Source organism: Thermoanaerobacter wiegelii Rt8.B1 (genome assembly GCF_000147695.2).
Taxonomy (GTDB): Bacteria; Bacillota; Thermoanaerobacteria; order Thermoanaerobacterales; family Thermoanaerobacteraceae; genus Thermoanaerobacter; species Thermoanaerobacter ethanolicus.
Genome location: NC_015958.1, coordinates 909900 through 967570, shown reverse-complemented (window position 1 = coordinate 967570; position 57671 = coordinate 909900). Strand labels below are relative to the sequence as shown.

General features: G+C 34.0%; 53 protein-coding genes, 1 tRNA gene, 3 pseudogenes, 1 riboswitch and 1 other annotated feature (2 of these 59 cut by a window edge). Of the genes and pseudogenes, 18 read left to right on the top strand and 39 right to left on the bottom strand.

Going from position 1 to position 57671, the window contains the following annotated elements; genetic code table 11:
* Window positions 1-810 carry the 3' portion of a M23 family metallopeptidase gene (locus THEWI_RS04580; protein WP_014062622.1) on the top strand. 96 nt of this gene lie to the left of the window's left edge, so only the last 810 of its 906 coding nucleotides appear in the window; its start codon lies beyond the left edge, outside the window; its stop codon occupies window positions 808-810.
* Window position 811: 1 nt separating this feature from the next.
* Window positions 812-1210 (top strand): bactofilin family protein, encoded by a 399-nt coding sequence (locus THEWI_RS04575; RefSeq protein WP_014062621.1) that lies wholly within the window; start codon window positions 812-814, stop codon window positions 1208-1210.
* 70 nt (window positions 1211-1280) lie between these two features.
* Here the strand turns inward: THEWI_RS04575 and THEWI_RS14160 are convergent, their stop codons facing one another.
* Window positions 1281-1439 (bottom strand): hypothetical protein, encoded by a 159-nt coding sequence (locus THEWI_RS14160; protein ID WP_014062067.1) that lies wholly within the window; start codon window positions 1437-1439, stop codon window positions 1281-1283.
* Window positions 1440-1890: 451 nt separating this feature from the next.
* A pseudogene (pdxR, locus tag THEWI_RS15430) lies at window positions 1891-3323 on the bottom strand (MocR-like pyridoxine biosynthesis transcription factor PdxR).
* Window positions 3324-3456: 133 nt separating this feature from the next.
* Here pdxR and iadA point away from each other — a divergent pair.
* A complete protein-coding gene (gene iadA / locus THEWI_RS04560) occupies window positions 3457-4632 on the top strand; it encodes a beta-aspartyl-peptidase (RefSeq protein ID WP_003870301.1) in 1176 nt (391 codons plus the stop codon).
* A 20-nt stretch (window positions 4633-4652) separates the two neighbouring features.
* On the opposite strand, the gene THEWI_RS04555 is transcribed toward iadA, so the two are convergent.
* The 3 genes from THEWI_RS04555 to THEWI_RS04545 form a co-directional block, all read right to left on the bottom strand.
* On the bottom strand, window positions 4653-5225 hold the full coding sequence (locus THEWI_RS04555; RefSeq protein ID WP_003870302.1) for an ANTAR domain-containing response regulator: 573 nt from the start codon (window positions 5223-5225) through the stop codon (window positions 4653-4655).
* 20 nt (window positions 5226-5245) lie between these two features.
* Window positions 5246-6580, bottom strand: a complete 1335-nt coding sequence (glnA, locus tag THEWI_RS04550) for a type I glutamate--ammonia ligase (RefSeq protein ID WP_003870303.1) — start codon at window positions 6578-6580, stop codon at window positions 5246-5248.
* A 158-nt stretch (window positions 6581-6738) separates the two neighbouring features.
* The gene (locus THEWI_RS04545; protein ID WP_006570213.1) at window positions 6739-7020 is read right to left on the bottom strand and encodes a hypothetical protein; all 282 of its coding nucleotides are present in this window, start codon (window positions 7018-7020) and stop codon (window positions 6739-6741) included.
* 100 nt (window positions 7021-7120) lie between these two features.
* Between THEWI_RS04545 and THEWI_RS04540 the strand changes: the two genes are divergently transcribed.
* The 7 genes from THEWI_RS04540 to dapD all read left to right on the top strand — a co-directional run bounded on the left by THEWI_RS04540 (window position 7121) and on the right by dapD (window position 15073).
* Window positions 7121-8869: an ABC transporter ATP-binding protein gene (locus tag THEWI_RS04540; RefSeq protein ID WP_014062620.1), complete on the top strand. Its 1749-nt coding sequence runs from the start codon at window positions 7121-7123 to the stop codon at window positions 8867-8869.
* Window positions 8870-8881: 12 nt separating this feature from the next.
* A complete protein-coding gene (locus tag THEWI_RS04535; protein ID WP_003870306.1) occupies window positions 8882-10684 on the top strand; it encodes an ABC transporter ATP-binding protein in 1803 nt (600 codons plus the stop codon).
* A 48-nt stretch (window positions 10685-10732) separates the two neighbouring features.
* Complete coding sequence (locus THEWI_RS04530) at window positions 10733-11548, top strand: hypothetical protein (RefSeq protein ID WP_014062619.1); 816 nt, start codon at window positions 10733-10735, stop codon at window positions 11546-11548.
* A gap of 151 nt (window positions 11549-11699) precedes the next feature.
* On the top strand, window positions 11700-12689 hold the full coding sequence (locus THEWI_RS04525) for an aspartate-semialdehyde dehydrogenase (RefSeq protein ID WP_014062618.1): 990 nt from the start codon (window positions 11700-11702) through the stop codon (window positions 12687-12689).
* 13 nt (window positions 12690-12702) lie between these two features.
* Window positions 12703-13596, top strand: coding sequence for a 4-hydroxy-tetrahydrodipicolinate synthase (gene dapA, locus THEWI_RS04520; protein ID WP_014062617.1), 894 nt, complete (start codon window positions 12703-12705; stop codon window positions 13594-13596).
* A complete protein-coding gene (dapB, locus tag THEWI_RS04515; RefSeq protein WP_014062616.1) occupies window positions 13596-14351 on the top strand; it encodes a 4-hydroxy-tetrahydrodipicolinate reductase in 756 nt (251 codons plus the stop codon). Before dapA ends, dapB begins: the two co-directional genes overlap by 1 nt.
* Complete coding sequence (dapD, locus tag THEWI_RS04510; protein ID WP_003870311.1) at window positions 14348-15073, top strand: 2,3,4,5-tetrahydropyridine-2,6-dicarboxylate N-acetyltransferase; 726 nt, start codon at window positions 14348-14350, stop codon at window positions 15071-15073. Before dapB ends, dapD begins: the two co-directional genes overlap by 4 nt.
* A 27-nt stretch (window positions 15074-15100) precedes the next feature.
* Here dapD and THEWI_RS04505 read toward each other — a convergent pair whose 3' ends face one another.
* From THEWI_RS04505 to THEWI_RS04485, 5 genes are all read right to left on the bottom strand, one after another.
* A complete protein-coding gene (locus tag THEWI_RS04505; protein ID WP_014062615.1) occupies window positions 15101-15628 on the bottom strand; it encodes a cob(I)yrinic acid a,c-diamide adenosyltransferase in 528 nt (175 codons plus the stop codon).
* A gap of 36 nt (window positions 15629-15664) precedes the next feature.
* Window positions 15665-16312 carry a single-stranded DNA-binding protein gene (locus THEWI_RS04500; RefSeq protein WP_003870313.1) on the bottom strand — a complete coding sequence of 216 codons (648 nt, stop codon included), beginning with the start codon at window positions 16310-16312 and terminating at the stop codon, window positions 15665-15667.
* Between the two features lie 112 nt (window positions 16313-16424).
* Window positions 16425-16967 (bottom strand): Mur ligase family protein, encoded by a 543-nt coding sequence (locus THEWI_RS04495; protein WP_004397096.1) that lies wholly within the window; start codon window positions 16965-16967, stop codon window positions 16425-16427.
* 96 nt (window positions 16968-17063) lie between these two features.
* Window positions 17064-17672 carry a cell wall hydrolase gene (locus THEWI_RS04490; protein WP_003870315.1) on the bottom strand — a complete coding sequence of 203 codons (609 nt, stop codon included), beginning with the start codon at window positions 17670-17672 and terminating at the stop codon, window positions 17064-17066.
* 168 nt (window positions 17673-17840) lie between these two features.
* Entirely contained in the window at window positions 17841-19133 is a 1293-nt protein-coding gene (locus THEWI_RS04485) for a sigma 54-interacting transcriptional regulator (RefSeq protein WP_208854402.1), read from the bottom strand.
* Between the two features lie 62 nt (window positions 19134-19195).
* Window positions 19196-19283: riboswitch (cyclic di-GMP riboswitch) on the bottom strand.
* A 356-nt stretch (window positions 19284-19639) separates the two neighbouring features.
* Here THEWI_RS04485 and THEWI_RS04480 point away from each other — a divergent pair.
* Window positions 19640-21370: a S8 family serine peptidase gene (locus tag THEWI_RS04480; RefSeq protein ID WP_014062613.1), complete on the top strand. Its 1731-nt coding sequence runs from the start codon at window positions 19640-19642 to the stop codon at window positions 21368-21370.
* Window positions 21371-21409: 39 nt separating this feature from the next.
* Here THEWI_RS04480 and THEWI_RS04475 read toward each other — a convergent pair whose 3' ends face one another.
* The 13 genes from THEWI_RS04475 to THEWI_RS04415 form a co-directional block, all read right to left on the bottom strand.
* Window positions 21410-23752: a glycoside hydrolase family 65 protein gene (locus THEWI_RS04475; protein ID WP_014062612.1), complete on the bottom strand. Its 2343-nt coding sequence runs from the start codon at window positions 23750-23752 to the stop codon at window positions 21410-21412.
* 77 nt (window positions 23753-23829) lie between these two features.
* Window positions 23830-25074: an ABC transporter substrate-binding protein gene (locus tag THEWI_RS04470; RefSeq protein WP_014062611.1), complete on the bottom strand. Its 1245-nt coding sequence runs from the start codon at window positions 25072-25074 to the stop codon at window positions 23830-23832.
* 70 nt (window positions 25075-25144) lie between these two features.
* Window positions 25145-25975 (bottom strand): carbohydrate ABC transporter permease, encoded by an 831-nt coding sequence (locus tag THEWI_RS04465; RefSeq protein WP_014062610.1) that lies wholly within the window; start codon window positions 25973-25975, stop codon window positions 25145-25147.
* Complete coding sequence (locus THEWI_RS04460) at window positions 25975-26832, bottom strand: carbohydrate ABC transporter permease (RefSeq protein ID WP_003870321.1); 858 nt, start codon at window positions 26830-26832, stop codon at window positions 25975-25977. The genes THEWI_RS04465 and THEWI_RS04460 overlap by 1 nt, the downstream gene beginning before the upstream one ends.
* 93 nt (window positions 26833-26925) lie before the next feature.
* On the bottom strand, window positions 26926-27939 hold the full coding sequence (locus THEWI_RS04455; RefSeq protein ID WP_014062609.1) for a LacI family DNA-binding transcriptional regulator: 1014 nt from the start codon (window positions 27937-27939) through the stop codon (window positions 26926-26928).
* Between the two features lie 291 nt (window positions 27940-28230).
* On the bottom strand, window positions 28231-29274 hold the full coding sequence (locus THEWI_RS04450) for an IS30 family transposase (protein ID WP_014062608.1): 1044 nt from the start codon (window positions 29272-29274) through the stop codon (window positions 28231-28233).
* A gap of 143 nt (window positions 29275-29417) precedes the next feature.
* On the bottom strand, window positions 29418-30065 hold the full coding sequence (gene pgmB / locus THEWI_RS04445) for a beta-phosphoglucomutase (protein WP_014062607.1): 648 nt from the start codon (window positions 30063-30065) through the stop codon (window positions 29418-29420).
* Between the two features lie 21 nt (window positions 30066-30086).
* Window positions 30087-30896 carry a carbohydrate ABC transporter permease gene (locus THEWI_RS04440; protein ID WP_003870324.1) on the bottom strand — a complete coding sequence of 270 codons (810 nt, stop codon included), beginning with the start codon at window positions 30894-30896 and terminating at the stop codon, window positions 30087-30089.
* A 13-nt stretch (window positions 30897-30909) separates the two neighbouring features.
* Entirely contained in the window at window positions 30910-31809 is a 900-nt protein-coding gene (locus THEWI_RS04435; protein WP_003870325.1) for a carbohydrate ABC transporter permease, read from the bottom strand.
* A 75-nt stretch (window positions 31810-31884) separates the two neighbouring features.
* A complete protein-coding gene (locus THEWI_RS04430) occupies window positions 31885-33147 on the bottom strand; it encodes an ABC transporter substrate-binding protein (protein ID WP_014062606.1) in 1263 nt (420 codons plus the stop codon).
* A gap of 143 nt (window positions 33148-33290) precedes the next feature.
* Window positions 33291-35618: a kojibiose phosphorylase gene (locus THEWI_RS04425; protein ID WP_014062605.1), complete on the bottom strand. Its 2328-nt coding sequence runs from the start codon at window positions 35616-35618 to the stop codon at window positions 33291-33293.
* Between the two features lie 64 nt (window positions 35619-35682).
* Window positions 35683-36693, bottom strand: a complete 1011-nt coding sequence (locus THEWI_RS04420) for a LacI family DNA-binding transcriptional regulator (RefSeq protein WP_014062604.1) — start codon at window positions 36691-36693, stop codon at window positions 35683-35685.
* Between the two features lie 60 nt (window positions 36694-36753).
* Window positions 36754-37443 (bottom strand): 4Fe-4S double cluster binding domain-containing protein, encoded by a 690-nt coding sequence (locus tag THEWI_RS04415; protein WP_014062603.1) that lies wholly within the window; start codon window positions 37441-37443, stop codon window positions 36754-36756.
* A gap of 136 nt (window positions 37444-37579) precedes the next feature.
* Here THEWI_RS04415 and THEWI_RS04410 point away from each other — a divergent pair, with 136 nt between their 5' ends.
* Both THEWI_RS04410 and THEWI_RS04405 read left to right on the top strand, forming a co-directional pair.
* The gene (locus tag THEWI_RS04410) at window positions 37580-37879 is read left to right on the top strand and encodes an alpha/beta-type small acid-soluble spore protein (protein WP_014062602.1); all 300 of its coding nucleotides are present in this window, start codon (window positions 37580-37582) and stop codon (window positions 37877-37879) included.
* A 104-nt stretch (window positions 37880-37983) separates the two neighbouring features.
* The gene (locus tag THEWI_RS04405) at window positions 37984-38499 is read left to right on the top strand and encodes a DUF4364 family protein (protein ID WP_003867000.1); all 516 of its coding nucleotides are present in this window, start codon (window positions 37984-37986) and stop codon (window positions 38497-38499) included.
* On the opposite strand, the gene THEWI_RS04400 is transcribed toward THEWI_RS04405, so the two are convergent.
* The 6 genes from THEWI_RS04400 to THEWI_RS04370 form a co-directional block, all read right to left on the bottom strand.
* Window positions 38486-39403, bottom strand: coding sequence for a YncE family protein (locus THEWI_RS04400; RefSeq protein ID WP_014062601.1), 918 nt, complete (start codon window positions 39401-39403; stop codon window positions 38486-38488). The two genes, THEWI_RS04405 and THEWI_RS04400, sit on opposite strands and share 14 nt — an antisense overlap.
* A 210-nt stretch (window positions 39404-39613) precedes the next feature.
* Window positions 39614-39688, bottom strand: a tRNA-Pro gene (locus THEWI_RS04390).
* Window positions 39689-40114: 426 nt separating this feature from the next.
* Window positions 40115-40348, bottom strand: a complete 234-nt coding sequence (locus tag THEWI_RS04385) for a hypothetical protein (RefSeq protein WP_014062599.1) — start codon at window positions 40346-40348, stop codon at window positions 40115-40117.
* 48 nt (window positions 40349-40396) lie between these two features.
* Window positions 40397-41680, bottom strand: coding sequence for a bifunctional folylpolyglutamate synthase/dihydrofolate synthase (locus THEWI_RS04380; protein WP_014062598.1), 1284 nt, complete (start codon window positions 41678-41680; stop codon window positions 40397-40399).
* 28 nt (window positions 41681-41708) lie between these two features.
* Window positions 41709-42245: a GNAT family N-acetyltransferase gene (locus tag THEWI_RS04375; protein WP_004397131.1), complete on the bottom strand. Its 537-nt coding sequence runs from the start codon at window positions 42243-42245 to the stop codon at window positions 41709-41711.
* Between the two features lie 17 nt (window positions 42246-42262).
* Window positions 42263-44902 carry a valine--tRNA ligase gene (locus THEWI_RS04370; RefSeq protein WP_014062597.1) on the bottom strand — a complete coding sequence of 880 codons (2640 nt, stop codon included), beginning with the start codon at window positions 44900-44902 and terminating at the stop codon, window positions 42263-42265.
* Window positions 44903-44943: 41 nt separating this feature from the next.
* Window positions 44944-45145 (bottom strand) — a binding site (T-box leader).
* A 137-nt stretch (window positions 45146-45282) separates the two neighbouring features.
* Between THEWI_RS04370 and THEWI_RS04365 the strand changes: the two genes are divergently transcribed.
* Together THEWI_RS04365 and THEWI_RS04360 are read left to right on the top strand one after the other, a co-directional pair.
* Window positions 45283-45705, top strand: a complete 423-nt coding sequence (locus THEWI_RS04365) for a bifunctional nuclease family protein (RefSeq protein ID WP_003870885.1) — start codon at window positions 45283-45285, stop codon at window positions 45703-45705.
* Between the two features lie 135 nt (window positions 45706-45840).
* Window positions 45841-46389 carry a biotin transporter BioY gene (locus THEWI_RS04360; RefSeq protein WP_003870886.1) on the top strand — a complete coding sequence of 183 codons (549 nt, stop codon included), beginning with the start codon at window positions 45841-45843 and terminating at the stop codon, window positions 46387-46389.
* Window positions 46390-46406: 17 nt separating this feature from the next.
* Here THEWI_RS04360 and THEWI_RS04355 read toward each other — a convergent pair whose 3' ends face one another.
* Window positions 46407-46964, bottom strand: a complete 558-nt coding sequence (locus THEWI_RS04355) for a DUF2680 domain-containing protein (protein ID WP_014062596.1) — start codon at window positions 46962-46964, stop codon at window positions 46407-46409.
* A 215-nt stretch (window positions 46965-47179) separates the two neighbouring features.
* The gene (locus tag THEWI_RS04350; protein ID WP_014062595.1) at window positions 47180-48073 is read right to left on the bottom strand and encodes a YckD family protein; all 894 of its coding nucleotides are present in this window, start codon (window positions 48071-48073) and stop codon (window positions 47180-47182) included.
* 158 nt (window positions 48074-48231) lie between these two features.
* On the opposite strand from THEWI_RS04350, the gene THEWI_RS04345 reads away from it, so the two are divergent.
* Entirely contained in the window at window positions 48232-48909 is a 678-nt protein-coding gene (locus THEWI_RS04345; RefSeq protein ID WP_014062594.1) for a response regulator transcription factor, read from the top strand.
* 2 nt (window positions 48910-48911) lie between these two features.
* Window positions 48912-50251: pseudogene (locus THEWI_RS04340) on the top strand (sensor histidine kinase).
* 18 nt (window positions 50252-50269) lie between these two features.
* On the opposite strand, the gene larC2 reads toward THEWI_RS04340, so the two are convergent.
* From larC2 to THEWI_RS04300, 8 genes and pseudogenes are all read right to left on the bottom strand, one after another.
* On the bottom strand, window positions 50270-50701 hold the full coding sequence (larC2, locus tag THEWI_RS15240) for a nickel pincer cofactor biosynthesis protein LarC2 (protein ID WP_003870893.1): 432 nt from the start codon (window positions 50699-50701) through the stop codon (window positions 50270-50272).
* Window positions 50702-50708: 7 nt separating this feature from the next.
* The gene (gene larC, locus THEWI_RS15235) at window positions 50709-51440 is read right to left on the bottom strand and encodes a nickel pincer cofactor biosynthesis protein LarC (protein WP_041589201.1); all 732 of its coding nucleotides are present in this window, start codon (window positions 51438-51440) and stop codon (window positions 50709-50711) included.
* Window positions 51440-52198 (bottom strand): nickel pincer cofactor biosynthesis protein LarB, encoded by a 759-nt coding sequence (larB, locus tag THEWI_RS04325; RefSeq protein WP_014062591.1) that lies wholly within the window; start codon window positions 52196-52198, stop codon window positions 51440-51442. Before larB ends, larC begins: the two co-directional genes overlap by 1 nt.
* Window positions 52191-52990 (bottom strand): annotated as a pseudogene (larE, locus tag THEWI_RS04320) (ATP-dependent sacrificial sulfur transferase LarE). Before larE ends, larB begins: the two are co-directional and overlap by 8 nt.
* Before the next feature lie 148 nt (window positions 52991-53138).
* On the bottom strand, window positions 53139-55199 hold the full coding sequence (locus tag THEWI_RS04315) for a methyl-accepting chemotaxis protein (RefSeq protein ID WP_014062589.1): 2061 nt from the start codon (window positions 55197-55199) through the stop codon (window positions 53139-53141).
* 59 nt (window positions 55200-55258) lie between these two features.
* Window positions 55259-55774, bottom strand: coding sequence for a CDP-diacylglycerol--glycerol-3-phosphate 3-phosphatidyltransferase (pgsA, locus tag THEWI_RS04310; protein WP_014062588.1), 516 nt, complete (start codon window positions 55772-55774; stop codon window positions 55259-55261).
* A 66-nt stretch (window positions 55775-55840) separates the two neighbouring features.
* Window positions 55841-56332, bottom strand: a complete 492-nt coding sequence (locus tag THEWI_RS04305) for a hypothetical protein (protein WP_003870899.1) — start codon at window positions 56330-56332, stop codon at window positions 55841-55843.
* A 148-nt stretch (window positions 56333-56480) separates the two neighbouring features.
* Window positions 56481-57227: a Yip1 family protein gene (locus THEWI_RS04300; RefSeq protein WP_014062587.1), complete on the bottom strand. Its 747-nt coding sequence runs from the start codon at window positions 57225-57227 to the stop codon at window positions 56481-56483.
* A gap of 149 nt (window positions 57228-57376) precedes the next feature.
* On the opposite strand from THEWI_RS04300, the gene THEWI_RS04295 reads away from it, so the two are divergent.
* Window positions 57377-57671, top strand: partial view of a phosphatase PAP2 family protein gene (locus tag THEWI_RS04295; protein ID WP_014062586.1) — the start only. Its footprint extends 575 nt past the window's final position; only the first 295 of its 870 coding nucleotides appear in the window; the start codon lies at window positions 57377-57379; its stop codon lies off the right edge, out of view.

Below are 57671 nucleotides of genomic sequence, written 5' to 3'. Positions count from 1 at the left end.
ACCGTAGTAATAGTGGCTTTTTCAATAATTATGGCTGCTACAATTTCTTTAGTCTATTTTGGCAAAACAACTGCTTACCTATACACTGTAATAGCAGAAAAAGATAAAAAAATCGCGCAACTAACCTCCCTTAAAGAAGAACAAGACAAAAAAATAGCTACTTTAGACAAAAATGCTCAATTGGTCAATGAAAAAATTAAAGGCCTAGATGAATTAGAAGAAAAGGTAAGGCGTATGGTGGGATTATCCACTTCCACTCCAAGCCGTGGCAATGTATCAAGAGATATTAGAGGTGAAAGCAACATATCTTATGACAATGAAACAACCGCTGAACTTATTTCGGAAATAGATCAAAAAACACAAAATTTACAAGACCTTATTTCAAAAGTAGCAGCTCAACTTGATTATCTGAATTCAATACCCAGTGTTTATCCAGTATATGGTACAACAACCTCCTCTTTTGGAACGAGAAAGTCTCCTTTTGGATATGGAAGTGAATTTCACCCTGGAATTGACATATCGGTACCTGTAGGAACTCCAGTAAAAGCCGCTGGAAAAGGTGTAGTTACATATGCAGGATGGTTATCAGGATATGGTAATGTGGTAATCATAGACCATGGTTATGGGATTCAGTCAGTATATGGACATAATTCTCAGATTCTTGTCAAAGTAAGTCAAAGTGTAAAAAGAGGCGATATAATAGCAAAATCAGGGAATACCGGAAGAAGCACTGGACCTCATGTTCACTTTGAGATTAGAGTAAATGGCAATCCTGTAGATCCAATGAAATATCTTGCAAAGGGGAATTGATATGTTTCAAAAAAGAGAACAGATTGTAGAAGTTAATCCAGACAAAATTGATACCGTCATAGGAAAAAATTCAACTTTTGAAGGCACAATTAAATCAGAAGGCACTCTAAGGATAGACGGTAATTTTACAGGTCAAATAGAAACAAAAGGAAATGTTGTAATAGGTGAGTCAGCAAAAATAGAAGCGAATATAACAACAGATAATATAATCGTTTCAGGTGAAGTAAAGGGAAATATATTTGCCAAAGGCCAGCTACAACTTACTTCTACTGGAAAACTTTATGGAGATATAGAAGTTCAAAATTTGATAATTGAAGAGGGAGCTATTTTTGAAGGAAAGTCTAAAATGACAAAGTCTTCTCCTTCAGATTTTAACAAAAAAGATGAACAAATCGAGTAGGAGCTGAATAATTATTTTATTCAGCGTCCTCTCACACCACCGTACGTACCGTTCGGTATACGGCGGTTCATTAGGAATTATGTACAATTCTTAGTACATCATTTCTTCCATCCCTTGACGCCGATGATATACTATGCACTTCCGTTGTCTTTTGAAATTCCCTTTCTCTATCCAACGGATAGCCTCTTTGTTGAGTTGTCTGCAGTCTTCGCATATCTCTCGAGTTCATAAGATTTCCGAAACCTCCTAATGTTCAGTCCTTCCTTATCTATTCATGTCTAGATAAGTACTATGACCTCTGCTGACTTCTCAAGGTTCAGCCATACATCACTGTATGGGTTGTCACTTCATATTTTACTTCCATGACTTATCCTTGAGACCTCCCCGGGTAAGAACGATTGCTTTCATCTCATATATCTGCCAGATTTACTGTATGGGATTCGGGTAGTGTTGGACTTTGTTTTGATGTGCAAACTCATCCATCCCAATTCAGCCTCTTATCTGGTTCTTGTTCATCAGACCGAGATTTTGCCTTAAGCTTCCTTCAGATTCCACCTCACGATGGACACCCTTGCTCTCGGCTAGTGGTTCCCACTACCAAGCCCACAGCGGACTTTCACCGCCTAGCTATCGCCCATGCCGGGCGCACACAAAATAAAAAGGCCATCTTACGGCCTTTTTTATATTATAGGAAGATATATGCCGTTTTCATTAGATTCTCCTTCTAAAACCTCTTTCAGTATATTTATCCCTTTTTCTATCTCCTCCAGCTCACAAGAGGCAAAACTTAATCTTATAAAATTGTTTTCTTTTTTTATTGCAAAAAACATATCCCCTGGAACTATAAGTAAATTTCTCTCTAAACATTTAGAATACAAATTTTTAGCAGAAATATTGTTTTTAAGCCTTAACCAGTAGTAAAAACCCCCTTTAGGATATTCAAACTCTACATAATTTTTTAATGTTTGAAGCCCTTTACCCATCTTTTCAAATCTTTTTTTCATCACTTGTTTTATTTCCCCAATATGGCTTTTCCAAATATTTTCTCTAAGATATAAATCAAAGGCTCTTTGCATTAAACCTGAAGTAGATAAATCTGTCACATATTTTGCTTTTAAAAAACTACTTACTAACCTTTCAGGAGCAATTATAAACCCTAACCTCAAGCCAGGCATGTATATCTTTGAGAAACTTCTTATATAAATGACTCTGTCATATTTATCATAGGCCTTAAGTGGCAATATCTTTTCTTCTGTAAAACTTAAATCACTGGCAAAATCATCTTCTAATACATAAGTCTCGTATTTTTCCGCTAGCTCTATCAGTTTCTTTTTTTATCCTCACTATAGACAATGCCGGTCGGATTGTGAAAATTAGGTATAGTATATATGAACTTAGGCTTAAACTTCTTTAACTTATCCTCTAATTCCTCTAAATTTATGCCATCTTTTTGCAAATCTACTTCTAAAATCTCTGCTCCTCTCGATTCAAAAGAGGCTAAAGCCCACGAATAGGTGGGTCTTTCAACAATTATGCTATCTTCAAAATTTATTAGCGCTTTCGATACTACATCTATACCTTGCTGTCCCCCAGAAATTACCTGTATATTTTCAACATAAGTAAATATTTCATCTTTCTTTACAAATTCTTTTATAGATTCTCTTAATGGTTTATATCCTCTTGTGTCTTGATACTCAAATGCATATCCTCCATCTCTTCTCAATACTCTATTGATTAAATCTCCAAAATCCTCCACTGGAAAAAGCTCTGGATTAAGAGATGAAGAAGCAAAATTTATAATTCCTTTCCTTAAGGGAATTTCTCCTTGGTCTGTTAATTTAAAGGTTTCATCAAGGTCCTCCTCTTTTTTTATATCTTCACATACATAAGTACCACTTCCTACCTTAGTATATACATATCCATTTTGTTCTAAAAGCTTATAAGCGTTTATCACTGTAATATTGTTTACTCCCAACTCCTTTGCAAGGCTTCTTATAGTGGGGAGTTTATAACCGCCTGGCAGGCTGCCATTCTCTATAAATCTTTTTATTTGGCTGTACAACTGAATATACAAAGGTACATTTTTACTTTTATCAATTGTTATTTTATTCATATCCATCCCTCGCAAAATTGTATCGCTACAATTATTATATCATTATCATGACAAAAATTCTTTTTAATTTTAAAATGTATTATAATGGATATGGGAGAAGAAATATTATAAAGAAAGCAAATGAGGTGAGAACATGTTTTTACTTTTAAAAGGTGGAGAAGTTTACTCTCCTCAGCCTTTAGGTAGAAAAGATATTTTAATCTGCAATGGAAAAATAATAAGAATTGCTGATGAAATAAAACCTATGAAGGAATTTGGAAATGTAGAAATTGTAGATTTGCAAGGCTTTATCATAGTTCCCGGATTCATTGACCAACACGTCCACATCGCAGGAGGCGGTGGAGAAGGAGGACCAGTCACAAGGACACCTGAAATAACTCTATCTGATATCACAAAAGGTGGAATAACTACAGTTGTAGGCCTCTTGGGAGCAGATGGAATAACCAGAAGCATGGCTTCTCTTCTTGCAAAAGCGAGGGCTTTAGAGCAAGAAGGCATAACTACCTACATATATACCGGTGCTTATGAACTTCCCACCCGCACTTTAACAGGAAGTGTAAGGTCTGATTTAGTTTTAATCGACAAAGTAATAGGTACTGGAGAAATTGCCATTTCAGATCACAGGTCTGCACAACCAACTACTGAAGATTTAACAAAACTTGCTGCAGAAGCAAGAGTTGGAGGACTTTTGGGTGGTAAACCTGGAATAGTTCACTTACACGTTGGAGATGGAATAAGAGGATTGTCCCCGTTATTTGAAATAGTGGAAAATACTGAAATACCTATTACGCAATTTGTTCCTACTCATATAAACAGAATAGGACATTTATTTGAACAAGGATTGAAATTTATAGAAATGGGTGGCGTAATTGACCTTACTTCTGATATAAAGCCGGACGCCCACACAAAAACTGCTTTAACCCCTAAAGAAGCAATTAAAAAAATTATAGAAAATAAATTGCCAATAGAAAAGGTAACTATGAGTTCTGACAGTAACGGTAGCATTCCAGTATTTGATGAAAATAAGCGATTGGTAAAGGTTATGGTGGGAAGTGCACAAACTCTATACCGCGATTTAAGAGAAGTTATAGTGGAAGGGATACTGCCAATAGAACAAGCAATTAAAATAATAACAGAAAATGTAGCAAAAGTGTTGAATTTATATCCAAACAAGGGGTGTATCAAGGAAAAATCAGACGGGGATATAGTAGTATTAGATAGCAATTTAAATATTCATTCTGTCATTGCAAAAGGAGTATTCATGATAAAAGATAAAAAAATAGTAAAAAAAAGCATGTTTGAAGAATAAAAGAGGCGGTCTCACGCCTCTTATTCTTTATATTCTTGCAATATCATTTCAGCTATTATTTCCATTGGAATTGACAAATCCATGCTCATCTTTCTCATAATTTTATAAGCTTCCTCTTCACTCAATCCTTTAGCTTTCATAATATACCCTTTTGCTTTTTCAATCTTTTTTCTCGCTTCAAGTTCATGCTTTAATTTTTGAATTTCTTCTTTCATGCTCCTAAACTTTTTGTAATTTTCTATGACAAATTCAACTGTCGACAAAAGTACCCCTCTGTCTACTGGTTTTAATAAATAAGAAAATACAGAATATTTTCTTATTTCCTCAAGAAAATCTCTTTGAAGAGTAGAAGTCATCAAAATTACAGGTGCTATATCATCTTCATTTATAATGCGTCCAACTTCAAAACCATTTATATTGGCAAGATTCAAATCCGCTATAACTAAATCAGGAGCGAGAGCGCGACAAAGCCTTATAGCACTTCCGCCATCTCTCGCTTCATAAACCAAGTGTCCATTCGCTAATAACACATTCTTTATGAACTGCCGAGACAAATCGCTACTGTCTGCTAAAACAATTCGCCATTGGCTCATCGAGACACCTCTAATTTAACTTAGAATTTAGAAAGATATTGATCTAATTCCCACTGAGTAACGTATATTTTGTACTCATCCCATTCTGCTCTTTTAGCCTCCAAGAATTTTGTATACACATGATCGCCTAATGCTTCTTTTATAACTTCATCCTTTTCTAACTCGTTTAAAGCTTCTTCTAAAGAGCCTGGCAGTCTTTCAATTCCTAAGTTTTCTAATTCTTCTTTATTCATATGGTATATATTTGCATTTACAGGTGGTGGCGGTGTTATATTATTCTTTATACCATCTAATCCTGCTGCCAATGCAACAGCCAAAGCAAGATAAGGATTGCTGGTTGGATCAGGACTTCTAAGCTCTATTCTTGTAGATTCTCCTCTTTTGGCAGGAATTCGTATTAAAGGACTTCTGTTTCTTGCAGACCAAGCAATATTTACAGGAGCTTCATAGCCTGAAACTAGGCGTTTATAAGAATTAACAATAGGGTTAGTAATAGCTGTCATAGCTTTTGCATGTTTTATAATTCCTCCTATATAGTTATAACATACTTTACTTAGCCCTATAGGGTCAGAAGGGTCATAAAAAGCATTTTTACCATCTTTTGTAAGTGACATGTTCATATGCATTCCAGAACCCGCAATACCAAAAACTGGTTTTGGCATAAAGGTGGCGTGTAACCCATGTTTTTGAGCAATTATTCTTACCACCATTTTAAAAGTCATCACATTGTCAGCAGTAGTTAATGCATCGTCATATTTGAAATCTATCTCATGTTGTCCTGGTCCTACTTCATGATGAGATGCTTCAATTTGAAACCCTAGTTGCTTAAGAGTGGATACCATTTCTTTTCTTGCGCTTTCTCCTAAGTCCACAGGTGCCATGTCAAAATAACTTGCATCGTCTTGAGTTATTGTTGTAAGATTACCCTTTTCATCCGTCAAAAAGAGATAAAACTCGCATTCAGGCCCTACATTAAATTGATAACCTAATTTCTTCGCCTCTTCTAAATTTCTTTTTAAAACATAGCGAGGGTCTCCTTCAAAGGGAGTTCCATCGTAATTGTAAATATCACATATGAGTCTTGCCTCTACACCAGAGTTTGTCCTCCATGGGAAGATCACAAACGTATCAGGATCCGGCCTTAAATACATGTCTGATTCTTCGATTCTCACAAATCCGTCAATTGAAGATCCGTCAAACATAATTTCATTGTTGAGAGCTTTATTTAGTTCTTCTACTGGGATAGAAACATTTTTCATGACTCCAAAGATGTCACTGAATTGAAGATGTACATATTCCACTCCATACTCATTTGCCAGTTTTAAAACATCCTCTTTGCTATATTTTTTACCCATAATCTTCCTCCTCTAATAAATTAAGGGCGCACTCAAATAGGGTGCCAATACCCATTTGAAGACGCCCTTGCCTTCCCTATAAATTATTATTAAATTTTAACTAAGAAATATTATATCACATTTTTTTCACAGTGCAATATAGTTTTAATAATTTTTTGCTATTTTTTCTCTACTAGTATGTCAATGCCATCAATCCAGCCAGAAACTACGTTGAAAAGCCATGCTCCAAAAGCACTAACTATAGAAAAAATTATGCCATAAACTATTCCGCCAATGAGGCCACCAATTATTCCTGCACCAAAAGCTCCAAAGCTGTTTACAAAAAGTCCACCAAATAAACCACCAATGAGTCCCAGAATTAGGCCTATCACAATCCCGTAAATCAAAGTAAATTTAAAAACTGACAAAACAGATATTTTTTTGAGTTTATAATTCCACATTTTAACACCTCCTTCCTTTTTTGAAATTTTAAATGTTTACGTTATAATTATATTATATCCAAAAATAATTATGCCTGTCTGTAGTTTCAGGGGGGATTTTATGAAAAGTTTTACAACAGTTATTCCATTTATAAAAAAGCACAAGTGGGATTACATAATAGGTATAATTTTTTTATTAGCAGTAGACTTGCTTCAAATGATAGTTCCCCATTTACTAGGTTCAGTAACTGATTTATTTAAAAGTAAAGATTTAACTCCAAAAGTACTATTAACGTATTCGTTTTGGATAATAGGTATAGCTATTTTGGTATTTGCTTTTAGATTTATTTGGCGTATGAAAATAATGGGGATGTCAAGGCTTTTGGAAAAAGAACTAAGGGAACAACTTTTTGCTAAGTTTCTTGAACTTTCGCCACAATATTACAATGAACACAAAACAGGTGATTTAATGGCTCATGCCACCAATGACATAAACGCCGTCAGAATGGCAGTAGGACCTGGAATTGTAATGTCTGTAGATGCATTATTTTTAGGCATATCCATAATAATCATAATGATTTTTACTATCGATCCAAAATTGACTATATTAGCACTTCTGCCTTTACCTATTATCGCATTGGTAGTCACTCGCTTTGGCAAACTCATTCACTCAAGATTTTTAAAAGTTCAAGAAGCTTTTTCCTCTTTAACAGATAAAGTTCAAGAAAGCATATCCGGTATCAGAGTTATTAAAGCCTTTGTTCAAGAAAAAGAAGAAATAGAAAACTTCAGACAGGAAAATTTAAGAAATTTTAAAACAAATATGAACATGATTAAAATCTGGGGATTATTTGACCCTACTGTTCAATTTTTAGCAGCATTAAGTTTTACAATAGCTTTGCTTTACGGTGGAATACAAGTAATAAAAGGGATAATCACTTTGGGTGATTTTGTAGCATTTACCAGTTACCTTGGAATGCTCATCTGGCCTATGATGGCTTTTGGCTGGGTGATAAATATTTTTCAAAGAGGTTCTGCTTCTATGGAAAGGCTTAATAAAATTTTCAGTGAAGTACCAGAAATAACCGATAACTATGCAGATCCAAATATTACACTAATTGAAGGAAATATAGAAATAAAAAATCTCTCATTTTCTTATAAAAAAGGCCTACCTCCTGTTTTAAAAAATATAAACATAAGTCTTCCAAAGGGAAAAACTCTGGCTATAATAGGTAAAACCGGCAGTGGTAAAAGCACTCTTGTAAATTTACTTGCAAGACTTTATAAAGTACCGCAAGATACCATATTTATTGATGGGCATGACATCAACGAAATACCTTTAAAAGTTCTAAGACAAAACATGGGTTTTGTACCTCAGGACAACTTTATATTTTCAGATACTATAGCCAATAATATAGCCTTTGTCAATGAAGAACCTCTAGAAAAAATACAAGAATTTGCTTCAATGGCAGATGTACATAAAGATATAATGGACTTTCCACAGCAATATCAAACAATTGTAGGCGAAAGAGGAGTAACTCTCTCAGGCGGTCAAAAGCAAAGGATAGCTATCGCAAGGGCTTTAATAAAAGAACCAAAAATCCTTATTTTAGATGATAGTCTCTCTGCTGTAGATACAAACACAGAAGAAACCATACTAAACAATTTACGCGAATATATGAAAGATAGAACAACTATAATCGTCTCTCATAGAATCTCTACTATAAAAAACGCTGATGAAATTATAGTATTAGATAATGGAGAAATAGTTGAAAGGGGAACCCATGAAGAGCTTATTAAGCTAAAAGGTCTTTATAACAGCATATATGAAAAACAGCAATTAGAAGATGCAATATTAAAAGAGGTTTAAGGCGGTGATAAAATGGAATACCAACAAGAAGAAGTAATGACCAAACCTTTTGACATTAAAATCATGAAAAGGCTTTTGACATACGCTAAACCTTACTGGTTGTACATTTTTATAGCAGCTGTAGGTATACTTTTAGTAACAGCATCAAACCTTTTACGACCATACCTCGTCCAAAAAGCTATTGATAACTATATAAATAATCCTAACATTCCTAAAGTAGAAGCAATAAATGGCGTTACACATATAGGGATTTTGTATTTAATAATCATAACCGTAGCCTTTATCATAAATTATGGACAGATTTATTTGATTCAATACACAGGTCAAAAAATAATTTTTAACTTAAGGCAACAGATATTTGAACATCTACAGAGTTTATCATTATCATTTTTTGATAAAAACCCTGTAGGAAGGTTGGTGACCCGTGTTACAAACGACACTGACACTTTAAATGAATTGTACACAAGTGTTATAGCAAACCTTTTTAATGACATCTTTATAATATTAGGAATAATCATTGCCATGGTAAGTTATAATGTAAAACTTGCATTAATCAGCCTCTCTACTACTCCGTTAATTATTGGAGGAATGTACATATACAGAAAATTAGCTTCACAAGCCTATAGACTTGTAAGAGTTCGCCTTGCCAGAATAAATGCTTTTCTTTCAGAACATATAAGTGGGATGAAAATTGTACAACTTTTTGTAACAGAGCATAAAAAAAGCAAAGAATTTGAAAAAATAAATAAAGATTATTATGACGCTAACATGAGGCAGCTTACAATTTTTGCAATATTCCGTCCTTCTATGGATGTAATATATTCTTTAACTTTGGCTCTTTTAATCTGGTATGGTGGGAAAGACATAATATCTCACAAAATTGAATTTGGCGTACTTTACGCTTTTGTAAATTATCTGCAACAACTGTTTCAGCCAATTTTTGATATATCAGAAAAATATGACATACTTCAATCGGCAATGGCTTCAGCAGAAAGAATTTTTATACTTTTAGATACAAAAGAACAAATAAAGGACCCTGAAAAACCTATTCCTTTAGAAGACATCCAAGGAAAAATAGAATTTAAAAATGTTTGGTTTTCTTACAACGGAAAAGAGTGGGTATTAAAAGATGTAAGTTTTGTGGTCAATCCTGGCGAGACAGTAGCTTTTGTAGGGGCAACTGGTGCAGGAAAAAGCTCTATAATAAGCCTTTTAAGTCGATTTTATGACATACAAAAAGGAGAAATTTTAATTGACGGAATTGACATAAGAAAAGTAAGGCAACAAGATTTAAGAAAACATATAGGTGTTGTATTACAAGATGTCTTTCTTTTTACGGGAGATATTAAATCAAACATAAGACTAAACAACAAAAACATAACAGACAACGATATTTACATGGTAGCAAAATATGTAAATGCTCATCACTTTATAAAAAAACTTCCAGAAGGCTATGAGTCAAAAGTAACCGAAAGAGGCTCTACTTTGTCGGCCGGTCAGAGACAGCTTTTAGCCTTTGCAAGAGCTTTAGCTTTTAATCCAAAAATATTAGTATTAGATGAAGCAACAGCGAATATTGATACAGAAACAGAAAGGCTTATACAAGATGCATTAAAAAAACTAACAAAAGGCCGTACTACCCTTGTAATAGCCCATAGACTATCTACAATACAGCATGCAGATAAAATAATTGTACTTCACAAGGGACGCATAAGAGAAATGGGTACTCACAACGAGCTTTTGCAAAAGAAAGGTCTGTATTATAACTTATATATGTTGCAGTACAAAGACCAATTAATAGAAAAAGAAGCATAAGTAGCATACTAAGATTTATGATGGACATACTATTTTTGAGGTGATAGTATGAGAAAATACTCTAAAATAGTATGTGCCATCTTTATTTTCTTACTTTTATTCAACTTATCAGGCTGTAAAAATAAACAACAAAATAAACCTCAAAAAAAGCCTCAAACAAGTCAAAAAACAGAAGTACCAAAAGAACTATCTAAAATAGAAAAAAATATAGAAAAAATAATAAAAGAAGCACAGAAAATAAAGGAAAAACCACAAAGTGATCAGGAAAAACAAAGTGATAAAGAAAAAAAAGATAAAAAGGAAGAGGATAAAAAATCACCAAAGAAAACTCCTGAAGATAAATCTTGGGAAGAAATTAACAAAGCAATAAAAGATATTCATACAGATTGGAACTCATTAACTCCTTTAGTTACTAAAGAAGGAGCAAAATTAAATCTAATAAATAGTATGAGTGCCGCTATAAATGACCTTACTATTATAGCAAATAAAAAATCAAAAATTGATGTTTTGATATATGCAAATAATATGTATAAATATATTCCTGATTTAGAAGACCTTTTTCAAACAGAGGCGCCTACTGACATAAAACGATTAAAATTTTACGCTCAAGATATCGCTTTTAAAAGTGAAGTGCAAAAGTGGGAAGAAATTTCAAAAGATTTGATAGATATAAATTCTGTGTGGCAAACTTTTAAGCCAAAACTTCCTAAAGAAGCAAAAAATTCAGCTGACAAATTTGAGGCAGGAATTACTGAATTACAAAAAGCAATAAAATCTCAAAATAAAGTTTTAACTAAAATAAAGGCAGAAGTACTTTTACAAAATATAAAATCTCTTGAAAAAAACGCAAAGCCTAAAAAGTAGAAAATTACTTTTTAGGCTTTTTGTTCATCTGTAATCCTTATTTTATTGACTTCATATAATAATAATGATATATTTTAAATTAAATAAACCTGCTTTAATGCAGTATAATTGAAATATTGTCATAATTTTAGAACTTTAGAGGAGGATAATAATGGGAGTTAATGTAGCAATTGTAGGAGCTACCGGAATGGTAGGTAGGACTTTTCTTAAAGTAATGGAAGATAGAAATTTCCCAGTTGACAAACTTTATTTATTTGCTTCGTCAAAATCTGCAGGTCAAAAAATCACATTTAGAGGTAATGAATACATTGTAGAAAAACTTACTGAAGAAAGTTTTAAAAGAGACATTCAAATCGCTCTTTTTTCTGCTGGTGCAACTATAAGCAAACAATTCGCTCCAATAGCTGCTTCTCATGGCGTAGTTGTAATTGACAATTCCAGTGCTTGGAGAATGGATGAAAATGTACCTTTGGTTGTCCCTGAAGTAAATCCTCAAGACATTTCATGGCACAAAGGAATAATAGCAAATCCCAATTGCTCTACCATTCAAATGGTAGTTCCTTTAAAGCCTCTTCACGACAAATATAAAATAAAAAGAATAGTGGTATCCACCTATCAAGCAGTGTCTGGAGCAGGTAAAAAAGGTGTAGATGACCTTGAAAGAAGTTTAAGAGGAGAACCATGCCAAGTATTCCCTCATCCTATTGCAAACAACTGTATTCCTCACATTGATTCTTTCGCACCAAACGGATACACAAAGGAAGAATTAAAGATGATAAACGAAACCAAGAAGATCATGGGAGATAGTTCAATAAAGGTATCTCCAACCACAGTAAGAGTACCTGTTGCAAACTCTCACAGCGAATCTGTCAATGTAGAATTTGCAAGGCCTTATGAAATGGAAGAACTAATAGAAGTCTTAAAACATGCCCCGGGAGTTGTTGTACAAGACGATCCTCAAAATAATATTTATCCTCTTGCAACTTATGCTACAGGAAAAGATGAAGTTTTTGTAGGTAGAATAAGAAGAGATGAGACAGTTTACAGCGGTCTTAACATGTGGATTGTAGCCGACAACATAAGAAAAGGAGCGGCAACAAATGCCGTTCAAATAGCAGAACTTTTAATTAAAAATATGTGAAAGGAGAATAATTATGCCTGTTTTTAAAGGGTCAGGTGTCGCTATTGTTACTCCATTTAACGAAGAGGGCGTAAATTTTGAAAAACTTGACGAGCTTATTGAATGGCATATCAAAGAAGGAACTGATGCTATCATCATATGTGGTACCACTGGTGAAGCCTCTACAATGACACAAGAAGAGCAACAAGCGGCAATTAAATTTACAGTAGAGAAAGTCGCCGGAAGAATACCAGTAATTGCAGGGACCGGTTCTAACAACACTGCCCATGCTGTTGAAATGAGTGAATATGCTCAATCTGCAGGTGCTGATGCTCTTTTAGTTATAACACCTTATTACAATAAAACAACACAAAAGGGATTAGTGGCTCACTTTACTGAAATAGCAAGACACGTAGACATACCTATTATTATCTATAATGTCCCCGGCAGGACATCTCTCAACATGCTGCCAGAAACTTATCTTGAATTGAGTAAACATGTAGACAACGTAGTTGGAGTAAAAGAAGCCAGTGGTGACATCGTACAGGTAGCTGAAATTGCCCGCATTATGGGTAAATCTTTTGAAATATACTCAGGAAATGACGACCAAGTAATACCAATAATGTCTTTAGGTGGCTTAGGCGTAATATCTGTCACGGCAAATATAATCCCGGCAAAAATACATGAAATGACAACCGCTTATTTAAATGGAGATATTGAAAGGGCAAGAGACATGCAGTTAGAACTTAATCCTCTAAATAAAGCCCTTTTTATAGAAACAAATCCTATACCCGTAAAAACTGCTATGAACTTAATGGGATTTAATGTAGGACCTTTGCGCCTCCCACTTGTTGAAATGAGCGATAAAAACTTAGAATATCTGAAATCTGTTCTTACAAAATACGGTTTGCTGAAGGAGGCAAATTAATGATCAGAATCATAATTCACGGTTGCAATGGAAAAATGGGAAAAGTAATAACAAAATTGGCAGCAGAAAATCCTGGTTTCAAAGTCGTAGCAGGAGTAGATAAAAATACTTCTCCTCTCGACTTTCCTGTTTACAGCGATTTAAAAGATGTAAAAGAAGAAGCAGATGTAGTAATTGACTTTTCATACCATGAAGCTGTACCTAATTTAGTGAAAGCCGCTCTACAAAAGAAGCTTCCTGTAGTCATTGCCACGACTGGACTTAGTGAAGAAGAATTAAAGGTTATAGAAGAAGCATCAAAAGAAATACCGATTTTTAAATCTGCCAATATGTCCCTTGGAGTAAACATACTTATAAACCTTGTAAAAGAAGCTGCAAAAATCTTACAGCAGGATTTTGACATAGAAATAATAGAAAAGCATCACAATATGAAAAAAGACGCTCCAAGTGGCACTGCGTTAATGATTGCAGATAGCATAAACCAAGTGCTAAATGACAAAAAGGAATACGTGTATGGACGCCATACTAAAACTGAACAGAGAAAGCCAAGCGAGTTAGGAATACACGCAGTAAGGGGCGGCACAATTGTGGGTGAACATCAAGTAATTTTTGCAGGTCACGATGAAGTAATCACCATAAGTCACTCTGCCCAATCCCGTGAAATTTTTGGTTATGGTGCCCTACAAGCTGCAAAATTCATAATAAATCAAAAACCTGGCTTATATACAATGGAAGACCTTGTGAAGAAAGGATGATAATTTTGAGCACAAATGATAACTTGACAAACCCTTATGAAATTGCAAAATATATCAAAGAAGCGAAAAAAACCACACCTGTTAGAGCTTACATACAAGGGAATATAGAAATTGAAGAAACCGAAGAATTAGAAGTATATGGCTGTGACAACTTTAAAATCGTCTTTGGAGAACTAGATGTCGTTGAAAAATTGATTGAAGCAAATAAAGATAAAATAAAACATTATCGCTTAGAGTACGACCGCAGAAATTCTGCAATTCCTTTGCTGGATATTAAGCATCTTGACGCGAGAATAGAACCAGGTGCAATAATTAGAGATCGAGTAAAAATAGGCAAAAACGCTGTGATAATGATGGGGGCAGTAATAAACATAGGTGCAGAAATTGGTGAAAATTCTATGATAGACATGAACGCAGTAATAGGCGCCAGAGGAATTATAGGCAAAAACGTCCATGTAGGAGCTGGAGCTGTTATAGCCGGGGTATTAGAACCCCCCAGCAGTGTACCAGTTGTGCTTGAAGATAACGTACTTGTCGGGGCAAACGCAGTTATATTAGAAGGAGTAAGAGTAGGTCATGGAGCTGTTGTAGCAGCAGGATCAGTTGTGACAGAAGATGTACCACCTAACACAGTAGTTGCAGGAGTTCCAGCAAAGATTGTAAAAATAGTAGACGACAAAACCCGTGAAAAAACAAAACTCATGGAAGACTTGCGAGGTTAAATAAAACACCCGATTTTGTCGGGTGTTTTAATATTCTATTCCGTATCTCGCTGGTATTCCTTTTTCAAAAGGATGTTTAATCGCTTTCATCTCTGTAACCAAATCCGCTTTTTCAATTATCTCCTGAGGAGCACTCCTTCCTGTCAAAACCAATTCCATCTCCGTCGGTTTCATATCTATTAACTTTAACACATCTTCCACTGTGTACATTTTACTATGTATTGCCGCCATTATCTCATCTAAAATTAAAATATCGCACTTTTTGTTTTGGAGGACATCTACAACAAATTCATAGGCGTTCTTCATATCCTCAGCAAGAATCTTCTTTTCCTCTTCATTTAAACTCCAAAAAAACTTTTCTGTTGATTGAAACCTAAAAACCTTGAAATTTTCAATATTCTTAAGTGTATGCAACTCCCCTGTATCCGTGCCTTTCAGAAATTGTACCATATAAACTTTAAAGCCTCTTCCCACCGCTCTTATGCCAAGTCCAATAGAAGCCGTCGTCTTTCCTTTGCCATCTCCAGTATAAACTTGTATAAGTCCTCTCTCCAAAACTCATTCCCCCTTGTGTCCTCTGTTATTTCCATTCTAACTCTTTTGTAATTCTTTTTCAACCACTTCCATTCTCGTAATAGAAACCTCATAAGCGACCTTTGTAACCACTTCATCGCCCAGTTTTTTTTGGTATTCCCTACTCTGTACTCTTCCCCATAAGCGTATACGATCTCCTATTTCTAACTTTTCAGAAAACCTTGCATTTCTTCCCCACGCTATGACAGGTATGTAATCAGATTTGTTATAAGGCCTATTTACCGCAATTAATAAATCAGTTATCTCTCTCCCAAAAGGAGTAGTTCTATAAACAGGTTTTTTACAAATAAAGCCGTCCAAAAAAATTTCATTTGGATTTTTTACTACTTCCTCCTCAGGTATCGTCATTATGTCCCGGGCAAATATGGTCAAAATTAATTTATTTTTCCCTTCTTCTGGAGATTTCCTATTATAAGACCTCAATTGCCCTTCAATCTTTACCCTTGTGCCTACCTGTAAATTCATACCTTCAAACAGGCGGTTAGAAATAGTAACCGGAAGATAATCCTTTGTTTCACTCAATCTTGGCACTTCCAAAATAAAATTAAAAAATTCTTCGCCATATAGTTCATGACTGTACTCTAAATCAGTAAAAATTTTTCCTACAACTACAACTACGTTGTTCTCCAAAAAGTTGCCTGCCATGTGTTCACTCTCCCCTTCCCCTTATGTGTCCTTCTAAAAATATATATTAAAATTGGAAAGCATTTATGACAGGTGGCAAAAGTAATCGTTAAAATTATCTTCAAAAAATTTATCACCGCCCACTATTCTCAAAGGTTTTAACCACATTTTGTATATCTTTAATTTCATATCCTAAAATTAATAATACAGTTATTACAAATAATGAGTTATATATATTATACTGTCCAGGAACTTTTATTTCAACAGGTATTTCCATTGGCTCTATCAATTTGCCCTTTAAATTAAAAAAAGTCCTTTGTACGCAATAATTAAATTCATAACCTTCATCTTCATAAGATATTGAAGAAGCAGTAATGGAAGATTTTGGATTTAAACCGCATGTTATAAGGGTAGAATTTATTCCCTGTGCAAAGAGTTTATTTGATAGCTCATCATCTGCATTTGTTATTATAATACCGCTTGGAAAATTATAAATATAATTTTTTAACTTGTGAAAATCCTCATCACATAGAATATCAGAGATAATTAAAATATCTGCTCTCTCTTTATAATTCTTTAACTCTTCTATCACTATTTCTTTAGAATGTACACAGTAGGATAAAAATTTTATAATAGAACTTTTTTCTGAACTTCCTCCTACAAATATATGTACCATATAATCAGCTCCTATTTTTAATGCTATTCTTATTCTTTTACAAAAGTAAAATTTTATAATGTAAAATATATGCAATATAGGAAGGCTTCTGCCTTCCTATATTGCAAACCAGTGGTGTCCTATCACATTTGTAATTGTCCTTGTCCATATCCACCAAGAAGTTGAAGTAGCTGGATTGAAGAAGTATAGGGCTCCTCCTGTTGGGTCCCATCCGGCTAAAGCTGCATCTGCTGCTTTAAAAGCTGTAAGGTCAGGTTCGTGATTGAAAAATTCACCATTCGTTACAGACTCAAAAGCATCTGGCTGATATATAACTCCTGCTACAGTATTTGGGAAAATACCGCTTTTTACTCTATTCAAAATCACCGCACCTACAGCGACCTGACCCTCAAAGCTTTCTCCACGAGCTTCAGCATAAATCATTTTTGCGATTAAATATCTGTCAACAAGATAATTGTAATAAGCACTATTTTCATCTACTGGCACCACTAATTTTTCACCAGGATATATCAAATCGCTCCAATTCCCATTTGCCTGTTTTATGTTATTTACATCACTACCATACCATTTCGCTATTAAATACAATGATTCACCTTTTGAAACAACGTGGATTTTGTCGTAAGCGTATGCCGAAGTAATTCCTCCAAATAGCATTATAAATATCATTAAATATGCTACAGCAATTTTCAAAATTTTATTCTTCATCATGAGTTTCCTCCTTTCTATTGTTGCGCAATAGCAGGAGTTAATTCGATTACAATTATAAACTCTCGCATCAATATTGTCATCCTTTGTATTTCCCGATAATTCTCCGTTAATTAAAAATATCTCCAGAATGATATATTATAGTGATATATTCTTAGATATACTAATCTATGGATGATTCCCATTTTTCCCAAAATTATCACCCAACATAATTTCAAATATTTCTACTATTCCTTTTTCTTTTAACTCATTATACTTCATAGCAATAAACTCATAAAAATCATATTTGTCTATTTCCCTTTCAATTTCAGAGGAAATGATTAAAAATTTATCAAAATTTATCGTTTTACTTTTCCCTACATTAAAATAAACGGAGGGCAACAGAGTAAGATCAATTTTTAAAAAATTTCTCTTCGTTTCGTAATTCATTAAAAAAGCTTTAGAACAAAGCAATTGAATGATAGATTTTAATTCTCCAATATTTCCCTCATACTGCAAAGACAAAAGTAAAGAAATTAACTCTGGATGTACAATAATATTTAAGTTTAGCCGTTTGGCTTCTTCTTTAAAAAGGTAAACAATTATCTCAATTTTCTCGTTTAGAGGCCTTCCATCAAAAGATGGCAGTTGGATGATAACTGGTATTCGTCTCATAAAAGTTTTTAAAAGAAAAGAATCAGGTTTTTCTGTAGTAGCTGCTACAATCATTAAGTTAGCCGTTCTTTCAACAGTATCTCCTAATCTCCGATATACTCCTTTGTCAATAAGATAAAATAACATTTCTTGGCCTTCTGGAGGTAATCTGTGAACCTCGTCAAGGAATAATATCCCTTTATCGGCTTTTTCGACTAAACCTATCTTATCTACATCAGCTCCAGTATAGGCTCCTTTAACATGTCCAAACAAATGAGACATAAGAAGTTGAGGATTGTTATAGTAATCCGCACAATTTAATACTTCAAGAGGTCCTACCCTACCATTTTGAAGACTGAATTTGTACATCATCTCTGCGAAAAAAGATTTACCAGAGCCAGGCGGTCCTATGATAAGAGTGTGGAGCCCATAAGGAGGATATAATACAGCTGCTTTGGCCTGTTCTATTTGTCCTTTGAGGCTGCCATCATGTCCTATTATATTTTCAAAAGCACATTCTTTTTCTTTCCTTAAGTTTAAAAAATCAATTAAGTCTCTTAGAAGCATTTCTTCCTTAACCTTATTCCCTAAAAAATAAGCTAATCTATTTTTTTCAATATAATACACAGGTTTTGAAATAATTTTAACTATTTTCCCTTCTCTTACAAGATGATTTAAAATAAAAGACACATTTGGTCGAGCCATTTTTAGCAATTGTGCTACTTCTTCTGTAGTGATTCCACCTTTTCTACTTATCAAAAAATTTTGAATATCAAATTCTTTACTTTTTTCTACAATAATATTATAAATTTTTTCCTTATTAGTCATATAAAACACCACTTCCTTAATTAATAAACCTCCTACCAAAAGGCAGGAGGTTATATATAAATGTTGGTAACCCGGCTATCATAGCAAAACTGTTGCATTAGACCCGTAGCTTTGCGTCCCCGCCTTTCGACGAGTTTGCCTTTTTCAGCAAAAATTTATCTAATTTTCCTATATTACTATTTCGACATAAATATGAATTTTCCTTCTATTTTTAAAAAAGATTTTTTCTACATAATTCGTTAAATTTATACTAATTTCTAAATGTATGTGTTTTATGCATTCTTTTGTGTATCAAAAATGTGTATAAAAAATTATACACATTAAAAACTTTTATTAATTTTGTCTATATACAGTAAATTGGCATAAAAATTGCTTGAGTTTTATTATAGAAAATAAATCTTACAGAAAGGAGATGATGAATAGAAGAAAGAAACAGTTTCACTTAGCGACTAGAAGGGCTGACTTAAATTTTAAAAAATATTAAATTTTTAAGGAGGTAAGAAAAAATGAAGAACCGACAAACATTAAAAGCTTTACTGGCTTTTGTGTTAATTGTAGCTTTAATGTCGCTAAGTGGAGTATTAGTCCAAGCTCAGCCCAACTTAACAAACTTATCTGGCGACTCTCCAACAAAAAATTACTCGCCTCAAATTCAAAAAGTTTTGATGCAAGATTCTAACAAAAACAAAATCTTTGATAACTTGGAAGCAAAGTTTACTGATAAGCCTGACAGTGCGGAATTCCCTGTCATAATAACCTTCAACAAAAACATAGATGATAACGAACTATTAAATATTTCTAAATCCATTGGAAAGTTTAATATAAAGCATAAATACAAAATTATTCCAGGAGTTGCTGCTACTTTAACTAAAGGACAAATAAACGCTTTGTCAAAATTAGATATAGTAAAGCAAATTGAGTATGACGAGCCTGTATATGCGACATTAGACACTGCAACAAAATGGTTTGGCGTTACAAAAGCGAGAAATGACTTTGGCGTAACTGGAGACAAAGATGGTAATCCTTCCTCTTACTCCAAGAATGATATAGTAATAGCAGTTATTGATACAGGTATTGATGGATCCCATGTTGACCTTGCTGGTGGCAAAATAATAGGATGGCAAGATTTTGTAAACGGTAAAACTACCCCTTACGATGATAATGGACATGGAACTCATGTAGCAAGCATTGCGGCAGGCACTGGGACAGGGAACAGCCTTTATACAGGTGTTGCTCCTGGTGCAGCTTTGGTAGGAATAAAAGTACTCGATTCAAATGGAAGCGGAAGTATGAGCACTGTAACTGCAGGGATTGACTGGGCTGTTCAAAACAAAGACGTATATGGAATTAAAGTCATAAATTTAAGCCTTGGAACTTCTACAAGTTCTGATGGAACTGACTCTACCTCATTAGCAGTAAACAGCGCCGTAGATAGCGGAATTGTAGTAGTAGTTGCAGCTGGAAATTCAGGCCCTGCAAGGTACACCATAGGATCACCTGGTGCAGCAGAAAAAGCCATAACCGTTGCAGCAATGGCGGATGTAGGAGAACTTGGATTCAACCTTGCAAGCTTCTCCAGCCGTGGTCCCACAGCTGACGGAAGGATAAAACCTGACATTGCAGCACCCGGATACAATATAACTGCCGCAAAAGCAAACTCTATAAATGGTTATGTGACATACAGTGGCACAAGCATGGCAACACCTTTTGTAGCAGGTACAGTAGCCCTTATGCTCAATGCAAATATAAGCCTTGCACCACTTGATGTAAAAAATATAATAATGACTACTGCAAAAAGTTGGGGTCCTCCAAGCAAAAACATTGACTATGGTGTAGGAAGATTGGATGCATATGAAGCAATTAAAACAGCTGGAAATTTCACAGGAACTAATATATCTGTGCCAAACCACTATTATGCTAAAGATTTACTCCCTGGGTCTCGTTACAGTGACATTTGGACATTTAACGTGACAGACACATCATATCCTATTGCAATAACTTTCATAATACCTGATTGGGCAAACTATAACCCTGATTTCGATATATACCTCTATGACCCCACCGGTACTCTTGTTAAAAGTTCAACTGGAACACAAAGGCAGGAAACAATAACATATATTCCAACACAAACGGGAACCTATTATATCAAAGTATATTCATATAGAGGCAGTGGAAATTATTACTTTGATTTAAGTACGGGCGGCGGTTCACTCACCCTTTCAAATAACGATATATAAAAATTAAAGAAGTATGGTGCCGATTGGCTCCATACTTCTTTAATTTTTGCGACTTTCTACTTTATTTTCTCCTTTTTCAAGTAAAATTTTTTCGTCAAAGCAGTAGATTTCTATAGGCTCTCCTTCTAATAGTACAAACACAACACTTTCTTTGGTTAATTTGACATTTATTTTTCTACCTTTGTATCTCACATTAAAAGAGAGCAAATTCCATTCTTTTGGCAATCTCGGCTCAAAATGCAGTTCATTTGTATAAACCCTCATTCCACCAAAACCATTCACAACTGCGCTCCATGTTCCCGCCATAGAAGCAGCATGAATTCCGTCCTTAACATTGTCATTGTAGTCGTCCAAATCCATTCTTGCAGTCATCATAAAGTATTTATAAGCTTTGTCAGTATATCCTATTTCATTGGCTAGTATGCTAAATATAGCTGGCGACAAGGAGGAGTCGTGAGTGGTAATAGGTTCATAATAATCGTAATTCTTTTTAAGTTCATCTTTAGTAAATTTTTCTCTCTGTAAAAACATCAAAAGCAACACATCAGGCTGTTTACATATTTGATATCTGTAAATATTTAGGTAATGCCAGTGCAACAAAAGTGGAAATTGATCTTGTGGTATTTCATCCACTGTTATCCTTTCTTTATACAAAAAGCTGTCATCCTGTGGTATAATATCAAGTTCTTTTGAATAAGGAAGGTACATATTGTCAGCAGCTTTTTTCCACGCATTAATTTCTTGATCTTTTAGATTTAACTTAGAAGCAATTTTTTGGTATTTCTCAGGCACTTCTTTTTTCATTTTATTTGCAATATCATAAGCGTATTCCAAATTCATCTTTGCCATGTAATTAGTATAGGCGTTATTATCAACCAATGCAGTGTACTCATCTGGACCAGTTACACAGTTTATGCAAAATTTATTGTCTTTAAGAGGAATATACGCCCCTAAATCTTCCCAAAACCTTGCTGTCTCAAACACTATTTCACAGCCATAGTCATAAAGAAAATCCACGTCATTCGTCGCTTCTACATATCTTTTCAAAGCATAAACTATATCAGCATTTATGTGATACTGTGCCGTACCAGCTGGAAAGTAAGCAGAACATTCAGGACCATCTATCGTTCTCCAAGGATACAAAGCTCCTTTGTGACCTAATTCCTTTGCCCTATTTCTCGCTGCATCCAAAAGATTATACCTGTACATTACCAAAGCTTTTGCAATTTCAGGCTTTGTATAAAGAAAGAAAGGCATTATATAGATATCAGAATCCCAAAAATAATGGCCTTCATAACCTTCTCCAGTCAGCCCTTTTGCTGCAATATTTGTCTTTCCATCTCTTCCGACAGATTGAAGTAGATGAAATTCATTAAAGCGTATGCCTTGCTGCAAAGCTTTATCTCCTTCTATGATTACATCAGCATCTTTCCAAAAAGAATTCAAAAATTCTTCCTGCTCTTTTTCTATCGTTTCAAAGCCGTCATTTTTGGCTTTTTCTATTTCTTCTGAAGCGAGAACAACTAATTTATTTTCATCAAAATCCTTTGAAGTGTAATAGGAAATAAATTTATTCAATGTGTATGAGGTGCCTTTTTCAGCCTCTAGATCTACAATTACTTTTACTCCATCTTCTTCTAAACTATTTGAGACTTCATATTTACTATCTCCCACTAATACATTGTCTATCGCGCAAACATAGGAGAAATTACTCTTTTGCGTCTTTTGAACAATCCACCCTTTTAAACCCTTTACACTTTTATCTATAGTCTTTAAAACCTTTCCTTTTAAATTTGACCCTACTCTTACATCTTCACTATCATTTATATTTGAAACATTTCCGTCAATAGCGGAAACAAATCTAATTTTTCCGGTAAAATTTACAGGTTCCACAGTAAAAGAAATCGCCGCTAAATGTTGTCTATTTAATGATACAATTCTCTTTATTTTTACCTCTAAAATTTTTCCTGTAGGGGATTCCCATTTTACTTTTCTTTCTACAAAACCTTTCTTCATGTCAAGTACTCTCTCATAAAATAGGATTTTCCCTTGTAACAAATCAAACTTTTCCCCATCTACATATAATTTTATTATTTTACTATCAGCCACATTTAACATCGTCTGCCCTATTTTTGCAAAACCATATCCCCCTTCAGGGTAAACTATATCGTGTATTTCATAAAATCCATTGATATACGTCCCATTAAAAGAGGTATTTTTAGGCCCTGAATATCCTTCTTCAAAAGTTCCTCTCATTCCAATATATCCATTTGCTAAAGCAAAAATAGTTTCATTTCTGTATTTAGTGTCTATACTAAACTGCGTCTCTCTTATAACCCAATCTTCAAAAGGGTAAATTGGTTTCTTCGTTTTGTTGGCCATATCCATCCTCCACTCTTACTTTATTCAAAATTTTAGTCGGAAACAAAGTCGTTTCCGACTAAAACCAATTAAAACATTTACTTGCTTTCTGCAGCTTTCTTAGCTTCTTCTATCATGTTGTGGTATTTATCAAGAGTAGGTTTAATAGGTTTGTCTTCAAAGATTATCTCTCTTAACGCTCCATTTATAGCCTTATCTACATCAGCCCAGTATACAAGGTTTGGCCTTGGTTCTGCGTGTTTTAACGCTTCATTTATAGCTTCAAAATATGGTTTTTGCCATTCTTCAACCTTTCCATAAGCGTCGCTTCTCATGGATGGCCATCCTAATTTAGTGACAAGCTTCTCTTGAACTTCTTTGCTCATAAGGTATTCCATAAATTTTATAGCCATCTCTTTATTAGGTGCACCAGTTGGTATTCCTATAACTTCTCCTCCTAAAACGTGGGACTCTTTAACCGGACCTGCCCAACCTTGATATGCCAAAATGTTCTTTTTACCATACTGCTCTACAAGAACGTTTGCAGTGTAAGGCCAATTTTCAACCAAATATACACTATCTTTTGCGAGATATTCTACAGGTGTATTCCAGTCAGCTTTCTTTGAGTCAGGAGAGAGGTATGGTTGTAATTCTTTCAAGAATGTAAATGCTTTTACTGAACCTTCATCATTCAATACTGTTGGGTCACCACCAGCAGACCTTATAAGGTCGAACATTTGAACTGTGCTGTCAGGCCCTAAATTTTCTTTAATTATAACTCTGCCTATGCCCTCTTTTTCTTTAAAAGTCTTTGCAACCTGCAAAAGCTCATCCCAATTTGTAGGAAGTTTTAAACCGTATTCGTTGAATTTATCTTCGTTGTAGAAAGCTATTTCTACATTTGGTCTATACGGCATAAAGTACAACTTTCCATCAAACTCTCCTACTGGCACAAGACTTGGTATTACTTCCTTTGGTATCATGTCTCTATACTGAGACAAATCTTCCACAAGCCCTTTTGCCACAAGCGGAGCAAGTTGCATGTTATCTTGAGTTATAATATCTATATCCATCGCATTTGCTTTGTGCATAGCATCTAACTTTTTAATAAGGTCTCCTGCTTCAATTTGAAGAGGCTCAATTTTTACACCATACTTTTGCTCAAATGGGGGGAAAATATCTTCCTTCATCACTTTCCATTCTGCTTCTCCAAGTCCCATTGAAACTTTCAAGACTTTTTTCCTCGCATCTGACACATTTTTACTTCCGCATCCTGCGATAAAGGTACCCAAAAGGGAGAGAATCACTAATACTGCTATTACCTTAGCATAAAACTTCCTCATAACTTCAGAAAACCTCCTTAAAATTTAATTTTTTATATATACAGTATCCGAAAAATTCGGATACGTATAGCTAACTTTTAACAGCCCCTGCAAGATAACCACTCTTCATGTACTTTTGTAAGAAGAATGTCACAAGCATTACAGGGATTGTGAGTATTGCCGCATATGTGGCAGAATCAAAAATTCCTCCTCTTTGAACATAATAGTAAGTTTGAAGAGGCAAAGTCCTGTCTGAAATAGTCAAGTAAAGAGCATAAGTAAATTCATTCCAGGAATTCAGCCACACAAATATAGCAGTAACAGCTATACCAGGAAGTGCAATTGGCATTATAATCCTCATCAATGCCGTCAATTTACTTGTTCCATCAACCAATGCAGCTTCTTCTAAGTCCTTTGGTATTGTCTCAAAAGTTCCAACCAATATCCATGCTGCAAAAGGTAAATTTACAATAAGGTGTGCCATAACTAATCCTAAATAAGTGTCCATTAAATTTAATTTTATAAACTCAACTGCTATCGGAAGAGCAATACCTACATCAGGAAACATCCTTGTAAAAAACAGTGATAATACTACTGCGTATTTTACTTTCGATGGCATCCTCGCTATAACATAAGCCGCTGGAGCAGCTATTATAATTGCGATGATAGTAGTCATTGTTGCCACTACAAAACTTTTCTTAAAAGGAGGCCATATATTTCCTGAAAGAAATACGTCTTTCCAATGGTCCAAAGTAAAGCGAGTGATGAAAAAGTCTGGATGAGGCTTTAATATATCACTTGGCACTGCAAAAGAAGTTATAAAAAGTATATATACTGGTATAATCATCAATATTGCCGCTATTATAGCTATTGGAATATACGCTGTATTTGAAATCTTTTCACTAATATCTATTTTTCTCATCATTGTTCCTCCTTAGTACCAGCTATTTTTAAGTAGCTCACTATAAATACTGCTATTATTAGGAGCAATATTGTAGATGCTGCCGCAGATGTATAAGCATTTGCATAATTATTATACTCGTCATACGCAAAAGTAGAAATAACAGGAGTAGCACGGCCTGCAAGAACAAGTACAAGTTCAAATATTCTAAAAGCATCTATCGCTCTTAATATCAAGGCCATCGTTATAGAGGGCTTTAAAAGTGGCAATGTCACATATTTAAAAGTTTGCCACGCAGTTGCCCCGTCAATATTGGAAGCTTCATAAACTTCATCTGGTATACTTTCAAGACCAGCCAAAAGCAATAGTATGACCAGTGGGGTAACTTTCCACATATCAGCTACAGAAACCATAAGCAATGTCTTAAAACCACCGCTCGCCCAATCTACAGGAAGCTTAATTAAGTGTAATTTTTCCAAAAGTTCATTAAAATAACCATTTAATCCGAAAATATATGTCATAGCGACACCTGATACAAGTGTAGGAACTCCCATAGGAACCAACATCAAAGACCTCAAAAGCCCTTTTCCTCTAAAATTCCTTTTTAAAATAAGCGCAATGACAAGGCCTGCAGTCATTTCCAAAGTAAGGCTTATAAATGTAAGAGCTATGGTATTGAAAAAAGCATTTTTAAATTCTGTTTTTCCTATAATCTCTTTATAATTTGCCAATGTGAATGCTTTAGTATACTGGTCTTGAAAACTTAAAGTAATAGTTTGAATAATAGGGTATACAGTAAAACCCAAAATATATAATAGTAATGGTAAAACCATGGCAATTTCAAGTTTGTATTTCTTTACGAAGTTTACATAAGCCATGCCATATTCTCCTTTCCTAAGCTTAAAATCTTCACTGCGCTTTTCATGCTTAAAAACTGTAAGCGCTTACAATTTAAAAAAATAAAACAAAATTTAATCTTTTAGAGATATACAAGAATTTCTTACCACAATTTTGTGTTTTAAAATTATTTGATAATCATCAATTTCTTCCCCATTTAACATTTTTATAAGCATTCTAGCTGCAACAGCCCCTATTTCATACATAGGCTGTGATACAGTAGTGAGAGAAGGCCTTGTTGCTTCTGACAAGTCAATATTATCAAAACCCATTACTGATACATCTTCAGGACAGGAAAGCCCGCTGTCAAACACCGCATTTATTGCTCCCATTGCCATAATATCACTTATCGCAAAAATAGCAGTAGGTCTCATTTCGCCTTTTAGCATTTCCATCGCCGCATTATATCCGCCTTTATACTTAAAATTTGCTTCTTTAATAAATTTATCATAAATTGGTAAGCCATTATCAATAAGAGCTTGCTTATACCCTTTTAGCCTGTCTACGCTATCTATTGTCTCTTTCATGTCATCAAGAGGGCCATGAATAATTCCAATCCTCTTGTGGCCTAATGATATTAAATAATTCACTGCATCATAAGCCGCTTTAAAATTATCAATCCCTACATAAGACACATCAAACTTTGTTGTTCTTCCTGCAAGTACCACCTTTATATTGTCATTTTTAAAGACTTCATAATGCTCTTCAGAAAAATAGTCACAGTGAAATATTATTCCATCAACCCACCGATTTTTTAGCATTTCTATATATTGAAATTCTTTTTCTCTTTTATTGTCTGCATTGCACAAAGTAATATTGTATTTATAAATATTGCAGACATCTTCAATACCTCTTACTACTTCTGCATAGTAAGGGTTTGATATATCAGGCACAATTAGCCCTATAGTGTTTGTCTTCTTCATCGCCAGGCTTCTGGCTGGCATACTGGGTTTGTATCCCAGCTCTTCTGCAGCTTTTAAAACTTTTTGCCTTGCTTTTTCACTTACTAAAGGGCTATTATTAAAAACTCTCGAAACAGTTGCAATAGAAACACCTGCTAATTTTGCCACATCGTCTATTGTCGCCATTTTGACACCCTTTTCTTAATTTACTGTAACCGCTTACAGTTACATTATATTACGATTCTTTTAAAAATGCAAGAGTTTTTTATAAAAAATATTCCCCTATAAATTGCAATATTAAATGCAACACTTAATGAAAATCATGTAGATATAGGATTTGGGACAAATCATATATAACCTTAAGCCCATCTTAGTTAACAAATTGAGCGAAGGTCGTGATTTGTCAAGGGTTTAAGTCAGGCGAAGCCTGCCCCTTGACAAATCACGAGCGAGCTCTATACTTTATAAGAGATGGGCTTAACAGATTTTTGCCAGTTCCTCATAAAAGCATTCTTTAGGTGTTTTATAATTTAACAATTTTCGTGGAAGGTTATTAAGCCAATTTTCTACTCTCTTTATCGTATCTATAGATAAATCTTTAATACTTTTTCCTTTAGGGATAAAACGTCGTATAAGACCATTATGTCGTTCATTCGTAGCTCTTTCCCAAGATGAATATGGATGTGTATAATATACTTCTACCCCATATTCCAAAAGAGTACTTTCTAAATCACTAAACTCTGTACCATTATCAGATGTTATGGTTTTAAATACTTTGTTTAAATTATCACCAAATATATCTTTTAATTTTGATAGTGCATCTTTAACAGATTTGCTGTCTTTTGCATCTAAAAGAAGTATTATTTCATGGCGAGTCTTACGCTCTGTTAATGTCAAAAGGACCTTGTCATTAGACTTCTTGCCAATTAACGTATCTATTTCCCAATGTCCAAAAACTTCACGGCTTTCAACTTCTTTAGGCCTAAAATCAATACTTTTACCCATAATACGTTTATTTTTACGGTTTTGCTTCTTCCTTGGTTTTAAACGTAGTTTTAAAGGTAAATCAATGTTTTTAACTTTTAATAATCCTCTATCTATATAGTTGTAGAGTGTTTTAGTACAAACAATGGTTTTATTATTCCAGCTTGGGTCCTTCTTACAATAACCTACAACTGCATCCGGCGACCATTTTTCATGTAATATTTTATTTTCAGCATATTTCAAAAAATCTTCTGCTTTAGCTGCTTTAAATTTAGCTCCACAATTTGAACGATTTTTTTCGTAGACAGCCTGACCAGTTTCAGGGAAATAGCTTGTATAAGAAGACAAATCACTTCTAAGTTGTGTAGTAGTTCCACGTTTAATTTCACGGCTTATGGTACTTGGAGATCGATTAAGTTTTTTAGCAATATACCGAATACTCCTTCCTTCCTTGAGTAATGCATAGATTTCTCCTCGTTCATAGCTACTTAAGTGTTTAAAAGAACGCTTTTTTGTGGTACAATTATTATGAACCATAGTGAAAATCCTCCTTGTATGATGTTGATTTGACACCTATATCATACATGATTTTCACTATGGTTTCTATTTTTTTATCTGTTGCATTTAATTATACAACTAACCAAAAAATATTCCCCAAAACACAGGGGAATATTTCCACACTACAGCAATTCTAATATTTTATCTGCTTCACTTAAATCCTTTAAAATTAAGTCTGCTTCTTTTACTGTTTCAGGATTGCCCACTCCTACTGCAAACATTCCTGCTTTTTTTATTGCAGTAATTCCCGCAGCCGAATCTTCTATTCCAATGCACTTCGCCGGGGGAATCCCAAGATGCTTCGCTGCATTTAAAAATATCTCAGGGTCAGGCTTCCCGCGCTTTATTTCGTTTGCATCTACTATATAGTCAAATTTATCTCTTATTTTTAAATTTTCAACTACAGTAAAAGCATTTTTGCTGACAGATGCAATTGCTATTTTAATACCTCGTTTTTTAAGCTCTTCAATGAATCTCTCCACTCCCGGCAATAAATCTTCAGGCGTAATCTTTTTTATCATCTCTTTATAATACTCATTCTTTTTATTTGCATAATATTCTTTTTCTTCTTGAGAATATTTTTTATCACTTTTCTCTAAAATTATCTCTAAAGATTGTAGGCGGCTTACACCTTTTAACCTCTCATTGATAACTTCATCAAAATATATCCCTAACTCATCAGCAAGTTTTTTCCATGCTAAATAGTGATACCTTGCAGTATCTGTAATAACACCATCTAAATCAAAAATTACTCCACGATATCTTGCCATTTTATTCCTCCTTCGTAACGTTTATTTTAATCCCGTTGTAGATATTCCTTTTACAAAATATCTCTGGAATATTAAGAATATTAATATAGTCGGTAATGTCAAAAGTATAGCTCCTGCCATTACCTGATTCCAAAATTGATAGTATTGGCCGTAAAAGGAATTAAGTCCTACCGGCAGTGTATACATATCATCACTGGATGTCAAGAGACTAGGCCACAAGAAACTATTCCAATTGCCAGTAAACATAAAAATGAATTGAGTTGCAAGAGCAGGTTTAGACAAAGGCAAAACTATTTTAAAGAAAATCCCAAATCGTGACAAACCGTCAATTGTAGCTGCTTCTTCTAACTCTTTGGGAAGAGATAAGAAAAATTGCCTCATTAAAAATATTCCAAAATTGCTGGTCAAAAACGGAATTGTAAGACCCATGTAAGTGTTTACCCAGCCTAATTTGCTGAGAAGGATATAAGTTGGCACCATCACTACCTGTCCTGGTACCATCATGAGAGCAAGCACAACCATAAACAATAAATTTCTTCCAGGAAAATTTATTCTTGCAAGTGCATACCCTGCCATAGAATTAAACAGTATATTGCCAAACGTTACTATAGCTGCAACTATAGCGCTATTTATAAACCACCTTAAAAAAGGAAATTTTGTAATTATCATTTTATAGTTATCTAAAGTTAAATGTTTTATATTTACAGCAAAAGTATTTAATTCACTGGTGGGTTTTAGAGATGTTATTATAGACCATATAAAAGGACCAAGTGTAATTACTGCATATCCTACTACAACGATATAAAATAAAAGCCGCAACACCTTTTTCATCTATTGCCACCTCCTAATAGGTTTCTTCTTTGAAAAGCTTTCGCTGTATAAGAGTCAATATCAAGATTATTACAAATAATGCAAAAGCCATAGCTGAAGCGTAACCCATGTTAAAATCTCTAAAGCCTGTCCTATATATATCCAGCACGACTGTCATTGTAGCATCAAGAGGCCCACCAGTCCCTTGCGATACTACATAGGCTTGGTCAAAAACCTGAAAAGTACCAATTAATGACATTACTAGATTAAAAAACACTATTGGCCTCAACATTGGAAGGGTAATTTTGAAAAACCTTTGAAATTTATTAGCTCCATCTACTTCCGCCGCCTCGTACAATTCTGATGGTATATCCTGTAGCCCGGCAAGAAAAATCACCATGTAATTACCTACAGAAGACCATATCGCCATCATCATGATAGAAGGAAGCGCAAACCTTACATCATTAAACCAAGCAGGTCCTTGTATGCCAAATTTAGCTAACAAAGCATTAACTAAACCATCTGCTTTAAATAGATATAAAAATATTACAGAAACTGCAACTGTGGATGTAACAGTTGGTATATAATAGGCAACTCTAAAAAATGTTTTACCTTTAATATTCGAATTTACAATTAATGCTAGTATTAAGGCAATAATTAGCTGTGTTGGCACTACTCCTAAAGAATAAAGTGTTGTATTTAAAAGAGCCCTTTTAAATGTCGGGTCGCTAAATAACTTTATATAATTTGCAAATCCAACCCATCGGCTTGCTTCAGGATTTAAAAAAGAAAATTCTTTAAAACTTATAATAAAAGCATAAATTAATGGTCCTATCAAAAAAATAGATATTGAAGCAATAAAAGGTAACACAAAAGCATACCCTGACAAAGCTTCGTATAAATACCTCTTTTTCATAGTCATTTTAGCTTCCATAAATACATCCTTCCCTTCAACCTTAAAAAATCATAATTGCAGCACCTTATTTTAGTAAGGTGCTGCTTGTTTAAATTATTGTCCAACTTCCTTTTGTGCATTGTCAAGAGCTTGTTGAGCACTACTTATTTGGTTCATTATTAATGCTTCACAGGCTTTATTAGCCGCATCTACTACCTTTGTGCCATACAAGCCAAACTGCCATGGTACTGCATAGGAAGCACCATCTACAAAGGCAGCTCTTTCAGGATATTTCTCCTTAAATCCTTCTTGCATAGACTTTCTCGATGGAAGTGCAAGGCCTGAATCTACTACAAATTGCTGTCCTTCTTTACCGGTTAAAAATTCAATAAGCTTAAATGCTTCATCTTTATGTTGGCTGTTTTTATTCATCACATATGCAACAGTGAAAGCCATTGTAGATTTTTGCTTTCCTGCTGGAAGCTCTACTATACCATAGTTTAAATCAGGAGCTTTTTCTTTGAGGAATGGTATCATCCAGCCACCTTCTATTGCCATTGCAGCTTTTTTAGCAGCAAAAGCATCTCCATTCCAGCCTTCTCCCATGTTTTGTGGTGTGTCAGCAACTTTGTCTTTTGTAATGAGGCCTACATAAAAATCAAGAGCTTGTGCATTCTCTGGCAGATTTAAAGTAACTTTTCCATCTTGATATACTGAACCGCCATTTTGATTTATAAAAGCATCAAATCTTGCAAGGTCTGCTGATAAAACCAAACCTTTGACACCGTCTTTTGTCAACTTTTTAGCTACATCTCTTAATTCCTCCCATGTTTTTGGAGGCTCATTTATTCCAGCCGCTTTAAACATGTCTTTGTTGTAAAACAAAGCTAGAGTATTGAAATCCTTTGGCAAACCATAAGTTTTTCCTTCCCACTGAAAAGCGGAAAGCAAAGCAGGTTCGAAATCATTTACATCCACATTGTATTTCTTAATATAATCATCTAATGGCTCTAAAACTCCTGAAGACATAAGCTGTGGTGCAGGCATGCTGTCAAGATAGAATATGTCTGGTGCTGTATTTGACGCCAGTTCTGTTTGTAATTTTTGCATGTAATCTCCCACAATTGTCTCAATTTGCACATCTATATTTGGATATTTTTCTTTAAACTTAGCTATTTGGTCATCCACTATCTTCTTTTCTGCTGGAGATGAAGACCACATACCTAATTTTATAGTAACTGGTTTCACCGTCTCTTGTTTTTGTGTATTTGTCTCATTGGCACTGGAGGTATTATTTTTACTGGATGAACAACCAGCTAAAACAGTAGCTAATACAAAGATCGTCAAAACAAAGATGCTTAAAAGTTTTTTACTCATTACCACTTTCCCCTTTCATAATTTTATAGTAAAATATCTGATTGAGGACTTAAAATTTTACTTCAACTTCACTTATCCCCCCTTAAAACTTAATCAATTTATTTTAAGGTATAGCAGGTTACCACCTGCCTGTACCTTTTTGACTATTGTAACGTAATCTCTTTCCCTTTTACCTTTACTTTTATATTTCCTTTTCCTTCTAATTTTTTTACTGACACATCCTCTTTTGTAACAATTACCTCAATTAAATTGCCTTTCCAGAATACTTTATAGGAAAGTTTGTCCCATTTTTCTGGTAGCCACGGATTTATATTTAATATCTCTTCTTTGTCAATTTCCATTCCGCCAAATCCAAAAACAGCTACTTGCCATGTACCACCAGCAGATGCAGCATGCAAACCTTCTTTAGTGTTACCCTGATTGTCCACAAGGTCAACGTTGGCACTTCTCATAAAAGATTGGTACGCGTTTTTGTGGTCCCCAACTTTTAAACCCATAATGGCATACATACTTGGACCTAAAGAAGACTTGTGCATAGTCCGCTTTTCATAATATTCGTAATTGATTCTTTTCGTCTCTTCGTCAAATTCCTCACCTAACAAAAGCATTAACATAACAACGTCAGCCTGTTTAATAAGCTGTGTATCACCTAACTTTGTTATATCAACACCTTCAGGCCATATAGGCATATTGTTTTCATCAAATTTATCAATGACATAATCTTTTTTATCAAAATAGCCTTCAAATTGTTCAATGAGCTTTTTGCTTTTCTCATAAGGTATATATATTTTTTCTTCAACTTTTTTCCACTTTTCTATTTCCTCGTTTGTCAAACATATCTTGTTTGATATAGCATGATAATGTTCGTGGTATTTTTCTTTTAACATATTGATTAGTTCAAGTCCCTTTTTAATATTCCATTTTGCAAGGTAATTAGTATAAGCATTATTATTAACATGTTCATGAAATTCGTCAGGACCTATGACATTGTTTATTTCATACCTGTCTAATTCTTTTACATATTCACATCTAGATACCCAAAACCTTGCAGTCTCAAAAATGATTTCTGCACCATAATTCAACATAAACTCAATATCCTCTGTCGCTCTAAAATACTCCCACACTGCAAAAGCTATATCAGCAGTTATATGATGCTCTAAATCTCCTGTCCATATCCTTACAGGATTTCCTTTGTAATCAAATCCCCATTTAGGTGTCTCTTCCTCTCCTGTGTCTGCAGATTCCCAAGGATATTGTGCTCCTTTATATCCATTTAAAGTCGCATTTTTTCTTGCTGCATCAAGCATATTGTACCTGTACATCAAAAGTGTTCTAGCTGCCTGCGGATACACATATATGAAAAAGGGAAGCATAAATATCTCAGTATCCCAAAATACATGGCCTTTGTATCCCTCACCATGAAGAGCTTTCGCAGCAATACTTACCAGGGGGTCATTTTCATTGACAGAACTCATGAGATGAAAAATATTAAAACGCAAAGCTTTATCTGCTTCTTCATCCCCTTCAATATTTATATCTGCAACAGACCATAGTTCTTCATATACCTCAATATGTCTCTGCAACTCTTTGTCAATACCTTCTCCAGCAAAAGCAAAGAGTTCTTTTTCCACCGTCGTCTTTAACAGGTCTTTTCTTACATCTCTTGAGGTATAAGTTATTACAAATTTGTCAATTACTACTGTTTTGTTCTCTGTACCGTCAAACTCAAAGTACTCAATACTTCTCTCACCTAAAGGCAAAAACCTTTTAAATTTAGCTACGTTATTTTTTTCTTCATCTTCATGATGATATATCCTCACTGTACTACCTGTTGCTATGCGGGTATCATCGTCAACAGTTGCTGTTTCAAGATAAACTCCATTTTTACTTAGACTACTATTGTTAGCCACTTTCAAATGCTTTACTCTATACTTTGGGCTATCTGCTGAATTTAAAACAGTCCCATCAATAATGCTCTCTATACCTACAACACCACTGTAATTTACAGGTGTTACAAATAGCTTAATTGCAGAACGATGAAGGTTGCTACGGCTTATAAACCTGTATCCCTCAATTCGAGTAATTCTATCTTTGCTGTCTTTTATCAACATACTCCTAAATAGAATACCTTTTTTCATATCAAGAATTCTTTTAAATTCTATCAACTGGCATTTATCCAAACTTAATTCTTCACCTTCAACATACAACTTTATTCTCAACCAATTTTGAGCATTTACTATTTCTCTAACCTGCGCATCTGACTTGTCAAAAATTCCTGCAATAAAATTTCCCGACCTTTCTCCCTCGCTTCCTTCCTCAAAAGTACCTCTTACGCCCATGTAACCATTTGTAAGTGTAAAAAGGGTCTCATATCGAGGATTTACCTCTGTATTATACTCATTTTGGAAAATAAGCCATTTGTCATCACTTATTAAATTGTTTACATCCTCTAAAAACATGTGCTTTACCACTTATATACCTCCTGATTCCTGCTAAAAATTTTATCCGAAACGTTTTGGATACTTTTTAAAAAAATTATATCTTTCTAGCTGAATCTCTAATTACAAGCTTATGAGGTATTAATATATGTTGAGGCTTTTCCCCTTTTATAATAGATAAAAGATGTTTTGCTGCATTATATCCCATCTTAAAAGTATCTTGTCTTATAGTAGTAAGTCCAGGAGTAATAAGAGATGCAAGTTCAATATCGTCAAAACCTACAATAGAGATGTCATCAGGCACTTTCATTCCTAAGTCTTTTGCTGCTTTGAAAGACCCTATTGCCATCAAATCAGAAGCATGAAATACAGCAGTTATTTCCGGATGTTCAAAAACCAACGTCTTAAAAGAATTATATCCACCTTCTTGAGTAAAATCATCAAAAACTACATATTCCTCTTTGTAAGGTATATTATTTTTTTCAAGAGCTTTTTTATAACCTTCTAACCTTTCAAAACTTACAGCCGCATCATCATGCCCATTTATAAATCCAATATTTCTATGTCCCAACTTTATAAGATAGCTTGTAGCTTCAAAAGCCGCCTGAACATTATCCGAACTTACATATCCCACTTTATCAGTCAGTATTGGTATATCAATCAGAACAGTGGGAATTTGTGTTTTCTTTATTTCTTTAATGTAAGGATCACTCAATCTTAAGCCTTCTACAATAGCCCCTTCCACTTTTCTGTCATTGCAAAGCTTCTCATAGGAAGTGGCATCTTGGCTTTCCGGGTCTACAGTAAAAAGTATAAGGTCGTATTTATCTTTCTTTAATCCTGCTTTTATACCTGCAAGCACTTCGAGGAAGAAAGGATGGTACGCCCCCGGTTTTATTAACTCAGAAACAACCAATCCAACCGTATGGGTTTTATTTGTGACAAGTCCTCTTGCAAGAGAATTTGGAGTATAATTTAATTGCTCTGCTATTTTTTTAATTCTTTCACGGGTTTCCTCGCTTACATCCGGATATCCGTTTAAAGCTCTTGAAACCGTTGTAACAGATACACCCGCATATTTCGCTATATCCTTTATTGTAACCGCCATTTACTATCCACCTTTTCCAAAACGTTTTGGTTGTTCAATTTCATTTTATCAAAAACCTTTTCACCTGTCAACAGATTTTTTCTTTCCGTAAGGACACACTTCCATACAAATACCACATACATAGCCTCTTCCAATGTGTTTAAAATTTTTATTCATGTATTCGCTACAAGCTCTCGCATCAACTATTTCTTCTCTCGGCATCCCCTCTTTCCATAGAGTACCATAAAGTGCCATAGCAGGACAGGCATCTACACATAATTTACAGCTGCCACATTTACTTTCAGTAATAGGGGTTCCTGTTTCAAAAGGCATGTTAGTAAGAACAGTCCCCAACCTTACCCTGGGACCATATTTTTCAGTCACAAAAAGGCCATTCTTTCCTATCCAACCAAGCCCTGCTCTTGTAGCGGCAGTTTTATGTGGAAAAAGTCCTCTGTATTCTCCCAAATCAGCAATCGATTGAGACGCAGGAACAGCTAATGCTTTATAGCCCCATTCTTCAAGAAGAAGAACCGTCTTTAAGGTTATCTGGTCAATTAGCGTATTTACAGAACGGTAATGGTGATAATAAGTGTGAGTAGGCTTATCTGTTATTTCATCCACTATTCTATCCGCTAATTTTATTACAACTGTAATGGCATACGGAATATCTGAAAGAGTATCGGGAAGGATACCTGTAAGATTTGAAAAACCTACTAAAGACGCTCCCCATTCCTTTATTTTTTGCTCTAAAATTTTTTGTTTCTCCATCTCTACCAACCCTTTTAATAAAATTTTTGCATATAAATATTTTAGCACAACAAAATATATTTTTTAAAATTTTTCAAAGTATATTTTTTATCCACCTACACAAATTAAGTATGAGAAAGAGTAAGGAGGGATTTAAATGGCAAGAGGTAGTTGGAATGATCGTCCAAAAATGGTACCAGAGGCTCACAAAGCCCTTGATAATATGAAATACGAAATCGCATCAGAGCTTGGCCTTCCAGTTAGACAAGGTTCTGAAGATTATTGGGGATATATAAGTAGCCGAGATTGCGGCAAAGTAGGAGGACAAATGTTAAGACGAATGGTTCATTTTGCTGAATCTGCCATGGCAAGGGGCATCAGTATATATGGTTCTACTCCTGCACAGGGCGGTCCACAAGGTGCTGCAGGAAGTGAATCAGAATACATGCAAAAATAGAAGGACAAAAAGAGAGTATTTCGTATACTCTCTTTTATTATTGTATATTTTGTGATAGAATTAACTTAAACATACCACATATAGTAATAATGCGAGGTGGTAACTTGGCTTACGAAATACAAGAATTAGCAGAAAACAAGTTAATTATACTATACATCTTAAACAGAATAAATATGCCTATTACAGACGAGCAAATAAGCAAAATTATCTTAGATAACAAACTTATGAACTATTTCTATTTAAGACAATACCTTGACGAGTTAATAGAAACTGGTTTCATAAAATTAGAAGAAGAAAAATATTTTATTACAGAAGAAGGTATAAACATTTTAAAATTATTTTTCACAAGAATTCCCTTTGAAACACGGCAAAAAATAGACGAATACATCCTTTTAAACAAAGAAAAAATAAAACAGGAATCTCAATATATAGCCACTTATTACAAAAAAGACGAAAATCAATATATAGCTAATTGTAAAGTCGTAGAAAATGATATAGTTTTGATTGAGCTAAATATAAATGTAGTAAACAGCGAGCAGGCAAAACTTATCTGCGATAATTGGAAACAAAAATCTCAAGACGTATATGCATACATAATAAAAGTCCTCACGGGTCAATAACAAGGCCTTGGGGCTCTTTTCTTGTTTCAATAAACTTTACTACCCTCATTTCATCAATATCAATTATATTCACTTTGTTTTCTTCTGCAGAAGAAACATAAGCATATTTATCTAAAATACATAAATACCCAGGTGCATATCCACAATAAACTTCTTTTTTCTGTTTTGTAAATAAATCTATTTTGCACAGCGTATTAGAGCAAGAATTAAGCACATACAAAAAGTTTTCCTTTTTCCGTACCATTGTAGGAACTTTTCCTACTCCTATTTCCCCAGTTACTTTCAAACTTTGCAGGTTTATCATGGAAATTTTTCCATTTATCCCCGTTTCAAAATAACTGTTTATTACATACAAACAGTCCCAATCTTCAGAGAAAGTCATTCCTATAGGCCTTGCCCCTGTCACAATAAAATCTACAATCCTATAACTATAAGGGTCGATTAATAAAATTTCATCAGAATTCATATTGCTCACAAAAATCAAATCATACTTTTCATTGTAAATTATGTCCTGGGGGAAACTTCCCACTTTAACTTGCCCTATCACTTTTTTCTCTTCAATATCAAAAATACTTATAGAGTCTGAGTCTCCATTAACCACTAATATATAATCTCCATGCATAATGCCATTATTAGGATAATTACCTACATACAAAGAAATTTCTGAAGTAAAATCTTCTAGGTTTATTATACTAATTGAATTATCATAAGCATTTAAAGAATACAGTTTCTGTCTTTCTTTATCTAAAATTAATCGATGAGGACCACATAAATATTTAGAATAGACATTTAAGGGCAGATGTTTATTGTTATATGAATTAATCTTTGCAAAATCTCTGTAATTTGTCTCCAAATTAACTCGCTCAATAATATCTTCTCCCATATTAGCAATGTAAATGTACAAAATACATCCCCCCACATATTAGCATAATTCCATAATATGCAGGAGGATATATTTGAGAAACCAATAGCTCCATAAAAAATCGCTCACTTAAATCGTGAGCGTCTTTCAATATTTTCACAAATTTACCACCAAAGTGGCCCTGTATCATACCTGCGACCACTTGTTTTTTTAGACTGTTGATAAGTCTTAAAGCCCTTGATTTTACTGCAATGGTCGGGGCAACAGGATTTGAACCTGCGACCTCACGGTCCCGAACCGCGCGCGCTACCGCTGCGCCATGCCCCGACACACTATTCATTTTATCATACTCCTTTTCTTTTTTCAATAAACAAAATAAAGTTATGTCCCTTAAAACTCAAAATTATTAATTTATTTTTCAAAAAACCTTTATTAGTGGCAAATTCTCCGAGAAATTCGGCCATAAAATGAATTTTTAAATTTTATAATTGCAATTGACAGATAAATGAATTGAGTATATAATAAAATTATAAAATTTGAAAGGGCGATTGATATGACGTATTTGGAGTTAGAATTTATGCGCTCTTCAAAACCAGTAAATGCACCAATTAGAACGTTGAAGAAATGTAATGCAATTACATGTATCCATAATTGCAACGGTTTTTGTGTAACCTATAAAGATTTTAAGTGCGATTTTCAAGAAGAAATTAAAATACCTGAACAATAAATCAGGCGGTCGAAAGACCGCTTTTATCATACGTCTATTATTTTCTCCATTAATTCATTCAGGTTATATTTGACTTTTTGTTCTTTAGCAATCCTTAAGAGTCTCAAATATTCTTGTCTTGCAAAATCGTACTTTAGCCTTGCTAACTTTATCTTAAGGTAGTTGTCATTTTCCAGCATTTCTAAATTTCTTTCTGCTTCTTTCATCGCCTTTAGTGCTTTATCTATCTCCCGTAACAACGCAGTCCCTGTCATTTCCATAACAACCACCTTCTCATTACGGCCTTTACACCTTACATTATATTAAAACTATGTCTTAATTATTACCTTTTTAAGCATAGACCTCACATAACCAATCATGTACAATGAACCACAAAAAAGTACCATATCCTCTTCCTTAGCTATATCCAGGGCGTATTTTACCGCTTCTTCAATATTTTCAATCGCAATCACTTTTTCTTTTTCTATCCGCTCTGCAAGTTCACTTGCCTTATAAGCTCTTTCACTTATTGGGGTGGTTGTTATTATCATATTTGCCTCTGGCACAATTATATCCAACATCTTCTGTGTATCTTTGTCTTTAAGCATTCCAATTACTAAAATCAATTTATCATATTTAAATAATTTTAGAGACTCTTTCAAAACAGTCATTCCTTGAGGATTGTGAGCACCGTCTATTACTACGTAGGGTTTTTTTCTCATTACTTCCAATCTTCCAGGCCATTTTGCCCTGTAAAGCCCTTCCCTTATATCTTTTTCTGTGATTTCGTATCCATACATTTTTAATTTTTCTACGCTCTCAATCGCCAAAGCAGCATTGTAAATCTGATGTTCTCCCAATAAAGTAATTTTTAAGTCCTTGTATTTTTTGTAGTCAAAAATCTGAAAATCAGGGTTTTGTTCTTTTATAATTACGTTACTTTTTTCAAGTACAGTCAAATAAGCATTTCTTACCTCACATGCTTCTATGATGACTTTCAATGCTTCTGGCTGTTGATAAAAACTTACCACCACTCCATTTCGCTTGATAATGCCTGCCTTTTCATATGCAATCTCTCCTAAAGTATGTCCCAATCTGTCTGTATGGTCATAATCAATAGTGGTTATAACAGAAACTAATGAAAAATCAATAGCATTTGTTGCGTCAAATCTACCTCCAAGTCCTACCTCTAAAACTACAAAATCCACTTTTTCATCATAAAAATATTTAAAAGCAATTGCAGTTACCACTTCAAATTCCGTCGGATGATTGTATCCTTCCTCCACCATACGAGATATTATAGGCTTTATATATTCAACATAATAAATCAACTTTTCCTTGGAAATATTTTCTCCATTTATTCTCATTCTCTCTTCAAATTCTTCGAGGTAGGGAGAAGTATATAAAGCTACTTTGTATCCAGCCTGCTGCAAAATGTTGCTTATAAAAGCTGATGTAGAGCCTTTTCCATTTGTACCAGCAACGTGGATAATTTTAAGGTTTTTTTGAGGATTCCCCATATAATTTAATAATCTTCTTATATTTTCTAATCCCAACTTTATGCCAAATTTGTATGTACCATGTATGTAGCTAATTGCTTCTTCATAGTTCATTTAAGCCCATCTCCCATATAAACGGATTTTACAAAAACAATCCCATCAAAACCTCATCTACGTATTCATCACCAATTTTAAACTGTTTTTTTCTTCTACCCTCTTCTTCAAAACCAAATTTCTTATAAAGGTGTATTGCTACTTCATTGGTACTAAAAACACTGAGGCAAAGTTTTTCATAGCCTTTGCTTTTTGCCCAATTAATAGCTTCCGTAAACAACTTTGTTCCGATTCCTATATTCCTAAATCGAGCGTCTATACTTATACCTATTTCTCCTACATGTTGTACTTTAGGAGACCTTCCTCCATAATAACGAAAGAGAGTAAGGCAGCCTACGATTTCACCACCGTAGTCTGCCACTAGGATCAAATCTTTGTTGCGGTCTAAATTTTTAATAAGCTGTTTTTCTTCCTCCTCAGACCAATTAAATGTCTCTGACACCATATACAATTTTTCTCTTCCAACACTGTTTAAAAGCTTTATTATCCCCCTCGCATCTTTTATCTTGGCCTCTCTTATAACCAGTTGAGACTCTTTTTTGGGCCTTTTAAACAAAGATAACATACAAATCCCCCTAGAGGCTAACTCTTTAATAACTTAAGTCTTTCCTCTATGTTTTTAAGCATCGTAGTATATTTTTCTAATTTCTCTCTTTCCGCACTGACTACTTTTTCTGGCGCTTTTTTGACGAAATTTTCATTATTTAAAAGCCCTTGTGCTCTTTCAATTTCGCTTATCACTTTTTGTCTTTCTTCATTAAGCCTCTTTATCTCTTCTTCTAAGTCTATTAAATCTTCAAGTGGAAGTACCACCAATCCTCCTTCTATTGCTCCACTCAAAGCTTTATGAGGAATTTTACTTTTATCTGTTTCAATTACAACTTCGCTAGCACCTGCAAGTTTCATTATATAATTTGCACCCACTTCAAACATCTTTACATAATTTTCATTTTCAACAGTCACAATAACTTTTGCTTTTTTAGAAGGGGAAACATTTGCTTCTGCTCTTAAATTTCTAATGGTCCTAATAGCTTCCATTATAATCTCAGCATTTTTCGCTTCTTCAGTGAAATCCAGTTCTTCTTTGTATTTCGGCCATTCAGCAATCATTATGCTCTCGCCCTCATGAGGTAAATTCTGCCATATTTCTTCAGTTATAAAAGGCATAAAGGGGTGCAAAAGCCTCAAAGTATTATCAAGCACATATCTTAAAACAGACTTTGTAACCTTTTTAGCTTCAAGGTTATCACTGTATAGCACAGGTTTGCTAAGTTCTATATACCAATCGCAAAATTCGCTCCACACAAAGTCATAAAGTTTTGTCGCAGCTATTCCTAACTCAAATTTTTCTAAATTCTCTGTCACTTCTTTTACTATATTGTTATACCTTGTCAAAATCCACTTATCAGCAATAGTTAACCCCTCTGTATAAAGATTAGTATCATTATCAGTTAAATTCAGCAACACATATCTTGAAGCGTTCCACAATTTATTTGCAAAGTTTCTGCTGAGTTCAACTTTATCTTGACTAAACCTCATATCGTTTCCTGGAGCATTTCCTATGACTAATGTAAACCTTAAAGTGTCTGCTCCATACTTTTCAATAACCTCTAACGGGTCTATTCCATTGCCAAGAGATTTGCTCATTTTTCTACCTTGAGCATCCCTGACTAAACCATGTATCAAAACATGCTTAAATGGCACTTCTTTCATGAATTCCAAACTCATAAAAATCATTCTTGCAACCCAGAAGAAAATTATGTCATATCCCGTAACAAGTACATCTGTCGGATAGAAATATCTTAAATCTTCTGTTTCTTCTGGCCAACCCATAGTAGAGAAAGGCCAAAGTGCAGAACTAAACCAAGTATCTAATACATCTTCGTCTTGATGTATGTTGGTACTTCCACAAGCTTCACATTTTTCCGGGTCTTTACGCGATACAGTTATATGACCACAGTCATCACAATACCAGGCAGGAATTCTGTGTCCCCACCATAATTGCCTTGAAATACACCAATCCTTTATGTTTTCTAACCAATTAATGTATATTTTTTCAAACCGTTCTGGCACAAATTTAATTTTTCCTTCTTTTACAACTTCTAAAGCAGGTTTAGCTAAAGGCTCCATCTTTACAAACCACTGCTTGGAAAGTAGAGGTTCAACTACCGTATCGCACCTGTAACAATGTCCCACATTGTGAACGTGGTCTTCAACTTTTAGAAGTAGTCCGAGATTTTTGAGGTCTTCTACTATCTTTTCTCTCGCCTCATACCTATCAAGACCTTTATATTTTCCTCCATTTTCATTGATTATCGCATTCTCATTCATTATGTTGATAAATGGAAGATTGTGTCTTGTCCCCATCTCAAAGTCATTTGGGTCGTGAGCAGGCGTCACTTTAACAGCACCAGTTCCAAATGAAGGATCAACGTAGCTGTCAGCAATTACAGGTATCTCCCTTCCTACAAGTGGCAGTATCAAAGTCTTACCTACCACATCCTTATACCTTTCATCATCAGGATTTACAGCAACTGCTACATCCCCCAGCATCGTCTCTGGCCTTGTAGTAGCTATAACTACATATCCATCTTCCCCTTTTATGGGATATTTGATGTACCACAAATGCCCTTTTTGCTCTTTATGTTCCACTTCCGCATCAGATAAAGCAGTATTGCAGTCTGGGCACCAATTTATTATCCTGTCACCTCTGTATATGAGCCCTTTTTCATAGAGTGAAACAAAAACTTCTCTTACCGCCCTTGAACATACTTCATCCATAGTAAAGCGTGTCCTTGTCCAATCACAAGAAGAACCCAACTTTTTTAATTGGCTTAAAATACGGTTTTCGTATTTGTCCTTCCAGGCCCATGCCCTTTTCAAAAACTCTTCTCTTCCTATTTCTTTCTTTGTGAACCCCGTTTCTTCTCTTATCGTGTCTAAAACTTTTATCTCCGTCGCAATGCTGGCATGGTCTGAGCCAGGTATCCACAAAGCTGCATAACCCTGCATTCTTTTCCATCTTATCAATATGTCCTGCAAAGTATTATCAAGTGCATGTCCCATATGTAATTGCCCTGTTATGTTTGGAGGCGGTATAACAATGGTAAATGGCTGTTTTTCAGGGTCTATTTTAGGAGTAAAATATCCTTTTTCCATCCAAAAAGCATAAATTCTATCTTCAAATTCCTTTGGATTATAGGTTTTAGCTATCTCTTTCATGCCTTACACTCCCTTCGTAAAATTTTAAAACCCTTTCACCCACAAAGGGCGAAAGGGCATTTCGCGGTACCACCTTTATTTATCACTCAAGCTATAACGGGCAGACCCGTTTAAACCTACTCAACTTCGGTTTACAGGCTCCAGAGCTACCTTCAGTGTACCTTTGGCGGGAATCCTTTCAGCCCATGGGATATCCCTCTCTTTAGCCAGTATACACTTACTCCTCTCTTTCATAGCCTCATATTCTATTTGATATATAATATATATAAAATCTCACCAATTGTCAACAGTTAAGTTGTTTTAAAGCAAACAATCAGATTAAATTTGCATAAATATGATATAATGATAATAAGAAGATGTTTTAAATCGAGGTGTAAAAAATGTTAAAATTTCATGTTAAGGCAATTACGATGGACGTAGAAGGAAATTTCTCCGTCCTATTGACAGATGAAGAGGAAAAGAAAGTTTTACCTATAGTTATAGGTCCACTGGAAGCTCAAAACATAGCTATCCCTCTTCAGGGAATTACACCGCCTCGCCCTTTAACCCCCGACCTTTTAAAATCTGTTATCGAAGAACTTGGAGGAAAACCTGAAAAAGTTGTAATTACTGATTTAAAAGATGACACTTATTATGCAGAGCTTTATATAAAACAAGGGGATAGAGTTATAAAATTAGACTCAAGACCCAGTGATGCGATAGCTTTGGCAATGCGAACTGATATACCAATTTTCATAAATATTCGTTTAGCGGAATTCACTTATGATATGGCAGATTTAAAATTTGATGATAGAGATAGTTAAAATTCTACTGGCCCTCTTAAAAATTTAAGAGGGCTACTTTTTTAAAGAATTGTTAACCATTATGTAAAAATAGTTGACAATTCTTTTTTAAAAAAATATAATAATTGTTGTAATAATACAATGAGGAGGAAAAATATGATAAAAACTAAAGACATGATTTTAGCTTCTCTTTTTGCTGCTATTACTTTTATAATGGGTTTTGTAAAAATCCCCTTACCTTTTTCTCCAGTACCTATCACAGGACAGACTTTTGCAGTAATGTTAGCTGGAGGGCTTTTAAATCCTACATCAGCATTTTTGAGCCTTTTTATTTTTGACCTTTTAGGTGCAATTGGAATACCTGTCTTTTCTGGACTTACAGGAGGTTTAAATGTTTTAGTAGGACCTACAGGAGGATATATTTTAAGTTGGCCCTTTGCAGCTTTTTTAATTTCTTTGACTTTAAAAAATAAAAAAGCAAATTTTATTAATATTTTTATAAGCTATCTCTTATTTGCAATAATTTTTGTTTATATTTTAGGAGTAACTCAGCTCTCTTTTGTTACAGGAATACCATTTAAAAAAGCCATTTTAGCCGGGGCACTTCCTTTTATACCTGGCGACTTAATCAAAGCATTTATCGCTTCCTATCTCACTTTAAAATTAAAACCTGTTATAAAATCTAATGAAAAAAGGCAAGGTTGAACCCTTGCCTTTTTTCATTACTGCTGAACAGTTGGTCCAAAGTTTCCTCTATAGCCTGCTCCTTTATGCGCTCCTTTAGCACCAAAACCTGCTCCCAAGCCTACACCTGTATTGCCATTGCTATTTTTTCCAAGTCCAAGACCTAAACCTACACCTGAACCTTTACCATATTGACAGGTTCCATCCCATGAATTTATCTTGTCTTCAATGGTTTTTTTGATTGTGTCAGCCCTATCCTGAGTTATTTTACCATCTTTAACTAATTGGTCTATAAACCCTTCTTTTTGCTCAATTAAAGCTTTTTTCAGATTGTCAAGTGTTATGCCATTTTCTTCTGCAATCTGAACTATTGTTTTCCCTGATTGAAGTTCACTTAAAATTTCATCTGCTGTCTTACCAGTCAGTTTTGCAAGAAAATCTGCATTTCTACTCATTCCGTATCTTGGTGCTGTCGTAGAATATTGAGGTGGCGTTGAAGAACTAGCTGTATTGCCAGTTGTGGCTGCATAAGCAGCTATTCCACTTAAAAGCATACCTCCTGTAAGTACTACTGCTACTACCTTTTTGAGATTCATTTAAAACCACACTCCTTTTTTGATTTTTGTTTTTTGTTTTTTATTTGTTACACTTATATAATAACCTTTTAGTTTGAGGTAACCATATTGAATTTGTGAAGGATGTGTGAAAATTCGTTTAAATTAATATGAGTATTGGCAATCTATAAAGTTTTGACAATATAAAAAAGAGATGGCTTCCCACCACCTCTTCTAACAATCAAATATTAAATTCATCAAATCGAATTATTGTAGCTTTGTGGAACACTATTCTGTTGATTATTTTCATTTTGCCATTTACCTTTAAAATCTCCTCTTTTTCCTTCAAAATGTTTGAAAAATCCTTGAGGCAATCCGTTTTGTTCCATATTTTTTACCATTGTATCAATTCTATTTTTAATCGTATTTCCTTGGTCCTGAGTAATAACTCCAAAGCTTACAAATTTATCAACTAATTGTTTTTGCAATTGTGCCATTTGTTTGTAATAATTAATTAATTCATCCTTTTGCTGGTCTGTCAATTTAGATGGATCAACACCTCTCAAAATAAACCCTAATCCATCGTTGCCACCAAACATAGCATAGCCTTTTTTATCAGCATTAGCTATTGCATTATCTATCGCACTTGTGATTTTGTTTGCTTGGTCTTGAGTCAATAATCCTTCAGATACCAATTTGTTTACTATATCCTTCTGAAGTGACGCCATTTGTTTGTATATTTCTGTCAAAGCTGCTTTTTGTTGTTCTGTAAGCTTTGAAGTATCAATTGGGCCTATTCCAAAATATCCTTTGTCAAATCCTCTTCCGCCACCAATGAAGAAGGGAACATTGTCTTGATTTGCTTTAGAAACTTTGCTATCAATGTTTTTAATTATATTATCTGCTTGTTGTTGAGTTATAAGCCCTTCTGATAAGAGTTTGTTTATAAACTCTTTTTCAAGGTCGGCTATTTTTTTGTTGTAATCTGTAATTATTTGCTCTTGCTCTGGTGTAAGCTTTGATGTGTCAATTCCAAAAAAGCCTTTTATGCTGTTTGTCAGTGGTGAATCAGTATTTGCTGCAAAAACTGTCAAAGGAATTGCTAAAGCCAATACAACTGCTAAAACTATTAACCATTTGTTTCTCTTCATATATGGATACCTCCTTTTAAGTTTTTCCTTTTCATTCTTTATGATACCCAAATAGTTTGACGTAATTTTATATAATTTGTGAGGAAAGTGTGAAGTTTAATTTTAAATGTTGTAAACTGAGTAAAAAATAATTAAACTAAAGATGGGAGGTGTTTTTTATGCAAAAAGTTTTAGTAATTGAAGACGAAGAAGGAATGAGAGATATTTTAAAAACTTATTTAGAAAATAATGGATATGAAGTATTGGTAGCTGAAAATGGCAAAGCAGGGCTTGAATATTTTAATAATAATAATAAAGATATAAGCATAATCCTTTTAGATATAATGCTTCCAGATATAAGTGGTTGGAGCCTTTTAAAAACAATTAGAGAAAAGTCAAAAGTGCCTGTAATGATGATAACAGCAAGAGGAGAAGAGTATGATAAACTTTTAGGGTTTGAATTAGGAGCAGATGATTACGTTGTAAAACCTTTTAGCCCTAAAGAAGTAATCGCTCGCGTTAAAGCAATTTTGTCAAGAACTTATGGAGCTTCAGAAGAAGATGGGAAAACAGAATATGAAGGAATTTCTATAAATGTAAGTTCTAGAGAAGTCACAGTTGATGGAGAAAAAATTGACCTTACGCCAAAAGAATTTGACCTTTTAAAACTCTTAATAGATAATAAAGGAAAAGTTGTATCCCGCGAAAAGTGCCTTAATGAAGTATGGGGATATGATTTTTATGGAGATTTAAGAACCGTAGACACCCATATAAAACAGTTGAGAGAAAAATTAGGAGAAAAGCGCAAGCTCATAAAAACAGTTTGGGGAATAGGTTACAAATTGGATGGTGAATAAATTTGAAAGGAATAAGAAAAAAGCTTTTTATCTCTTACCTTATCATAGGCCTTATAATTTTATCTATGTTTTGGCTTACTCAAGTAGTTTTTATTAATAAGATATACTCTTATTACAAAATAAATCAACTTAAAAATTACAGTGAAAAAATTGTAGAAGCAATAAATAACAACGATGAAATGCTTATAAGTGAACTTATTGACAAATCTAATGCTCAAGTCGTCGCAATAACAGAAAACAACATAATAATTGCAGGAAATAACAGAGGATACGGTCGAGGTTTGGGAATCCCTGAAGTACTTCTTCACCCTACAAGCACTGTAAAAGTTGTAAAATATGAGCATCCTTTTTTGCATATAGAATATCTTTCTATTGTAAGGCCTTTTTTATATAACGGAAAACCCGCTACTTTAATAATGAGCATCCCTATCGCCGCTATAAACGACTCTGTCAATCTTTTCAAACAAGTTTTTTGGCGGATTTTTGTCGTTACAATAGCAGCAATTTTATTTGTGTCAATTTACATGTCGAAAAAGTTTACTCGACCTATACAAATTTTGAAAAATGCTGCTCACCAAATCGCTTCTGGAAATTTAGATGTCAAAATAAATTACAAAGAAGAAGATGAATTAGGAGACCTTGCAAAATCTATGAACACAATGGTAAAACAACTGTCTATTACAGATAAATTTAGAAAAGATTTGATTGCAAATATAAGCCATGATTTAAAAACACCTCTTGGCCTTATACGTGGATATTCTGAAATGCTTTTAGACTACTATGGAGACGATAAAGAAAAAAGAGAAAAATATTTAAATACAGTGATTAAAGAAACAGAGAGAATGTCTAAATTAGTAGACGACGTGTTACAGCTTTCTAAGCTCCAATCAGGAATGGTAGAAATAAAAGAGGAACCTATAGATTTAGAAAAACTTATATTTGAAACTTTAGATATATTTGAAATTCAAATTTTAGAAAAAATATAGAAGTAAAGCTTAATAATCTTAAGCTTAAGGTAATAGCGGATAGGGAAATGATAAAACGGGCAATTATAAATATAATAAGCAATGCTATGGCGAGTATGGAAAATGGCGGAATTCTTACTATAACTGCAGAGCCTCAAGATAAAGAAATTTTAATTAAAGTATCAGATACGGGATGCGGCATCCCGCAAAAAGATTTAGAGCACATCTTTGACAGATATTATAAAGGAAACAAATCAGGCACAGGGCTTGGACTTGCAATAGTGAAAGAAATATTGACATTACACGGCAGTAAATATGGTATAGAAAGTCAAGAAGGAGTAGGAACCACTTTTTATTTTACATTAAAAGCGGGTTAACCCCGCTTCTTTCAATCTTTAAAAAAATAGCAAATCAATGTGTCTTATCACATTCCGGTAAATATCGCTAATTGAATTCCCAGTCTTTTCAGCAATGGCTTTAACATCTTCATACTCAGGATACGCTTTAATAAGTTTTCCATTTAAATAGCCCTTTTTAACCCTTACTTTTCCGTAAGGAGTTTCCACAATTGAAAAATCCCTATCCAGTTTATGCCTTAAAACTTCATAATACCTTATGCCAAAAGTAGAAGTTTCTTTAAAAATTATCTCCTTTAATTTATCAGCATTTTCTTTCTCACAAATTACAGTAATGAGCGTACCCGGCCTTTGCTTTTTCATGATAATAGGAATCAAAAACACATCCAATGCCCCGTTTTCAAAAAGTTTTTCAAATAGATACTGATAAAACTCTGGATTCATATCATCTATATTAGTCTCTAAAATCATCAATGACTCAGGTTTTTTTTACCTCTTCCTCTCCCACATATGTCCTCAAAACATTTGGTATTTCCAAATCTTTGGTACCAGCTCCATATCCTATAGAATTTATAGTCATATCCGGTATACCACCAAATTCATTTACTAAAGTTTTTACAATAGAAGCACCAGTTGGCGTCACAATTTCGCCTTCTATATCGCTTTTATACACAGGTATTCCTTTTAAAAGTTCTGCTGTTGCTGGTGCAGGCACAGGTATAAGACCGTGTTGAGTATCTACAAAGCCTGAACTTACTGGCAATGGAGAAGAAACAATCTTATCTGGCTTTATCATGTCTATAAGTATCGCCGTACCTATTATATCTACTATAGAATCTACTGCCCCCACTTCATGAAAATGCACTTCTTCAGGAGATTTACCATGCACTTTTGCCTCTGCTTCTGCTAATTTCTCAAACATCTCAACACTCATTTTCTTGACTTCTTCCTCTAAATCACTCTTATCGATGATTTCTCTCACATCTTTCATATGCCTATGATGGTGATGATGCTCTTCCTCATACAATACCTTAAAAGTCCTAGCATTTATACTGTTCTTTTGCGTTTCACCTATCTCTATATCAAAATTGTCCAAAGCTATCTTCTTTACCTTCTTTTTAAACTCTTCCACATCTACATGAGATAATAATGAAGCAATAGTCATATCTCCAGAAATTCCAGCAAAACAGTCAAAATATAAGACTTTCATTATGATTTCTCCCCTATCCTATTTATTAAACTGGCAGAATAAGCCGCCCCAAAACCATTATCAATATTTACAACACTTACCCCACTGGCACAGGAATTAAGCATTGCTAAAAGAGCGGACAATCCGTGAAAATTAGCGCCGTATCCTACACTGGTAGGTACAGCAATTATAGGGGAACTAATTAATCCTCCTAGAACAGTAGGAAGTGCTCCTTCCATACCAGCAACTGCAATCAACACACGGCATTGTCTGATTTCGTCTAATTTATCTAAAAGCCTATGTAATCCTGCAACTCCAACATCATAAAATCTTTTTACAGTGTTTCCCATAAGTTCTGCAGTAATAGCCGCTTCTTCAGCAATAGGCAAATCAGAAGTTCCAGCAGCTACTACTCCAATTATGCCTTTTGTCTTATTTATTGGCGTATTTTTTATAGAAATTATACGAGCTTCCTCATAATAGACTGCTTTTTCTACTACCTCTTTCACTGCTTCAAAATGTTGTTGTGAGGCTCTTGTCCCTAAAACATCACTCCCATTTTTATACATGTTAAAAGCAATTTCTCTAACCTGCTGGGGAGTCTTTCCTTGACAAAAAATTACTTCAGGAAATCCCTTTCTTATCTCTCTGTGATAATCAATTTTAGCAAATCCCAAATCTTCATAAGGAAGTTTCTTTAAAGCTTCTAGCGCTTCATCTGTTGATAACTTGTTTTGTTTGAACTCCATTAAAATTTGCAATATTTTCTCATTATACATTTTTTACCACCTTCACATGAGGTTCATTCAAGCTTCCAGTTCTGTATCCTTCTAAATCCAGTGCTACATACTTAAACCCAGCATCTTTAATCCTCTTTACAACTTCTTCTCTTATACCTTCTTCAAAAATTCTCTTCATCTGCTCCTTTGGAAGCTCAATCCTTGCAATATCTCCATGGTATCTCACTCTAAATCCTGAAAAGCCTAAGTCTCTCAAATCCTCTTCTGCCTTTTCTACCATAGAAAGCTTATCATAAGTTATTTCTTCTCCGTAAGGAATCCTTGAAGCAAGACATGCATAAGAAGGCTTACTCCATGTAGGAAGCCCCATCTCTTTGGATAAAATTCTTATCTCTTCTTTTTTTATGCCACATTCTAACAAAGGGCTTAAAATTCCTAATTCTTTTAAAGCCCTTCTTCCTGGTCTAAAATCAGACACATCATCTGCATTTGTGCCTTCGAGGATATATTTGAAGCCCTTTTCTTCTGCAATAGCTTTAAACCTTGAAAATAAATTGGATTTACATACATAGCACCTATTTAAAGGATTTTTTTAAATTCTTCTATTTCAAGAATATCATTAAACTCCACAACCAAGTGGGGGAGTCCTATTTTTTTAGCAAGCTCTACAGCTTCTTTTAATTCACTTTTAGGATGCATCGGAGAAGTGGCAGTTACAGCTAATACTCTATTCCCTAAAACATCGTAACTTACTTTTGCCAAAAAGGTGCTATCTACACCTCCAGAAAAAGCAATTAATGCGTTATCTAACCTTGACAAATATTCTTGCAATTTCCTTAGCTTCTCTTTAATTTCTATATTAACACCCCCCTATGGTATACCCATCTATACTGTGTATAACTATTTTATCACATATATTAAAATAAACAAAATGTCAAAGCGCTTAAAAGTAAAGGCCTTTAAGCGCTTTTTAATCTATCTAAATTTTAAAAATCTTCACAGCCTCATCTAATTTCACTGCCACCTCTTCTAAATTCTTAGCTGAATCTGTTAGGTTTTCTACAGCTGAAAGCTGCTCTTCTGTAGAAGCACTTACTTCTTCAGTAGAAGCCGCTGTCTCTTCTGAAATTGCAGAAATACTTTCCATCGATATGACAATTTCATTTTTCTTTTCTTCCATGGCATTCATAAAGGAATTTATATTGTCTATCATTTTTGTAATTCCACTTATAAAAGCTTCAAACTCCATAAAAGCATTTTGCGTATCTTTTACAGCTTGATTTTGTTTTTCAATGCTTTTGTCCGCCGACTGCATAGCATTTGTAGCCATATCAATTGCTTGTTGCATCTTTTCTATTATGTCTTTTATTTGATTGGTAGATTCTGCAGATTGCTGAGCCAATTTTTTTACTTCTTCGGCTACAACAGCAAAACCACGTCCAGCTTCTCCGGCACGGGCTGCTTCAATTGCAGCGTTTAATGATAAAAGGTTTGTCTTATCCGCAATTTCTTCTATCACTGCTGTTATAACACTTATTTTATGAGAATTTTCCTTGATTTTGTTAATAGTTTCAAAAACATAAAATGTTGCCTTATTTGTCTCCTCTGAACTTTGTTTTAAAGCCTCTAACTTTTTCAAACCATCAGCTTTGACATCTTCTGCTTTATCTGAATATCTCTTCATTTCTTCGGTAGTTTTCAAAATTTCATCTATATCATTTCCAAATTCCGATATCTTTTGTACGCTTACCGATATTTCTTGTGCTTGGTCATTAGCCCCTTTTGCTATATCATCTACGGCATTTGCAATATCTTGAACTGATTGTGCTGTTTCGTCGCTTATCTCTCTAAAACGAGTTGATGCTTCTATTAAAGAAACACTCGACTCTTTAACTTTTGTTGCAATAGCCCTTAATTTTTGTACTGTATCATTATATTCCCTTTCTAACACTCCAAATTCGTCTTTTCTTCTTGCATCAATAAAGGAAGTTAAATCTCCTTCTTTTAATTTATTCATGGCTGTTAACATTTTGTAGACTGGTCTTGTAAAGTTTCTAGCAAATAGATAAGCGATAACTAGCGAAATGAGTGAAAATATGATTATAATTGCTATAAAAATATTATTAATTTTTGACACTCCAGAAAGATAATCAGATTTATTTACAATTCCTACGACTTTCCATCCTGTAGTCGGATTAGTATCAAAAATTACAACACTGTCTTCATTGTTGAAGCGTGTTTTTATTTCTCCTTTTTGTTCTTTGAAAACATAATTTGCAAAAGATTGTTTATAGAAATTACTTCCTATCATTTTTTTAGTAGAATCCAAAAAAACTATTCCATTTTTATCGACTAAAAGGACCATGCCATTCTGTCCTATTTTGACATCCTTTAGGAGATTTTCTATACCATATAAATTTAAGTCCATTCCTACAACGCCAACCACTTCATTAGTAAGAGGATTCAACACGGACTGAGATACTGAAATTAAATAATTTCCAGTTGCTTCATCTTTATAAGCATCTGTCCAAAAAGGATTTCCATTAGCCTTCACACCCCCTGTATACCACGGTCTAGTAGTAGGGTCAAAATCAGAACTTAAATCAACATGTGGAAAAGTATAAATTTTTTTATCAGATGTCCCATAATAAATCAAAGAGGCATTAGGAGTCATATTTTTTAAATTTATAAGGACACTGTTTATTTTATCTGTAGTCTCTTCCTCTGTATTTCCTTTAATTAACAAATTAGAATCGCTCTTTGCAAAATAACTGAGTTTACTTGCAGTATTATCCAAATAAAGATTTAATTCTTGATTAACTGAGCTAACACTATTGCTCATATTAGATAATGTCGAATTAGTAATTTCTTGCGCAGAAAACCTATAAGATATGTACCCGCTTAAAGCCAAAGAAGAAATTACAATGCCAATAATCATTAAACTTAATTTTGTTTGTATACTCGAAAGTTTTACCTGCTTTTTAAGATTCAATACTTCATTGATATTCCTCATTTTTTTTAAATTTATAGCTTTTTTCAATATATCTCCCCCCCAGATTGATATACTATTTCTTATATCGTCTTGTCCTTGTAAAAAGTTTAATTTCTCCTCGCTCTTTTATAAAATTCAAAAGCATAAATAAAAAATGCTAAAATTGCTAAAGCTAAAGCTATGATCATCAATGTAAAACTATAAGGCCATTCAAAAATTGAAAAAATTATAGCTATATAAAAGAAAAAAGTAGCAGTTTTGCCGTAATTGTTTGCGGGTATAGCAATTTTTTGTTTTTTGTAAAGTATTGCGGCTCCTATTATCATTGAAAATTCTTTTATCATTAAAATAGCAATAATAAAAAAAGGAATTAAATCTTTTATCCATAAACTGGTCAAAACGGTAAGTATCATCAACTTGTCCGCAAGAGGATCAAGTAAAGTACCCATTTTTGTCACTTGGTTATAGTGCCTCGCTATATAACCATCCAAAATATCCGTAATACCTGATAATATAAAAATCAGTGCAGCATAAATGTTTCCTTCAGGCACATAAAAAAAAGTATAAACAAAAAGAGGTATAAGCCAAAACCTAATAAAAGTGAGAAGGTTTGGTATATTCATGTAAACACTCCCTGCCTGTCAAGTTTAATAAAATTATAATACAAAAAAATCAAAAGTAAAAGGCCCTTATCGGGCCATATTTGCTGGGAACTTCATCTCATCCAAAGCTATTCGGAAACTATATCCATCTTCTTCTTTTTTAAAGTCTTCTATGTTGGTAAAACATTTAGCAAAAACGTCATTTTTTGTGTGGACTTCAATATCTCTTAAATTATACTTTAAAGCCGTCCTTCTCAGCAACGAATTAATTATTTCTTGAGCAGTTTCTAATTCTACATTTTCCTTCTTCTCAATATAAATATACATGCTGCTCCTTTTTTGTTGCCAGTCAATATCGTATAACACACAAAAGCCTAATTTCACGCCTTCTTTTGTTTCCAACACAAACATTTTCCTATTCTTCCCAAAAGGTATATTTAAAACATTATCTTTCTCTCGAGATATTTTAAACAAATCAATTAAAAATTTGACCACATTAATGTCTTGCAACCATAAGGAAAATATTTTTTTGTCTTTTTTCTCTAAATCTTTAATTAAAACTTTTCCATTTTCTCCCATTCTCAACACCACCTATCTATAAATATATATTCTTTACAAATTTCAAAAATCCTGCTTAAAAACAGAAAATAATTTTCGACAAATAAACAATATAGAAATAAAAAAGAGGAGAAAGCCTCCTCTTTTACAAAGTCTTTAACTTTATTCTCTATTGCATAGGAACATTTTTTAAAACCTCTGAAAATATGCTTATAAAGGTTGCACCTGCAAAAATTATCATTATTATAAATAAAACGATCAAAACTATGTAAGGAAGAAAATATACAAGCACTGCATTCCCCGTACTCATTTTATAATTTTCCTTTATAGCTATAATTTCTAAAACAATTACCCATACCGTAAATATCGCTAAAAATAAATACGTAAGTATTAAGCCAGCTCTTGAATTTAACAAACGTACAAATAAGTTTACAACAACCATTAAAATCATGGGAAGTTTTGCAAACCCTATTGCAGAATACAAGCCCTTTGCTGTACCTATTACTACCTCTTCTTTCTCACCACTTGCCTTTTGTTCAATTTCAGCATTATTCTCTTCACTTTGATCAAAAGATACATTATCTTCCACTTTAGCATACATTTTACCTTCTAAAATTTCCGCTAAAAAGTGATACACTGCTGCATAAACAAAGTAAGTCAAAGGAGCTATAAATATACTCCCAAATACAGCCATCGGAACAAATAAAGCTCTTAGCCTCCCAACATCAGGCATACCTGAGCTGGAAGTAAAAAAATCTGTACCAACCATTGTAAACCTATAATTGCTTGTCACAGTCAATAGTCCTGTAACTATAATGACAACAACAGCTTGCCAAATCGGTTTTTCCCTTACAATCTCTTTTATAGTTTCTACCGGCTGAAAAAATATCCCATATAACCTCTCTAAAAAATTCACTTCTATAACCTCCCAATTTTTTAAATTCAAAATTATGCTTATATAAATTTTACCACACTTTTTATTTTTTTCTTTAAATTTTTGTTAAATTTTTTAACCATGAAGGAAAATAAATTTTTTTGGTGAATTATATATATTGAGGTGATAAAATGCAAGCAGAAATATTAAAAGCTATTCAAACAATTTCAAATCCTTTTTTAGATTATTTTTTTATAGCTGTAACCATGTTGGGAAGCTCAGGTTTTTATTTTATTTTTATTCCAATCTTTTATTGGTGTGTAGATAAAAGATTTGGTCTAAAATTGGGACTTATATTGATAAGCTCTATCTATGTAAACACTGTTTTAAAAGAGATAACAAAAATAGCAAGACCTATAGGATATCCAGGAATAAGGTCTATTTTTACACAATCGGCAGGAGGATATTCTTTCCCAAGTGGCCATG

Coding starts and splice junctions, on each gene's coding strand:
- glnA (WP_003870303.1), bottom strand. CDS start 6,580: ATGGGTAAAAAATATAGCAAAGAGGATGTTTTAAAACTGGCAAATGAG.
- THEWI_RS04365 (WP_003870885.1), top strand. CDS start 45,283: ATGTTAAAATTTCATGTTAAGGCAATTACGATGGACGTAGAAGGAAAT.
- THEWI_RS04475 (WP_014062612.1), bottom strand. CDS start 23,752: ATGGCCAACAAAACGAAGAAACCAATTTACCCTTTTGAAGATTGGGTT.
- THEWI_RS04460 (WP_003870321.1), bottom strand. CDS start 26,832: ATGGCTTATGTAAACTTCGTAAAGAAATACAAACTTGAAATTGCCATG.
- THEWI_RS04305 (WP_003870899.1), bottom strand. CDS start 56,332: ATGGGAGAAAATGGAAAAGTTTTAATTAAAGATTTAGAGAAAAAAGAC.
- THEWI_RS04530 (WP_014062619.1), top strand. CDS start 10,733: ATGAGAAAATACTCTAAAATAGTATGTGCCATCTTTATTTTCTTACTT.
- THEWI_RS04385 (WP_014062599.1), bottom strand. CDS start 40,348: ATGGAAATGACAGGGACTGCGTTGTTACGGGAGATAGATAAAGCACTA.
- THEWI_RS04470 (WP_014062611.1), bottom strand. CDS start 25,074: ATGAGGAAGTTTTATGCTAAGGTAATAGCAGTATTAGTGATTCTCTCC.
- THEWI_RS04375 (WP_004397131.1), bottom strand. CDS start 42,245: ATGTTATCTTTGTTTAAAAGGCCCAAAAAAGAGTCTCAACTGGTTATA.
- dapA (WP_014062617.1), top strand. CDS start 12,703: ATGCCTGTTTTTAAAGGGTCAGGTGTCGCTATTGTTACTCCATTTAAC.
- THEWI_RS04490 (WP_003870315.1), bottom strand. CDS start 17,672: ATGAAGAATAAAATTTTGAAAATTGCTGTAGCATATTTAATGATATTT.
- iadA (WP_003870301.1), top strand. CDS start 3,457: ATGTTTTTACTTTTAAAAGGTGGAGAAGTTTACTCTCCTCAGCCTTTA.
- THEWI_RS04415 (WP_014062603.1), bottom strand. CDS start 37,443: ATGGAGAAACAAAAAATTTTAGAGCAAAAAATAAAGGAATGGGGAGCG.
- THEWI_RS04525 (WP_014062618.1), top strand. CDS start 11,700: ATGGGAGTTAATGTAGCAATTGTAGGAGCTACCGGAATGGTAGGTAGG.
- larB (WP_014062591.1), bottom strand. CDS start 52,198: ATGTATAATGAGAAAATATTGCAAATTTTAATGGAGTTCAAACAAAAC.
- THEWI_RS04450 (WP_014062608.1), bottom strand. CDS start 29,274: ATGGTTCATAATAATTGTACCACAAAAAAGCGTTCTTTTAAACACTTA.
- THEWI_RS04455 (WP_014062609.1), bottom strand. CDS start 27,939: ATGGCGACAATAGACGATGTGGCAAAATTAGCAGGTGTTTCTATTGCA.
- THEWI_RS04420 (WP_014062604.1), bottom strand. CDS start 36,693: ATGGCGGTTACAATAAAGGATATAGCGAAATATGCGGGTGTATCTGTT.
- THEWI_RS04575 (WP_014062621.1), top strand. CDS start 812: ATGTTTCAAAAAAGAGAACAGATTGTAGAAGTTAATCCAGACAAAATT.
- THEWI_RS04480 (WP_014062613.1), top strand. CDS start 19,640: ATGAAGAACCGACAAACATTAAAAGCTTTACTGGCTTTTGTGTTAATT.
- larC (WP_041589201.1), bottom strand. CDS start 51,440: ATGAAAGTCTTATATTTTGACTGTTTTGCTGGAATTTCTGGAGATATG.
- larC2 (WP_003870893.1), bottom strand. CDS start 50,701: ATGATTTTAGAGACTAATATAGATGATATGAATCCAGAGTTTTATCAG.
- THEWI_RS04540 (WP_014062620.1), top strand. CDS start 7,121: ATGAAAAGTTTTACAACAGTTATTCCATTTATAAAAAAGCACAAGTGG.
- THEWI_RS04345 (WP_014062594.1), top strand. CDS start 48,232: ATGCAAAAAGTTTTAGTAATTGAAGACGAAGAAGGAATGAGAGATATT.
- THEWI_RS04410 (WP_014062602.1), top strand. CDS start 37,580: ATGGCAAGAGGTAGTTGGAATGATCGTCCAAAAATGGTACCAGAGGCT.
- THEWI_RS04555 (WP_003870302.1), bottom strand. CDS start 5,225: ATGAGCCAATGGCGAATTGTTTTAGCAGACAGTAGCGATTTGTCTCGG.
- dapD (WP_003870311.1), top strand. CDS start 14,348: ATGATAATTTTGAGCACAAATGATAACTTGACAAACCCTTATGAAATT.
- THEWI_RS04545 (WP_006570213.1), bottom strand. CDS start 7,020: ATGTGGAATTATAAACTCAAAAAAATATCTGTTTTGTCAGTTTTTAAA.
- THEWI_RS04535 (WP_003870306.1), top strand. CDS start 8,882: ATGGAATACCAACAAGAAGAAGTAATGACCAAACCTTTTGACATTAAA.
- THEWI_RS04435 (WP_003870325.1), bottom strand. CDS start 31,809: ATGGAAGCTAAAATGACTATGAAAAAGAGGTATTTATACGAAGCTTTG.
- THEWI_RS04360 (WP_003870886.1), top strand. CDS start 45,841: ATGATAAAAACTAAAGACATGATTTTAGCTTCTCTTTTTGCTGCTATT.
- THEWI_RS04355 (WP_014062596.1), bottom strand. CDS start 46,964: ATGAATCTCAAAAAGGTAGTAGCAGTAGTACTTACAGGAGGTATGCTT.
- THEWI_RS04465 (WP_014062610.1), bottom strand. CDS start 25,975: ATGAGAAAAATAGATATTAGTGAAAAGATTTCAAATACAGCGTATATT.
- pgmB (WP_014062607.1), bottom strand. CDS start 30,065: ATGGCAAGATATCGTGGAGTAATTTTTGATTTAGATGGTGTTATTACA.
- THEWI_RS04440 (WP_003870324.1), bottom strand. CDS start 30,896: ATGAAAAAGGTGTTGCGGCTTTTATTTTATATCGTTGTAGTAGGATAT.
- THEWI_RS04495 (WP_004397096.1), bottom strand. CDS start 16,967: ATGGTACATATATTTGTAGGAGGAAGTTCAGAAAAAAGTTCTATTATA.
- THEWI_RS14160 (WP_014062067.1), bottom strand. CDS start 1,439: ATGAACTCGAGAGATATGCGAAGACTGCAGACAACTCAACAAAGAGGC.
- pgsA (WP_014062588.1), bottom strand. CDS start 55,774: ATGAATATACCAAACCTTCTCACTTTTATTAGGTTTTGGCTTATACCT.
- THEWI_RS04370 (WP_014062597.1), bottom strand. CDS start 44,902: ATGAAAGAGATAGCTAAAACCTATAATCCAAAGGAATTTGAAGATAGA.
- THEWI_RS04380 (WP_014062598.1), bottom strand. CDS start 41,680: ATGAACTATGAAGAAGCAATTAGCTACATACATGGTACATACAAATTT.
- THEWI_RS04485 (WP_208854402.1), bottom strand. CDS start 19,133: ATGACTAATAAGGAAAAAATTTATAATATTATTGTAGAAAAAAGTAAA.
- THEWI_RS04350 (WP_014062595.1), bottom strand. CDS start 48,073: ATGAAGAGAAACAAATGGTTAATAGTTTTAGCAGTTGTATTGGCTTTA.
- THEWI_RS04430 (WP_014062606.1), bottom strand. CDS start 33,147: ATGAGTAAAAAACTTTTAAGCATCTTTGTTTTGACGATCTTTGTATTA.
- dapB (WP_014062616.1), top strand. CDS start 13,596: ATGATCAGAATCATAATTCACGGTTGCAATGGAAAAATGGGAAAAGTA.
- THEWI_RS04500 (WP_003870313.1), bottom strand. CDS start 16,312: ATGGCAGGCAACTTTTTGGAGAACAACGTAGTTGTAGTTGTAGGAAAA.